Here is a 57,671-nt window from a genome sequence, read left to right as displayed (position 1 = left end):
CCACCCTCCGACGATCCGAGCTTGAGCGCGATCACCGGCTTGCTGGCGGCACGCGCGGCCTTGCAGGCGTCGCGAAACGCCTTGGTGTTGCGTACGCCCTCGAGATAGACCACGATCACCTTGACGCTCGGATCTTCGGCGAAATAGCGCATCAAGTCCGGCGTCTCGAGCCCGGTTTCGTTCCCTGTCGTCACCATATAGCCGACACCGACGCCGCGATCTTCCAGCGCTTGCCTGATCGCCATGACGATGGCGCCCGATTGCCCGGCGATCGCCACCGCGCCTTGTTCCATGGTGACGATACGGTCGTCGATATTGGTGAAGAGCTTTTCTGCGGCGCTTAAATTGCCGAGGCAGTTCGGGCCGGTCACGGCCAATCCCGTCTCGCGCACCGCCTGTTGCAGCTCAGTGGCGAGCTTCTGGCTCTCCTCATCCTGCAATTCGCTGAAACCCGAGGTCACGATGGTCGCGGACCGCGCGCCGGCAGCGGCAGCGTCGCGGATCACCTGCACGGCAAAGCGAGCGGGCACCAGCACAAGGACGTGGTCGGGCTTTTCGGGCAGGCTGGCAAAATCCTTGTAGCAGGGTACGCCCCAGATGCTCTCGCGCTTGGCGTTGACAGGATAGAGCCCGCCCTCGAAACCATATTTGACCAGATTGTTCCAGATGCGCTCGGCGTAATTGCCGGGCTTGTCGGTCGCACCCACCAGCACGATGTTGTGTGGATGGAGCATGGCGTGGATGCCCTTGACGACGTCGCTGGCATCGGGCGGTGGCGACCATGGGCGGGCAGGGACCGACGCGGCTGAGACCTGAGCTTCCATGGTGTGACCTCACCTGTTGTTCTTCTTGATAGCGCGTCGCCCGATCGTATGGTGAGTTGACTGGAGTGGCAACCGGCGGCGCTGCATGCCGCCAGACGGAATGCGCAGCGGATCGCGCGCAGCCGTGCCGTCCTCAGTAGCGCAGCACGCCCAATTTGTAGCTGTAGTGATAGGCAATCTGCCGCAGCAGATAAGGTGCAATGGCGCGCCTTATCTGCATCTGCGTCGGATCAAATCCGAGGACGCGACGCCGCAGGATGCCCATTTCCCTGACGCCGATCGCGTAGGTTGCCGCCGTCTTCTGTGCGTCATGGATCCGGAAGCAGGAAAGAAACCGCGGCAGGCGTACGAACTTGAAACCGGCCGCCTGTGCCCGCAGGATGAAGTCCCAGTCCATCGCGAAATGGAAGTTTTCGTCAATTGGACCGATCTTGTCCCACACGCGCTTGCGCCAGAACATCGTCTCCTGCGGAATGTAGTCGGCATATTGTAGCGTCTTGCCATCGTGGCGAGGCAGCACCGCGCGTCCAACCTCAAGTCCATCACGATCGATGAAGATGCGGTTGCCATAGACGATGTCGACATCGGGATGCGACATGAAATAGTTGACGACATGAGCGAGCGTCCCGGGCAGCAGCATGTCGTCGCTATTGAGATAGGCCATGATCTCGCAGTCGACGCCGGCAAAACCGAGATTGATCGCGTTGGATTGGCCTTTGTCCGGCTCGCTCTTCCAGCTGATGCTGTTGCCGCGGCTCTTCAGGAGATCAATCGTGCCGTCGATCGAGGCGCCATCCTGCACGTGATAATAGAGGTTCGGGTAGGCTTGGCCCACGATGCTGTCGATCGTGGCGCCGATATACTCCGCATGGTTGTAGCTCGGAGTGACCATTGCGATCCGCGGCGCGTTCGCAGGGATCGCAGGCGAGGACTTGAACGCGTTCAGGTTGAGTAAACGCGGTAGGTATTGTTCGAAGGTCCACATTGGCGGACGCCGCCAGAGGCCGCGGAGCGAGGCCCGTCTCTGACCGGCGGCAACGAGACCCAGGTTCCGCTCCAGCAACGCGACGCGGTTTTCGAGCTGTTCCAGTCGCTGGTCGAGCCGCTGCCTGAACTCTTCGTCCATCTACCCCGTCTTCCCGCCCGGCTCCGCCGTAAAGATCCGCAGGCCTTCTTATAGGTCTACGGACGGCCGCGCCAGTTCAGCGGCTCATGACGTCGTAAGGACATCGGTACGGTTTGCGAGCGCGAAATCAATCCCAAGCCTTGCGCTTGCGAACGGCTATTCACGATCGCCCATCAAGGTCGCATGCAGCAGGTAACGCTCGGGGCCGGAGGTGACGGCGTCGAAAGGCCAGCAAGTCGCAAGGACAAGCTCCGAACCTTGAGTCTCGGGATCGATGCCCGATGCGTCGAAATGGACGACCGTCGAGGAATCCGCACGATAGCGAAAGCGCTTGCCGTCACTGCGTGTGACATCGATCACATCGCCGATGGCGACATTCCGCAGGAAGCGGAAATGCGTATCGCGATGTGCCGCATAGACGGCAATCCCGCGCTCGCCGGCGTCAACCGTCCGGTGGATGTGGCCGGGTCCAAAGGCAAGCGCCTGGCCGCTTGTGCCTTCCAGTACGATCGCGCTGGCGCCGATCCGCTTCACCTCGATCCGCGCCACCGGCCAGGTGTCGGCCCAAGACCATGGCTTGACCGGTTGGCCGGTTGCAATGCCCCGGTCGAACGCACGCTCCAGCAGCACCTGCGCGAGCCACGCCTTGGCGTGGATGTAGGCGCCGTCACCGAACAGGATCGTTCCGACCAGCGCCAGGACCAGAGGCGAGATGAGGCGGGGCATGGTTTCCACCAATGACGGGAAGAAAAAAGGCGCGCGCGACCGTTGGTTCGGGACGGGCAGCCGCGCGCGCCAAGCAAGAGGAGTTCGGGGTGCTCCTCTCTCAAGCGGCGTCAGTGAGCAAGGTCCGACGCCGGTTGAACACGAACAGGATCAGCGCGAGCACGATCAGGATCAGGCCTGCGATCATCTTCAGTTCAGCAGAGGTCGCGGTCTTGGGCAGGCGGATCGTATCCGCGGTGACAGGTGCTGGCCGCCTTGCCGCGGGCTGGCTCGCATCGGCGCGGCGCTCGCGCAGCTGTGCCGGTGTCTGCTGCGGCCGTTCGCCGAATACCTTCGCGAAATCCCAGCCCGCCGGCAGGTTGATCGGAAGCTCGGTGAGCTTGAGCGGCGCGCCTTCGGGACGGCTCGGCGTCTTGTCGACAGCGATGAGACTGGTCAGCCGCGTGACAATCTGGTGGTCGAGCGCCAGTGCAAGGACCGTCTTGTCCGTGTCCTCCGGGGTCATCTCGTGCAGCGTCCGCGCCACTTCCGCATCGCTGATCTTGCGCCTGGCCCAAAGCTTCGACAGACCTTTGCCTTCAGCGGCACTCTTCAACGGCAGCGTCACCGACCACGGGCGATCGCCGACATGACCCTTGATCTCAAGTGAGCCCGCGAGTCTGTCGAGCTTCGCGGCAAGCACCAGTGGCTCGTCGCGATAGACGTCCGGAATGATTGCCGGCGTGACGTCGGCCTTGATGTCAGCTTTGGCATCGGAAAACTTCACGGTGAGGCCGGTCACGGCCGGGTTCTCCAGCTTGGCAAACAGGCCGCGCATACGTTCCTCGACCTGATCGACGGAGCCGATATGGGTGAAGGCGCCGCGGCCGAGCTCGGAGGCGCGCGTCATCAGATAGGTGTTGGGCGCGGAGCCGATGCCGACCATGAAAATGCGCGAGCGGCCGCGCATCGCCGTGATGGTCTCGAACAATTGCTGCTCGTTGCCGATCGCGCCGTCGGTGAGGAATACGACTTGGCGGACCATGTTGGTGTCGGCAAGCTTGTCCGTCAGTGCCGCGCGCATCGCCGGCACCATCTCGGTGCCGCCGCGGGCCTGCAATGCGCTGACGAAAGAGGTCGCTTCACCGACATGCGCGGCGTCGGCCGGCACGGAGGTCGAAAACAGCACGTCCATGGTGTCGTCGAAGCGGATCACGTTGAAACGGTCGTTCGGCTGCAGGCGGCCGAGGGCATAAAGCAGACTCGCCTTGGCCTGCTCGATCGAGGTGCCACCCATCGAACCGGAATTGTCGATCACGAACACCACTTCGCGCGGCAACGGCTTCTGGGCGGTCTGTTCGGCGGCCGGCGGTGTGACGAAGGCCAGCAGGTAGTCGGCATCGCCGACATGCTCGCGGAACAGCCCGACTGACGGTGCCTTTTCAGCGGCTGGCTTCCAGGTGAGCTCGAAGTCGCGGTCGGCCGGGACGGTGCCGTCAGCAAGCGTGACGACGCGCGTCATGTTGTCCGGGCTTTCGATCTTCACGTTGTGAAAATGGCTCTTCACCTCGCCGAGGGCGAAGCCGGCCTTCAAATGCACTGTGATGCTGGTCGGATTGACCGGCGCGCTTCTCGCCGGATCAAGGACCGGCGACGAGATGCGCTCACGGTCGGGCACCGGGTCTGAATGGGTCGCGCCCCAGCCGGAGCCGTCATTGCGGAAATCGACGCTCTGCACGATCGGCGCCGGATTGTAGCGGGGTCCGACCACGAGCGGAACGCGCAGCGAATATTCGTTGCCGGCTTGATGCACGGGCTCCTGATACTCGATCTGCACCAGCACAGTTTCGCCGGGTCCGATATTGGCGACCGAGTTGGTGAAGATGTTGGGCCTCTCCTGCTCGGTGAGCGCGGCCTTCTGCCCGGAGCGGCGCGCCTGCTCGTAGATCACGCGGGCCTGCTGGCACTCCCTAATGTCGCCGATAATGACGCGGTCGCCGACCACCATCTTCAGCGTGTCGACGGCGCCATCAGCGCCCAGTGGATAGATATAGGTCGCCTCGGCCCAGTCCTTGGTCGGGTTGCGGAAGGCCTGGGTGACGCGCGTGCGCAGTGTCGGGCCTGAGACCGTGATGTCGACGTCGATCCCGAGCCGGATAGCTTCGGTCGTGGCTCCGTTCTCCTTCAGGAGCAGGGTGCCGGATTTGGCATCGCCGGGCTGAAGCAGGCTGGCCTGCTCCGTCGTCGCCGACCAGGAGGTCTCGAAGCTCACCAGCAGGGCCACGAAACTGACCAGGAGCACGGCAATGCTTTGCGCCAGAAGGAACAGCCCGACCTTGATCAGCCTGCCGAGCCAAGGGTGTTCGTCAGGGTGTTCGTCACCGTCGACCGTGTCGTAATTGTCCATTTGACCTGCTCCCGAAGCATGTTTGATGACGCCAAGCATCGGTCGGGAGGGCCTGATTTCGCGAGCAGAATGATCGGTAATGTTCCGCCGCGGCCGGTCGGGGCCAGCCGCCAGTTTGGCGGCGATGTCCGGTTTTGTGCTGACTTGTCCGCCCTGCTAGACTGGCCTCCGTGGAGCAGAGTTAACGATGCAGACGCAAGACAAGCTCTCTGACAAGCAGCTTTCGGACGAGCAAAGCCGTGAGGTCGCGGAGATGATCCGCGAGGAAATCGCCAGGCGCCGGATCTCGCGGCAGGCGCTGGCCGAGCAGGCCAAGCTCAGCCTGTCGACGCTGGAGAAGGCGCTCGGCGGCCGGCGCCCGTTCACGCTGGCGACCACGGTCCGGCTGGAGCAGGCACTGGGCGTGTCCTTGCGCAAGAGCACCTCTACGCCGGCGCCTGCGGCTGGCAACGACGTCGCACCCGACGGCCTCGGCTCCTATTCGCATCGCGCGGTGACCTGGCTCGAGGGCGTCTACATCACCCTGCGGCCGTCCTTTGGCGACAAGGATGCGATTTTCGCCTATCGCACCGAAATCGTCTGGGAGCCGAAAGTGTCCTCGCTGGTCTTCCGCGAGGGCGAGCGAACCGATGCTGCCTACGAGCACACCGGCGAGGTTGCAGTGCCGCATCAATCCGGTTTCATCTATCTCGTCATCAACAAGCACGGGCAGCATCGCGTCATCACGGTCTCGCGGCCGACCGTAACAGGTGCGATGTACGGCATCATTTCGACGCTGCGGGCCGGTGCCGGCGCACAGCTGATGCCGGTCGCGGCGCCGATCGCCTATGTCCCGATTGCCAATGTCAAGGAGCCGACGCTCGGACGGATCATGCCCGATCATGCCAATCATGCGCTGTATCTGAGCCACCTGCGCCGCACGGTGGAGGAGCCATTTGCGCTCTTCCTGTCGGTCTAGCCGGTCCTTCGAACGAAATGGTCCGGTATTTGCCGTGCATCCGTCTATAAGGCGATCATGCTGGACGTGACCACAATATCCGACGGCGCATGCCCTCTGTTCTCGATCATCATCCCGCTCGAATTTCACCGCGGGCAGTGGGAGCAGTCCTGGCTTGGCTGGACGTCGCAGACGGCGGACAGGTCTCTCTACGAGATCATTCTCGTCGTGCCACCGGACTTCACCGGGCACGCGGAGCTGAAAGCACTTGCCGCAGGCCAGGCCCGCCTCGAATTCGCGGATTCCGTGCACGATATCGGGCTCTGCGCGGCCGGCGCGGCCAGGGCTCGCGGCCGCTATTTGTTCTTCACGGAATCGCATTGCTGGCCCGAACCCGATGTGATCGCGCTCTGCATCCGCGCGATCGATGATCATCCCGACTGGGCCGGATTTTCCTGCCGTTCGGTCCCGGTCTGCCACAATCGCCTGTCCGAGGCGGAGGCTGCGATGTACCAGGCCGACATCGAATTCGGCATGAAGCAGCATCCCTGGCGCAAGGTGCTCGACCAGTGCTTCGTGACGCAGCATGACGTCTACCGGGAATGCGGCGGCCTGCGCGAAGAGCTCGGTCATTTCGCCGAATGGGTGCTCGCCGCCGGATACCATGCGCGAGGATACGCCATCGGCTATCTCGAGGAAGCCCGCTTCCACCACTATTATATCGGCCGGATCGGCGAGCTGAAGACGTTCACGCTCGATTTCGTCCAGGGCGAGAGCCGGTTTCTCAGCGGGGATCGGCACGATCCGGGCAGCGATCTGCTCGAAGCCCCCTTTGAATGGAAAGACCGGGACAATTTCGATCGTCCGCTTGCGTTCAATGCATTGAACGCGATGGTGCGTTACAGCCTGCCGCGTCTGAGTTGGAAATGGCCCGACGAGGAACTGCGCGCACTGTGGCGCTGGAGCGGGCCGGCGCTGTTCGGCGATCGCCGTGTGCGCGTCGCGGCTTTCTTAGCCGCCGCGTATGCGCGCCTAGTGCTGACCGCGCTGACAGCGGTCGGCTCGCGCGATGCCATTGCGCGCTGGATGAAGCGTTACATCGCTTCGCTGATCCACCTTCAGCGGCTCGTGTGTATCAGTCGTGTTCGCGGACATACCAGATCGGCGAAGAAACTGCTTGGCGATCAGGTCCTCGCGCAGCTCGGATTTCACGAGCTCGAATCAGCTGCCGGCCATGCGTTTCGCTGGAGCGAGCCGCAGGCAGCCGTTCGAATCAAGGGCGCGCCGGGACGCAACACGGTCTGCGTCCGAAGTCCCGCCCTGCGCGAGCCGCTCGACAAGATCGGGGTGCAATTCTATCTCGATGGCGCACCTCTCGATCGTGCCGCGATCGAGAGCAGCCTTGATCGTTACATGTTGAGTCTGGACCTGCCGCAAACCGGCATTGCCATCCTGGCTTGGGCCTGCCCCGAGTTCAGAGGTATCGGCGATGTGCGTCGTCTCGGCCTGCCTGTCGTTGACATCGAGGTTAATCCAGGCGCGCGCGGCAGTGCTCAAGAAGATAGCGGCCTCTCGGCCGCTATCTCGCACACGACGGACGCTTCCGACCGAGACTAAAGCGCGATGAGATTGGGTTGAATCGTCATCACGCTTTAGCCCTTTGTTTGAGCATGATCGTTTCGGAAAACCGCTTCACACTTTTCCGGATCATGCTCTAGCCGCCGACCTCCGCGCTGATGATGTCGCCGAACAGCTCCCACTGACCACTCTTGAACCGCCACATCTTCAGCTGTTCGATCGGCGCAAAATCGTTGGCCGACGTGTTGATCTTGATCCCCGGGATCAGCGTATCCGGGACAAAGTCTTTCAGGCTCGCGGCCTGCTTCATCACATTCTCGCGGGTGAGATTGTCGCCGGCCTGTTTCAGCACCTGCACCATGGTCTGTGCCGCAGCGTAGCCGTACACCAGGTTGGTGTCCGAGATGTTGGCGCCGGGCATGTATTTATCGACGAAGGCCAGGAATTTCTTCATGCCTTCGTTGTCCTTCCACTGAGGATCGGACGCATCCATCAGATAGCCGGCCGAGAGCACGCCTTCCGAAGCCTCGAAGCCCGCCGGCTTCATCACCGCGCCGATCGACACCGAGACGTCGGTCATCAGGTGCATCGGCTTCCAGCTGAGCTCGGCCATCTTCTTGATGGCCTGGGCAGCAAATTTGGGAGTCGAGATGTTGACGAAGACGTCGGCGCCGGTGTCCTTGAGCTTGACGATATGGGCGTCGATCGAGGGCTCCGAGGTCTCATAGCTCTCTTCCGCCACGATCAGCTTCGAGGCCTTTTCGCCGAACACGTCCTTGATGCCGGCAAGGTAATCTTTGCCGAAATCGTCGTTGGCATAGAAGATCGCAACCTTCGCGTCCGGCTTCTCCTTCAGAATGTACTTGGCGAAGATCCGCGCCTCGACCCGGTAGCTGGGCTGGAAGCCCATCGTCCAGGGAAAGTTGTGCGGGTCGTTCCACTTGCTGGCGCCGGTGGCGAGGAACAGCTGCGGCACCTTCTTGGAGTTTTGATATTTCTGGACGGCGGTCTGGGTCGGCGTGCCCAGCGCGTTGAACACCAGGAAGACCTCATCGCTCTCGATCAGCTTGCGGATCTGCTCCACCGTCTTCGGCGGGGAATAGCCGTCATCGTAGGAGATGAAGTTGATCTTGCGGCCGTTGATGCCGCCCTGGTCGTTGATCATCTTGAAATAGGCTTCCTCGGTCTTGCCGATCACGCCGTAGGCGGATGCAGGTCCGGAATAGGCCTCGACATTGCCGATCTTGATCTCGGTGTCGGTGACGCCGGTGTCGTACGCCTTCTGGGCGAAAGCGCCCTGGGTCGAGAGCAGCGTCAATGCGGTGGCTGCGGCGAGCATTGAGAGTTTCTTGTTCATGAAAATTCCTTGGTGTTTCTTTGGCGATTTTTCTGGGTTGGAGCAGGCACGTCGAAAAAGCAAAAGCGCCCGCGAGGGGCGCTTCGATCAGGCGTTGGCGACTTTCTGGTCGACCTCGGAAGCCGCCGAGAATTCCTTGCGCAGGGTCGGCTTGTGAATCTTGCCGGTGGCGTTGCGTGGCAGCGCGTCGACGAAACGGACTTGGCGCGGGCATTTGAAACGCGCGAGATTAGCGGCGCAATGCGCGAAGACGTCGGCCTCCGTTAGCTGTTGGCCTTGCTTCACGGCAACGATCGCAAGGCCCACTTCGCCCCATTGCGGATCGGGAATGCCGATGACACCCGCCTCGGCAATCGCAGCGAGCTGATGCAGAACGTTCTCCACCTCGGCCGGATAGACGTTTTCGCCACCGGAGATATACATGTCCTTCCAGCGGTCGACGATGTAGTAGAAGCCTTCCTCATCGACGCGCGTCGCATCGCCGGTGTGCAGCCAGCCGTCGGTGAACGACGTCTTGTTCGCCTCCGGCCTGTTCCAGTAGCCCGGCGTGATGTTCGGCCCCTTGACCCAGAGCTCACCGAGCTCGCCGACATCGGCATCGCTGCCGTCGGGGCGGACGATGCGCACTTCCGTGTGCAACACCGGCTTGCCGGCAGAGCCGGCCTTGCGTGCCGCGTCCTCGCGGTCGAGCACCAGCACGGCCGGCGAGGTCTCGGTCATGCCGTAACCTTGCTGGAGCGCAACACCACGTGCTTCCCAGGCCTTCAGCAGCGGCATCGGTACCGGTGAGCCGCCGACGCCGCAGGCCATCAATCGGGAGAGGTCAGTCGTCGCGAAGGCTGGATGCTGCGCCATGAACTGGTAGATCGCGGGCACGCCGAAGAACGCGTTGATGCCGCGTGCGGGATCGTCGATCAGGCCGAGCGCAGCGGCGGGATCGAACGCGCGCATGATCATCACGGTGCCGCCGGCATGCAGCACGGGATTGGTATAACAATTCAGTCCCCCGGTGTGGAACATCGGCAGCACGGTGAGCGCCACCGAGGACAGCCCGATGCAGGCGGGGCCGCCAAGATTGATGCAATTCCAGAAGGTCATGCCATGCGTGATGGTCGCACCCTTAGGATGGCCCGTCGTGCCCGACGTGTACATGATGGTCGAGATATCATCGAGCGTGACCTCCTCCGTGCGATCGAGCGGCTTTGCGGCGGCGATGCTGGCTTCGTAGGCTCCACCGGCGCCGAGCGGCAGGCTGGTCGCGACGTTGCAGAGCTTTGCCACGGTGAGTGCTGTCTCGGCCAGTTCGGTGTCGTAGATCATCACGTCAGGCGCGCAATCGCCGGCGATGAACTGAAGCTCGGGAATGGTGAGGCGGATGTTCAGCGGCACGAGGACGGCGCCGAGGCGTCCGCAGGCGAACTGCACGTCCAGGATATCGGTGGTGTTCGGCGCCAGCACGGCGACGCGGTCGCCGCGCGAGACCTTCAGCGAGTGACGCAAGAACGAAGCCAGGCGCGAGATGCGACCGTCGAACTCCGAATAGGTGAAGCGGCGCTCACTCGCCAGGTCGATGGCCGCGACCTTGTTAGGTGCGCGGCGGGCATGATGAGCGATCCAGTCGTAGTAACGAACGGCCAACTCTCTCTCCCTTGGCGATCTCGTGCCGCCCGAACCTTATTGCTGTGCACCATGCTCGGCATGGCCCTGGGAGGCCAGCCGGAGTTTGTGCAGCAGTCTTTTTTTTTTGGAGTTGGCCTGCGAGGGGTGAAAATCGTCTTGCGTTGAGTTGCTAGATCACGGCTGCTCCGAGCCGTCTCGGCGAAGCCAGCCACTCCGCGCAAGTGAGCTGCCAATGTTCCAGCCATGGTGGAACGGCAGGAGTGGTCGAAAGCGAAAACGCAATGAAGAGCCCGTTCTATACCGCCGAGCACGACGCTTTCCGCGAAATGATGCGCCGCTTCGTCGACAAGGAGATCACCCCGTTCGCGCATGAATGGGACGAAGCCGGCGAATTTCCCCGCGCGCTTTATCGCAAGGCGGCCGAGATCGGCCTGCTGGGGCTCGGATTTCCCGAGGAATATGGCGGGATCGCCGCCGACCAGTTCATGAAGATCGTGGCGAGCCAGGAGCTGGCGCGGGCAGGCGCCGGCGGCGTCAGCGCCAGCCTGATGAGCCACACCATCGGCTCGCCGCCGATCGCCCGCGCGGCGCGGCCGGAGGTCAAGGCACGCGTGCTGCCGCAGGTGCTGGCAGGGGAGAAGATTTCCGCGCTCGCGATCACCGAGCCGGGCGGTGGGTCCGATGTCGCGAACCTCCGAACCAGGGCGCTGCGCGACGGCAATCACTACGTCGTGAGCGGCGAGAAGACCTTCATCACCTCGGGCATACGCGCCGATTATCTGACCGTTGCAGTGCGTACCGGCGGCGAGGGCGCCGGCGGTGTCAGCCTGCTCCTGATCGAGGGCGACACGCCGGGCCTGTCGCGGACAAAGCTCAAGAAGATGGGCTGGTGGGCCTCCGACACCGCGACGCTGCATTTCGATGACTGCCGCGTGCCGGCCGAGAACCTGATCGGCGAGGAAGGGCAGGGCTTCAAGATCATCATGCAGAACTTCAACAGTGAGCGGATGGGCATGGCAGCGGGCTGCACCGCGTTCGCGCGCGTCTGTCTCGATGAAGCCGTCGCCTATGCCAAGGAACGCAAGACGTTTGGCAAGCCGCTCGCGCAGCACCAGGTCATCAGGCACAAGATCGTCGACATGGCGCAGAAGGTCGCAGCCTCTCAGGCGATGCTGGAAATGCTGGCCTGGCGGCTCGGGCAGGGCGAGAGCCCGGTGGCTGAAATCTGCATGATGAAGAACCAGGCGACCCAGACCATGGCGTTCTGCGCCTCGGAAGCCGTGCAGATCTTTGGCGGCGCCGGCTTCATGCGCGGCATCAAGGCCGAGCGCATCTATCGCGAGGTCAAGGTCAACGCCATCGGCGGCGGCACTGAGGAGATCATGAAGGATCTTGCCAGCCGGCAGATGGGGTTATGATTCTCACCGTCATTCCGGGGCGACGCGACGCGTCGAACCCGGAATCTCGATATTGTAGGACTCATCTCTGGATTCCGGGTTCGCGCGTTGCGCGCCCCGGAATGACAAAAGGGACAAAATGCTATTTACCGCCGACCACGACGACATCCGCCGCTCGCTGCAGAAATTCATCGCCAACGAGATCAATCCTCACGTCGATGACTGGGAGAAGGCCGACATCTTCCCGGCGCATGAGCTGTTCAAGAAGATGGGCAGCCTCGGCTTCCTTGGACTGAACAAGCCGGTCGAGTTCGGCGGCTCCGGCCTCGATTACTCCTATGCGCTGATGATGGCGGAGGAGCTTGGCGCGATCACCTGCGGCGGCGTGCCGATGGCGATCGGGGTGCAGACCGATATGGCGACGCCGGCGCTGGCACGGTTCGGCTCGGACGAGGTGCGGCGCGAATTCCTCAGCCCCTCGATCTCAGGCGACTATGTCGCCTGCATCGGCGTCTCCGAACCCGGCGCAGGCTCGGACGTCGCCTCGATCAAGACCAGCGCGCGCTCTGACGGCGACGACTATCTCATCACCGGTGGCAAGCTGTGGATCACCAACGGCACCCAGGCCGACTGGATCTGCCTGCTCGCCAACACCGGCGACGGCCCCGTTCACCGGAACAAATCGCTGATCTGCGTGCCCATGAAGAGCAAGGGCGTCACCGTCGCCCGCAAGCTCGACAAGATGGGCATGCGCTCGTCCGATACCGCGCAGATCTTCTTCGACAACGTCCGCGTACCCAAGCGCAACCGGATCGGCGAAGAGGGCCAGGGCTTTACCTACCAGATGATCCAGTTCCAGGAGGAACGGCTCTGGGGCGCGGCGGCCTGCCTCAAAGCGCATGAATACATCATCAACGAGACCATCGAATACACCCGCAACCGCAAGGCGTTTGGGAAGTCGATCCTCGACAACCAGGTCGTGCACTTCAAGCTTGCGGAGATGCAGACCGAGGTCGAGCTGCTGCGTGCGCTGATCTATCGCGCCGCGGAGCAGCTTGTCGCCGGCGAGGATGTCACGCGGCTTGCGACCATGGCCAAGCTGAAGGCCGGCCGTCTCGGCCGCGAGCTCACCGACGCCTGCTTGCAATATTGGGGCGGAATGGGCTTTACCAACGAGACGCCGGTCAGCCGCGCCTATCGCGACAGCCGCCTGACCTCGATCGGCGGCGGCGCCGACGAGGTCATGCTGATGGTCCTGTGCAAGATGATGGGGACGCTGCCCGGCAGCAAAGGGAATGCTTCATGATCACGCTCTATCATTGCGACGCCGCGCGTTCGTTCCGTCCGCTCTGGATGCTGGAGGAGATGGGGCTGCCGTATGAATTGAAGATGCTGCCGTTCCCTCCGCGGGTCTTCGCCAAGGAATACCTCGCGCTCAATCCGCTCGGCACGATTCCCTTCATGGTCGACGGCGAGACCAAGATGACGGAGTCATCCGGCATCTGCCACTATCTCGGCGTCAAATATGGCCCGACGCCGCTGATGGTCGGCCCGGAGGATCCCACCTATGGCGCCTTCCTGAACTGGATGTATTTCAGCGACGCGACGTTAACCTTCCCGCAAACGCTGGTGCTCCGCTACACCCAGCTCGAGCCGGAGGAGCGCCGCAATCCGCAGGTCGCCACCGACTACGCAAAGTGGTTCCTGGGGCGGCTGCGCGCCGTCGAGGCCGCGACCGCCAATACTGATGCCTTGTGCGCGGGCCGTTTTACCGCTGCTGACATTGTCATCGGTTACGCACTTCGCCTTGCCGACAATATTGGCCTTGCCAAGGATTTCGGGCCGAATGTCGCAGCCTATTGGGCTCGCCTGCAGCAGCGCGGCGGCTTCAAGCGCGCGGTTGCTGCGGAGCAGAAGGCCGGCACTGAACAGAATGTTGCGCCGCGCGTAAGGGCGTGAACATTCCGCAGGATGGGACTGCAATCTCATCGCGGTTCCGGGTGCGACTGATCGTCGTCCCGGAATGGTAATCTTTTGCACGCGATGACAGCGCTACCTCGTCGTGACAGGGCCCAAATTTCCGCTAAGGTGACCTCCGTCCGCAGCGGCCATAGAGCCGCGCGAGGAGGGACCCCCATGGAAGATAAAGGTCGCGAATCCGACCATTTGATGCTGATCACGCCGGAGCGGGTCTTCTACGCCGGCTTGCTCGGCAGGCCCCGCAAGCGAACCCCAGGTTGCTGCCACGTCTATGTCGCGGTGAAAGGCAGCCTGCATATGACCATCGACGACGTGCTCGCCACGGCTGAGCTGTTCGTCACGCTCCCAAACCAGCGGCACTCCATCGCCAGCGACTACCGCACTGCAATCAGCGTGACTCTCGAACCGGAAAGCATGCCCGACGGCGTGATCGAGGCCTTGGCCGAGCGCCTGACCGGCCCGGACAGGGCTATCTATGCCCGCAAGATCCTCGCTGCTTACGCGCTGCTGCGCCAGCGTCGCTATAACGACATCACCACCGCCGAATTCGACGAGATGTGTTTTGGCGAAGCGCTGCCGCGCCGCGCGCTTGACCCGCGGGTCATGCGTGCGGTCGCCCGCATCGGGCGCTTTTCGGGCGAGCCGGTGACGGCAGATACATGCGCGGCGGAAGCAGGTCTCTCCGCCTCGCGCTTCCTGCATCTGTTTAAGGAGGAGACCGGCATCTCGTTCCGCTCGTTCCGCGCCTGGAAGCGCGCTCGGCACCTGCTGCACTTCGCCAACCAGGACCTCAACCTCGCCCACCTCGCGCAGGACATCGGCTATCCCGACTCCACGCATTTCAGCCACTCGATCCGCCGCTTCTACGGCTTGAAGCCACGCGCGATCTTCGTCGGGTCGCGGGATCTTGCGATCTATCGCAGCACCGAGACGGTGCGGGAGCTCGCGGAGGCGAGCTAGCGCCGGTGTCGTAGGGTGGGCAAAGGCGCTCTTGCGCCGTGCCCACCACCTCTCGGCAATTTGGCAAAGATCGTGGGCACGCTTCGCTTTGTCCACCCTACGATAGCTCGTCTTTAGCTAGCTTCTCCGCGCAAGAAGCCGCATGCCGCGCATCACATGATCGCAGCGTTGAAATCAACGTTACGAGACATCTGTGGCATGAGCGACAAGGCCGTCATCACCTGCGCCCTGAACGGCGTGCTCACCGACCCCAAGCAGCACAATGTGCCGGTGACGCCCGAGCAGATGGCGCGCGAGGCCAAGGCTGCGTTCGATGCGGGCGCGTCCATCATGCACATCCATCTGCGCCAGCAGGCGCCGAACAAGGGGCATCTGCCGTCCTGGGACGTCAGCGTCAGCAGGGAGATCCAGCAGGCGATCCGCGAGGCCTGCCCCGGCGTCATCATCAACCACACCTCCGGCGTGTCAGGGCCCAACTATTCCGGCGCGCTCGACTGCATCCGCGAGACCAGGCCGGAGATCGCCGCCTGCAATGCAGGTTCGCTGAATTACCTGAAGGTTAAGGCCGACAACACCTGGGCCTGGCCGCCGATGATGTTCGACAACGCGGTCGAGAAGGTGAAGGACTATCTCGACGTCATGAACGCGGTCGGCACCATCCCCGAGTTCGAATGTTTCGACGTCGGCATCGTCCGTTGCGTTGGCATGTACCACCAGGTCGGCATGTACAAAGGGCCGCTCGAATACAACTTCGTGATGGGCGTCGCTTCCGGCATGCCTGCCGATCCCGAACTGCTGCCGATCCTGCTCAAGCTGAAGCGCCCCGAGGCGCACTGGCAGGTCACGGCCATCGGCCGCGAAGAAATCTGGCCGCTGCACCAGCGCTGCGCCGAACTCGGGGGCCACTTGCGCACCGGCCTGGAGGACGCCTTCTATCTCGCCGACGGCAAAAAGGTCACGTCGAACGGCCAGCTGATCGAAGCCATCGCCGCCTGCGCCCGCCGCGCCGGCCGCGACATCGCGAGCCCGGCCGAAGCGCGGAAGATCTTTGGGACGAGCAGGTAATTGTAGCCTCAGCCGTCACTGCGAGCGAAGCGAAGCAATCCAGACTGCCTCCGAAGATACATTCCTGGATTGCTTCGTCGCTTCGCTCCTCGCAATGACGGGTAGGATAGAATCATGTCCATTCTCGAAAATACCATTTCCCCAGGCAACGCCGGCTACCACGCCAACCGCGACGGCATGCTTGGCCTGATCGACCGCATGCGGGCGCTGGAAGAGCGTACGCGTGCAGCGTCGGCCGGAGCGAAAGAACGGTTCCACAAGCGGGGCCAGCTGCTGCCGCGCGAGCGCGTCGCGCTGGTGCTCGATCCCGGCACGCCCTTCATCGAGCTGTCGACGCTCGCCGGCTACATGTTCGACGTGCCGGACGCGAGCAAGAGCGTGCCTGGCGGTGGCGTCATCGCCGGCATCGGCTTTGTCTCGGGTATCCGCTGCATGGTCAGCGCCAGCGATTCCGGCATCGATGCCGGCGCGCTGCAGCCCTACGGCCTCGACAAGACGCTGCGGGTCCAGGAGCTCGCGCTGGAAAACAAGCTGCCTTACGTCCAGCTGGTCGAAAGCGCCGGCGCCAATCTCTTGCGCTACCGCGTCGAGGATTTTGTCCGCGGCGGCAACATCTTTCGTAATCTCGCGCGCCTTTCGGCAGCGGGCCTGCCCGTCGTCACCGTGACGCACGGCTCGTCCACAGCCGGCGGCGCCTACCAGACCGGCTTGTCCGATTACATCGTCATGGTGCGCGGCCGTACCCGTGCCTTCCTTGCGGGGCCGCCGCTGCTGAAGGCCGCGACCGGCGAGATCGCGACCGAGGAAGAGCTCGGCGGCGCCGAGATGCACACGCAAATCTCCGGTCTTGGCGACTATCTCGCCGAGGACGATCGCGACGCATTGCGCATCGCGCGCGAGATCATGGCCGCGCTGGAATGGGAGCGGCCGGGCAGGGCGGCTGCACAATTCAAGCCGCCGCGCTACGACCAGGACGATCTGCTCGGCATCATGCCGATGGACCACAAGCGTCCGGTCGACATGAAGCAGGTGATCGCGCGCATCATCGATGATTCCGATTTCACCGAGATGGCGCCGAATTACGGCCCGGCCACCGTCTGCGGCCATGCTCGCATCGAGGGCCAGGCGATCGGCATCATCACCAACAACGGCCCGCTCGATCCTGCCGGCGCCAACAAGGCGACGCATTTCATCCAGGCGTGCTGCCAGACCCGCACGCCGATCCTCTATCTCAACAACACCACCGGCTATATGGTCGGCAAGGCCTATGAAGAGGCCGGCATGATCAAGCACGGCTCGAAGATGATCCAGGCGGTGACGTCTGCGACGGTGCCGCAGATCACCATCTATTGCGGCGCCTCGTTCGGTGCCGGCAATTACGGCATGTGCGGCCGCGGTTTCCATCCGCGCTTCTGCTTCTCCTGGCCGAACGCCAAGACCGCGGTGATGGGCGGCGAGCAGGCTGCCGAGACCATGGCGATCGTGACGGAAGCCGCCGCCGCGCGACGTGGCAAGCCGGTCGAGAAGGAAAAGCTTGACGCCATGAAGGCGCAAATCGTCGGCGTGTTCGACGGCCAGATGGACGTATTCTCGACCAGCGCCCGCGTGCTCGACGACGGCGTGATCGATCCGCGCGACACCCGCGCGGTGCTGTCCGAAGTGCTCGCGATCTGTCGCGAGGGCGATGCACGCATGCCCCAGCGCATGCAGTTTTCAGTGGCCCGCCCATGAGGAACGGATCAGTGCAGCACCGGCCGTTCTTCAAGGTCTTGATCGCCAATCGTGGCGAGATCGCATTGCGTGTCATGCGTAGCGCGCGGCAGCTCGGTCTTGGTGTCGTCGCGGTGTATTCGGACGCGGATCGCGATGCGCTCCACGTCAAGCAGGCCGATCAGGCCGTGCGGATCGGCGAGGCCTTACCGGCGCAATCCTATCTCAACATCCCCGCGATCATCGAAGCTGCCAAAGCGAGCGGCGCGGATGCCGTGCATCCCGGCTACGGCTTCCTTGCCGAGAACGAGGATTTTGCGCAAGCCTGCAAGGATGCCGGTCTCATCTTCATCGGCCCGTCGCCACAGGCGATCGAGGCGATGGGCAACAAGGCCGGCGCCAAGGAGATCATGAAAAAGGCCGGCGTGCCAATCGTGCCCGGCTACCAAGGCGCCGACCAGGGCGACGAAGTTATGCTTTCGGAGGCCGGAAAGATCGGCTTCCCCGTGATGATCAAGGCCGTCGCCGGCGGCGGCGGTCGCGGCATGCGGCTTGTCGTCGACGCAGCGTCGTTTCCGGATGCGCTGCGTAGCGCGCGGTCGGAAGCGAAGGCGGCTTTCGGTGATCCCACGGTCATCCTCGAGCGCGCGATTCAAAATCCCCGGCACATCGAGATCCAGGTGTTCGGCGACAGCCATGGCAACGCCATCCATCTCGGCGAACGCGATTGTTCGGTGCAGCGGCGACACCAGAAGCTGATCGAGGAGGCGCCGTCGCCAGCGGTGACACCGGAGCTGCGTGCGAAGATGGGCGAGGTCGCGGTCGCTGCCGTCAAGGCGCTGCGCTACGAGGGCGCCGGCACGCTGGAATTTCTGCTCGATACCAGCGGCGAATTCTACTTCATGGAGATGAACACGCGCCTCCAGGTCGAGCATCCCGTCACCGAGGCGATCACCGGTCTCGATCTCGTCGAGCTGCAATTGCGTGTCGCGCGCGGCGAAGACTTGCCGGTGAAGCAGCAGGACATCAAATTCTCAGGTCACGCGATCGAGGTGCGGCTTTGCTCGGAAGATGCCGCGCGGGATTTCATGCCGCAATCCGGCCGTATGGCGCGCTGGCAGGTGCCTGATGGCATCCGCGTCGAGCATGCGCTGCAATCGGGGGCGGAGATCCCGCCGTTCTACGATTCCATGATTGCCAAGCTGGTCAGCCATGGTGCGACGCGCGAGGAGGCAAGGGGGCGGCTGATCGTCGGGCTGGAGCAGCTCACGGCGCTTGGCGTGACGACCAATCAGGCGTTCCTGATCTCGTGCCTGCGTCATCCCGGCTTTGCCAAAGGCGAGGCGACGACGGCTTTCATCGGTGCGCATCGCGACGAGCTGCTGGCGCCGCGTGCGGACGCTGCATTCAATGCGGCGCTGGCCGGCCTGTTGCTCTACGTCACCAATCCGCGCGCGCCGGCATGGCGAGCTGGCCGCAGCCTGTCGGCGACGTTTCCTCTGCCCGCGAAGATCGAGATCGCCGGTCACGCGCATGAGCTCGAGGTCACCCGCGAGCGCGATGGCAACTACATCGTCGCCACGGGGGCACGGCGGGACAGATTCGAGATCGCGCAGCTCGATTCGGAAATGATCCGCTTCCGTCATGATGGCGTGATGGACAGCGCAAAATTCCTGCGTGAGGGCGACCGATTTTACGTCCAGCATCGGGGCATCCCGGTCTCGGTGAATGATCTGACGCTCGCTGCGCCCAAAGCTGCAGCAAGCAACGGCGGCGATGGAAAGGTCCGCGCCGCCATGAACGGCCGCGTTGTCGCCGTGCTGGTCAAGCCGGGCGATCGCGTCACATCAGGTCAGCCGGTGCTGACGCTGGAAGCGATGAAGATGGAGCACGTCCACAAGGCCGGCATCGACGGTGTCGTCGCTGCGATCGACGTCGCCGAGGGCGAGCAGGTGACGACGGGCCGGATCGTTGCGGAGATCGGGGCACCATAGCGCGGCGAACGCAGTCTCGTTGGGTGGGCAAAGGCGCAAAGTGCCGTGCCGGCTTCGCTCTTCGAGCACGGCGGAAAGTCGCTTTGCCCATCCTGCGGGACCGCCTCCGTCTCGATCAGAGTGTAAATAATCTCAATAGGATAAAGCCGGATCAGGTTCGCGCGCGAATCTTATTGAACAATGTTCAATTTTGGTCTACTGGTATTGAACTATGTTCAATTCGGAGGCCTGCATGCTGCGCCCAAGTGACCAAGCCCAAGCGACCGAGGCCCCGCTGCTGTCGATGCCTGGTCGGCTCCTGCCGACTGTCCGCGAAAAATATCTGCTCGCGGCGCTCTCTGTGCTCGGACTTGCGGCTTTCCTCGCCCCCGCGCTGCCGGCCGCCGGCTGGCACATCCCGCATTTCGTCGACACGCGCGCCTGGCTGGGTGTGCCCAACGCCGGCGACGTCCTGAGTAATCTCGCCTTCCTCGCGATGGGTGTCTGGGGCACGGAGCGGCTGCGCGGCGGCAATGACGCCCCCGTGGGTGCAAGCTGGTTCTTCGTTGGACTGATCCTCACATGCGTGGGTTCGGGCTTCTATCACCTCGACCCCGACATGCCGCAACGGCTCGTGGCCGATCGTCTCGGCATGGCGGTGGCGTTCGCTGGCTTTCTCGGCATTGCGGCCAGCGAGCGCATCAGCGTGCGCGCAGGCGAGGCCGTGCTGGTGCTGATGATGGTTGCCGGCCTGCTCGCGGCCTGGGTCGCGCGCGAGAACCTCACGCCATGGGTGGTCGTGCAGTACGGCGGCATGGCGCTGGCTGTGGGACTGGCGTTGACGCGGCCGCGGCCCGGCGCGATCGGCGTGCCGCTCGGCGGCGTGATTGTCTTCTATGTCCTGGCCAAGCTTTTCGAGCTGGGCGATGTGACCATATTCGAAGCGACCGGGCACCTTGTCTCGGGTCACACGCTCAAGCATCTGGCTGCTGCGTTGGCGGCCTGGCCGGTGATCCGGGCGTTGCGGCCTACTGGCTTCGGCCTGTCCCGTCATTGAGCAAGCACGCCACCTGGTGCCCGTCACCCGCCTCCATCAGCACCGGACGCTCCGTCTTGCAACGCTCCATCGCAAACCGGCAGCGGGTGTGAAACGCGCAGCCGGGCGGCGGATTGACGGGACTAGGCACGTCGCCGTCCACCAGCGGCGCGAGCTTCTTCGCCAACGGATTGGCGATCGGCACCGAGGCGAGCAGCGCCTGCGTGTAAGGATGGCGGGGGTTACGGAACAGCTCATCCTTGTCGGCGATCTCGACGATGCGGCCGAGATACATCACCGCGACGCGATGGCTGATATGGGCGACTACGGCGAGATCGTGGGCGATGAAGAGATAGGAGAAGCCGTGCTGCTTCTGCAGGTCGATCAAGAGATTGATCACCTGCGCCTGGATCGATACGTCGAGCGCTGACACCGGCTCGTCGCAGACGATCAGGCGCGGCCCCAGCGCCAGCGCGCGCGCGATGCAGATGCGCTGGCGCTGACCGCCGGAGAATTGATGCGGGAAGTTGCGCATCTGGTCGGGCCGAAGGCCGACCTGCTCGAACAGCTTTGCAACGCGCGCCTCTAGTGCCTGGCCGGTCGCGAGCCCGTGGACCGCAATCGGCTCGCCGACGATATCGCCCGCGGTCATGCGCGGATTGAGCGAGGCGAACGGATCCTGGAATACGATCTGCATGGCGCGGCGATGCGGCCGCAGCGCCGTCTTGGACAGATGGGTAATGTCTTCGCCGTCGAGCCGGATCTGGCCTGACGTCGGCTCGATCAGCCGAAGCACGCTGCGCGCCACCGTCGACTTGCCACAGCCGGATTCGCCGACAAGGCCGAGCGTCTCGCCCGCACCAACGGAGAACGAGACGCCGTCGACCGAATGCACGGTGCCGACCTGCCGGCGCAGCACGCCGGCGCGCACCGGATAATATTTCTTGAGGTCGGTGACCTCGAGTAGAACCTCGCTCATGCCACCTCCGCCACGTCAGCTGCGCGCCAGCAGGCGGCGAGGTGGCCGCCGCCCCAATCGGCCAGCGGCGGATATTCGGCTTCGCAGCGCTTCACCGCGAGCTTGCAGCGTGGCGCGAAGGCGCAGCCTTTCGGCAGCCGCACCAGCGAGGGGACGGTCCCCGGAATTTCGTTCAGCCGTTCCTGCGCGGCGATGCCGGGCGCAGGCACTGCGGGAATCGAGGCCATCAGCCCGCGCGTATAGGGATGTTTTGGTGCTGCGAACAGCGCCTCGACGCTGGCTTCCTCGACCTTCCGTCCCGCATACATCACGATGACGCGCTGCGCGGTTTGCGCGACGACGCCGAGATCGTGCGTGATCAGCACGAGACCGGTACCAAGCTCTTTCTGCAGATCGAGGATCAGGGCCAGGATTTGCGCCTGGATGGTGACGTCGAGCGCGGTGGTCGGCTCGTCCGCGATCAGCAACGCCGGCCGGCATGCCAGCGCCATCGCGATCATCGCGCGCTGACGCATGCCGCCGGAGAGTTGATGCGGATATTCGCGCGCGCGCCGCGCCGGCTCGGGGATGCGCACCAGGTGCAGCATCTCGACCGCAATGTTACGCGCCTCCTTGGTCGACAAGTTCCGATGCAGCCGCACGGCTTCGACGATCTGATCGCCGATACGGATGACAGGGTTGAGCGATGTCATCGGCTCCTGGAAGATCATGGAGATGCGATTGCCGCGGATCTTGCGCATCGCCGCTTCGTCCAGCGCCAGCAGATCGGTGCCTTCGAGCATGATCGAGCCACCAACGATACGGCCGGGCGGATCGGACACCAGCCGCATCAGGGACAGCGCGGTGACGCTCTTGCCGCAGCCGGATTCGCCGACGATGGCCAGCGTCTCACCGCGCTTCACGGTGAAGGAGACATCGTCGACGGCTTTGAAGAGGCCAGAATTGGTGAAGAACACGGTCTTCAGGTTCTTCACGTCAAGCACGAGATCGGAGGTATCAGCCATCAGCCGCGCTGCCGGGGATCGAGGATGTCGCGCAGGGCGTCGCCGAACAGGTTTGCACCGAATACGGCGAGGCTGATGGCGATGCCCGGGAAGATCACCAGCCACGGTGCGGTGCGGACATATTCGGCGGCGGACTCCGAGAGCATGCGGCCCCATGACGGATAAGGCTCGGGGATACCGAGGCCGAGGAAGGAGAGCGAGGCCTCGGTGAGGATCGTCGAGCCGAGCTGAGCGGTGGCGAGCACGATCAACGGTGCCAGCGTGTTCGGCAGCACGTGGCGCAGCGCGATGCGCACCTCGCTCATGCCAATCGATTTCGCGGCTTCCACGAATGGCTGCTCGCGCAGCGCCAGCGTGTTGGCGCGGGTGACGCGCGACACGGTCGGGATCAGCGGAATGGCAATCGCGAGAATGACATTCGGCAGCGACGGGCCGAGGGCGGCCGTCATGATCAGGGCCAGCACCAGCAGCGGTAGCGCCTGCAAGATGTCTGAGACGCGCTGGAAGATGAGATCGACCCAGCCAGAGAGATAGCCGGAGGTCAGCCCGACGATCACACCGATCGTGCCGCCGAGCGCGGTCGAGCCGATCCCGACTGCGAGCGAGATCCGCGCGCCGTGTATGATGCGGCTGAAGACATCGCGGCCGAAGGAATCCGTGCCCATCCAGTGGGCAAGACTCGGGCGCGCCAGCGCATGCGCGGCATCGACCGTCAGGGGATCGTAACGCGCGATGAAATCGGCAAAGATCGCGGTGAGCACGAACACCGCCATGATGGTCAGTCCGGCCGCGCCCAGCACGTGCCGCTGCGCCAGGAACAGCACGCGCCGCCAGCCGCCGGTCGCATGGGCGCCGGCCCGCCTCAGTTCAACGTCGAAGTCGATCGCGGCCAAGCTGATCTCCTAATCCGTGTACCGGATGCGCGGGTCGAACACCGCGTACAGCATGTCGACGATGAAATTCGCGCTCACCACCACGACGGCAATCAGCATCACGAGGTTCTGCACGATCGGATAATCGCGCCAGCGGATCGCCTCGACCAGGAAGCGGGCGACGCCCGGGATATTGAACACGGTCTCGGTGACAATGAGGCCGCCGATCAGGAACGCCGCCTCGATCCCGATCACGGTGATGACCGGCAGAATCGCGTTCTTCAGCGCATGGTGATAGTTCACCGCGGCGTCGGAGGCACCCTTGGCGCGGGCGGTGCGGATATAGTCCTGCCGCAGCACCTCAAGCATCGAGGATCGCGTGATCCGCATGGTCAGCGCTGAACTGCGGAAACCGACCACCATCGCAGGGATACAATAGGTTGCGAATGCCTCGCCAAGACTCTGCGGATTGGGATTGAAGATCGGCATCTGCCCAAACATGGCGACAGACGCGGTCAGAACCAGCAGGCCAAGCCAGAACGAGGGCAGCGACAATCCGCTCAGGCTCACCACGCGCAAGGCGTAGTCGATCCGTGAGCCCTGCTTGACCGCGCTGATGACGCCAAGCGGAATGCCGATCGAAGCCGAGAACAGCAATGCGAGGCCGGCGAGCCGCGCGGTGATCGGGATTCGCGGCAGGATCTCCTGCAGCGCCGGCTTCTCCGAGACATAGGAGTAACCGAGATCGCCATGCAGCAAGCCGCCGATCCAGTGCAGATATTGCACCACCAGCGGCTGGTCGATGCCGAGCTGCTTCTCGAGATCGACCTTGTCGGCGGGATCGACATAGCCGGCCGCGGCGAACAGGATGTCGACGATGTTGCCGGGAACGATGCGCAACAGGAAGAAGATGACGATCGAGATCCCAATCAGGGTCACGAGCATCAGCAACAGGCGCCGCACCAGATAGGCAAACATCCCGTGCTCTCCTGTCGAGCCGCTAGTCTTCAGCCTGTCGCACTATTTGTTGAGCCAAACGTCCTCGTAGCGAAATCCGTTATAGGAGCTGTTCGACATGATCGTGATCCCCTTGACGTAAGGCTGCCAGCAGGTGCCGGCCCGTGCGTGGAAGATGATCGGGCGGGCGACGTCCTCCTGCAGCTTCTTGTCGATGTCCCAGACCAGTTGCTTGCGCTTGTTCGTGTCGATCTCCTGCGACTGCACGTCGAACAGCTTCTCGATCTCCTTGTTGCAGTAATTGGTGTAGTTCCGCTCCGAACCGCAGGAATAGTTCTCGTAGAAGGACTGGTCCGGATCGTCGACGGAATTGCCGGTCAAATTGAGGCCGAGCATGTAGTCCTTGCGCGCGACCTTCGGGAACCAGTTCGCAGTCTCGACGACATCGAGTTCGCCGTCGATATAGATGCTCTTGAGCTGGTCGATCAGGATCACCGCAGGATCGCGATATTCCGCGAGATTGCGTGTCGAAACCTTTACGGCGAGATGCTTGTCGGGGCCGTAACCGGCCCTCTGCATCAGCTTCTTCGCTTCCTCGCGGTTCGCGTTCACGTCCGGACCGTAACCCGGAATGGTCTGGAGCTTGTCCTTGGGCATGCCCCAGATGCCTTGCGGCGGCGGCAGCATGGTGCCGCCGACGTCGGCCTGACCCTCGAACAGGATATCGACGAAGGCCTTCCGATCGAGTGCCAGCGACATCGCGCGGCGGATATCGATGTTGTCGAACGGCGCCGAGCTCGAATTGACGATGATGTTGGTCGAGACGTTGGTCGGTTCGACGACGCAGACCGCGTTCGGCGCCTGCGACTTGATGTCCTTGAGCAGCGGGATGGTGATATGCGTCGGGAAAGTCATGTCGAACTTGCCGGCGACGAAGGCGAGAATCGCCGTCGAGCGGTTCGGGATGATCGTGTATTCGATGCCGTCGAGATAGGGCAGGCCCTTCTTCCAATAGTCCGGATTCCGCGTCAGCTTGATCGATTCATTGGCCTTGAACTCGACGAATTTGTACGGCCCGGTCCCGATCGGATGGGTGCGCATGTCCGCCGGCGAGACATGGCAGGGATAGATCGGCGTATAGCCAGAGGCGAGCATCGCCAGCAGCGAGGGCTGCGGCCGCTTCAGGTTGAAGGAGATCTCGAAGTCGCCGTTTGGCGTGACGTCGTCGACCTCGCTGTACCAGGCCTTGCGCGGATTCTGCCGAAGCTTCTGCTGCGACTTGCCCATGAGCAGATCGAACGTGCATTTGACGTCGGCCGACGTGAACGGCTTGCCGTCATGCCATTTGACGCCCTGGCGGAGCTTGAACGTCAGTTTCTTGTTGTCACTGCTCCAGGACCAGCTCTCGGCCAGCTCAGGCCTGAGTGTATCAGGACTGTTCTGCGCAATGTGCTGATCGTAGATGACGAGATTGTTGAACACGCCCATGAAGGGCACGTTGACCGAATAGGTCGCGCCCTCGAGGATCGACGCATTCGCCGGGCTGTCGCGGTGATACATCCGCAGGATTCCGCCCTGCTTGGGCTCGCCGGCGAATGTCGTGGTCGAAAACGCCAGCAAAGACAACGCCGCCGTCGCGGCGAGCGCCCACACGCTCCGCATCCTCGGTCCTCCCTGGACATTAGTCTCTTGGGCCGCTTTTGGCCTGTTTGACCGGACGATAGCCGAGCCGTGTGGAGGGAGGCAACCGGCAAGGGCTCGTACTGTCTTGGTAATTCGGATGACGAAAAGCCGCGGGGTGATTCTCTCACAATGTGAGAGTGCAGGTGCGAACGCACGGTTCCCGTGCAGATGTTGGAGGTCGCATCAACAAACTCCGCCGGAAAGCCAGGACCCGCTACCCCAGGGAGATGTTTGGCGAAGATTGGTCGTTTGGTACTGCTACCTTCTGCAAATCGACATATCACGGGTATGGGTCCTGGCTTTCGCCAGGACGACATCGGGGCCTCACACGATCCTTGACGTCTTGTTGCCCCAGTACCGGTCCCTCAGCAGACGCTTGTACAGTTTTCCCGTCGGCAGCCGCGGCAATTCCTTCTCGAAATCCACCGAGCGCGGCACTTTCTGCCGCGACAGCGATTTTGCGCAAAAGGCGATCAGCTCTTCGGCGAGCGCCTCGCCGGGCATTACGCCCGGCATCGGCTGCACCACGGCCTTCACCTCCTCGCCGAGATCGGCATTGGGCACGCCGAACACTGCGGCATCCGCGACCTTCGGATGGGTGATCAGCAAATTCTCGCATTCCTGCGGATAGATGTTCACGCCGCCGGAGATGATCATGAAGGTGGCGCGGTCGGTGAGATAGAGGAACCGGTCCTCGTCGACATAGCCGACGTCGCCGACCGTGCTCATGCTGCCGTCGGCCGAGCGCGCCTCCTTCGTCTTCTCCGGGTCGTTGAAATATTCGAACGGCGAGCCCGTCTTGAACCAGACCTGGCCGGGCGTGCCGGTCGGGCACGGCTGCATGTTCTCGTCGAGAATATGGAGATCGCCGAGCAGCACCCTGCCGACGGTGCCGCGATGGCTAAGCCATTCCTCGCTGTTGCAGGCGGTAAAGCCGAGGCCTTCGGTGGCGCCGTAATATTCGTGGATGATCGGGCCCCACCATTTGATGATGTCGTCCTTCACCAATGCGGGGCAGGGCGCGGCGGCATGGATCGCGATCTCGAGCGAGGATAGATCGTAGCGCTTGCGCACCTCTTCCGGCAGCTTCAGCATCCGCGAGAACATCGTCGGCACCAGCTGGGTGTGGGTGATGCCCCATTGTTGCACCAGCTGGAGGTAACGTTCAGGGTCGAAATGCTCCATGATGATCACGGTGCCGCCCATGCGGATCGTGAGATTCACGGCGGCCTGCGGCGCGGAGTGGTAGAGCGGCGCCGGCGACAGATAGACCATGCCCTCGCGGTAGTGCCAGAGCTTGGTGAGGAAATCGAACAGCGGCAGATTGTGCTTTGGAGGCTCCTCCGGGAGTGGCCGCAAGATTCCTTTTGGGCGTCCCGTCGTGCCGGAGGAATACAGCATCGCAGTGCCGAGCCATTCATCCGCGATCGGCGTCTTCGGCAGATCCGCGTTGACGTCGGCAAGGCCCACAATGCGATCGCTCTCGCCGGGGCCGTCGGCGACGATGCAGAGCTTGACGTCGGGGCAAGCCTGGATCGCCTCGCGCGCGATGTCGAGCTTCGCCACTGATGTGATCAGGATCTTCGACTGGCTGTTGACGAGGAGATAAGCGAGTTCGCCCGGCGTCAGGAAGGAGTTGATGCAGGTGTAGTACAGGCCGGACCGCTCGCCCGCGGCGCAGGCTTCGAGATACCGGGAGTTGTTCTCCATGAAGATCGAGTAGTGATCGAGCCGCTTCAGGCCATGCTTACGAAACAGATGCGCCAGGCGATTGCTGCGCGCATCGAGTTCGCGATAGGTGACCGCCTCGCCGGTTGCCGCCATGATGAAGGCGGGTTGCAGCGGGCGCAGGCGGGCATGCAGACCTGGGTACATCAGTCCTCCGGCTTGAAGATCATGCGGCGAGATCGAGGATTTCGCGAATCTGCGCCGGGCTCTCGATCTTGCGCGGATTGCGCGGGATCCAGTTCGTGCGCATGGCCTGTTCGGCGATGACGTCGAAATGCCCCGGCGAGACGCGGACATCGGCAAGGCGACGCGGCATGCCCAGCGAGCGGATGAAGGCATCGAGCACGTCGGCGGCGTTATGGCCGGGGAAGCCCATCGCGGCGGCGACGATCATCTGCTGCTCGGCATTGGCGCTCGCATTCCAGCGCATCACCGCAGGCAGCATGACGCAGGAGGTGTGGCCGTGGGGCACGTCGAAGGCCGCGCCCAAGACATAGCCGATGCCGTGGCTCGCGCCCATCGGCACACCGGCCGCGAGCGCGCCCATCGACAGCCAGGTGCCGATCTGCGCGTCCATCCGCGCGTCCAGATCTCGGGGGTCGGCCTTCACCCGCGGCAGCGCGTCGGCGAGCATGGCAAGGCCCTTCACCGACTGTGCGTCGGCATAGGGATGCGTCTCGTGCGAGCAGATCGCCTCGACGCAGTGATCGATGGCGCGGATGCCGGTGGAGAGAAACAGCCATTCCGGCGTGTGCACGGTGATGGCAGGGTCGAGGATGGTTGCGCGCGGCACGGCCAGCGGATGCCGCAGCATCTGCTTCACATGCGTGATGCGGTCGGTCACGCCGGCGATCGATGAAAACTCGCCGCCTGCAATCGTGGTCGGCACGCTGATCTGCCGCACGGTCGGTGCGGTCATCTCGGGCGCGATGCCCTTGTGCACACGGATGCGGTCGATGCCGGCGATATCGTCGATGCCATTGGCAAGGCAAAGCTGCACCGCCTTGGCGCCGTCGGTGATCGAGCCGCCGCCCACGGTGACGATCAGGTCAGCGTCGACCGCGCGCGCGGCATTGGTGGCCGCTATCACCGCCTCGCGCGGCGTGTGCGCCGGCATCGCATCGAACAGCCCGGCGCAGCGCGCACCGAGCGCCTTTACGATCTCAGTGATTTCGTCGGTCTCTCGGTTCAGCGTCCCCGAGACCATCAGGAAGGCGCGGCGGGTTCCCAGCCGGTCCATCTGCGCGACGATGGCCTCCGCCGCCGGATGGCCAAACACGACCTCCTCGATCGCGCCATAAACGACACGTCCCTGGTGCACGCCTGTCCTCCCCGGACAATTCGTCTTGTTTTGTAAGGGGTAGTCTAGCCAAGCCGGCCGCCTCAGTCATGTGCGAAGACGCTGGCGCTTCTTCTCCCTCTCCGCAGGCGGGAATAGGCGAAGAGAGCGCGTGTCAACTCGCCATCAGGCCAGGGCATCCTGCCGAGCATTGTGCGCGAGGTAGTCTTGAAGATTTCATCATCGCCACCCATCTTGTGGCGCCCGCGGGTAGAGGACTACCCTGCATTTTCCGCGGCTTTCATGCGAGGACCTGGGATGAGTGGACCGGACGGAAGCGAGCAATTTGTCAAAACGCACGATTTCGTTCAGCTCCGGCCTTATGCGCTAGCCGGTCTTCTTGCTGCGGCCGTCGCCCTCAGCGGTTGCGGACAACCGACCTCGCAAGCGGCCGCGCCGCCGCCTCCGCCCGTGACCGTTGCCCAGCCGGTCAAGCGCACCGTCACCGATTGGGACGAGTACACCGGTCGCTTCGAGGCGGTCGAGGAGGTGCAGGTGCGCCCCCGCGTCGGCGGCTTCGTCAACTCGGTCGAGTTCCAGGATGGCGCGATCGTGCATCAGGGCGATCTGCTTTACGTCATCGACCCGCGGCCGTTCGAGGCGGTGGCCGAGCAGGCCGACGGCCAGCTATCCGACGCCCGCGCCAAGGTGGAACTTGCCAAGCGCGAGCTCGACCGCGGCCTGAATCTGGTGCAGACCAGCGCGGTCTCCGAGCAGGTCGTCGACCAGCGCCGCCAAGCCTTGCAGGCCGCGCACGCTGCCGAGACCCAGGCCGAGGGCGCGCTGAAGGCCGCCCGGCTCAACATCGAGTTCACCCATGTCACCGCGCCACTCACCGGCCGCGTCAGCCGCCATCTGGTCAGCCCCGGCAACCTCGTGCAGGGCAGCGACACCGGGACCTCGACGCTGCTGACCTCGATCGTCTCGCTCGACCCGATCTACATCTATTTCGACATGGATGAGACGACCTTCATCAAATACAGCAAGCTCTGGTTCGAGGGAAAACGCCCAAGTTCGCGCGACACCGCAAACCCCGTGCAGGTGACGCTCGCGGGCGAGACCAAGCCGTCGCATGATGGCGCCATCAACTTCCTCGACAACCGCCTCGATGTTTCCACCGGCACATTGCGCAGCCGCGCCGTGGTCAAGAACACTGACCTCTCGATCCTGCCCGGCCAGTTCGGTCGCGTCCGCCTGATCGGCAGCGCGCCGTACGAAGCGCTGCTGATCCCGGATACCGCAATCGCCACCGACCAGTCGCGCAAGATCGTCTTCGTGGTGAAGTCCGACGATACCGTTGAAGCGCGGCCCGTCGTGCTCGGACCGCTCGATGACGGCCTGCGCGTCATCCGCGAGGGGTTGAACGCGGATGACCGCGTCATTGTCAACGGCATCCAGCGCGCGCGTGTCGGCGCCAAGGTCGCCCCATCTCCTGCTCAAGCGCCGGCAGGTGGCAAGACCGGTGCGAAGGCTGGTGACAAGTCATGAATCTTGGCCGTCTGTCCATCAACCAGCCCATCCTGGCGATGGTGCTGTCGATCGTGCTCCTGATCGTCGGCACGCTCGCTTATTCGACGCTGCCGATCTCCGAATATCCGCAAGTGGTGCCACCGACCGTCGTCGTCACCACCCAATACCCCGGCGCCTCGGCGCAAACCGTGTCCGACACCGTCGCTGCTCCGATCGAGCAGCAGATTAACGGCGTCGAGGACATGCTGTATCTCTACAGCCAGGCCACCTCGAACGGCCAGCTCACCATCACCGTCACCTTCAAGCTTGGCACCGATCTCGACAAGGCGCAGGTGCTGGTTCAAAACCGGGTCGCGATCGCGCAGCCGCAGCTTCCGGATGAAGTGCAGCGCAACGGTGTCGTCACCCGCAAGAACTCGCCCGACATCCTGATGGTCGTGTTCATGCTGTCGCCGGACGACACGTTCGACCAGCTCTATATTTCCAACTATGCACTGCTGCAGGTCCGCGACCAGTTGCTCCGCATCGACGGTGTCGGCGACATCCAGATGTTTGGCGCGCGCGACTATTCGATGCGGCTGTGGCTCGACCCTGATCGTATCGCCAATCTTGGCCTGACCTCGACCGAGGTGCTGGCCGCGATCCGCGCCCAGAACGTGCAGATTGCCGGCGGCCAGATCGCCGAGCCGCCGATTGCCGACCGCGCCTTCCAGCCAAACCTCGTCTTCACCGGGCGGCTGAAAGACCAGAAACAGTTCGAGGACATCCTGATCAAGGCCGGCTCGGACGGCCGCACGGTGCGCCTGCGCGACGTCGCTCGCATCGAGCTCGGTGCGCTCGCTTATTCGACCAACAGCTTCCTGCTGCGTAAATCCGCGGTCGCCATGCTGGTGACGCAGCGGCCGGGATCGAATGCGCTCGCGACGGCCAAGAACATCTCCGACACGATGGCGAAGCTCAAGCAGGGCTTTCCGAAGGGCCTCGACTTCAACATCGGTTATAATCCGACCGAATTCATCGCACAGTCCGTCCACGAACTGATCAAGACCATCTACGAAGCCATGCTGCTCGTGGTGGTCGTCGTGCTGGTGTTCCTGCAGGGATGGCGGCCGGCGATCATCCCGATCATCGCCATTCCGGTGTCGCTGGTCGGCACCTTTGCAGTGATGGCGGCGCTCGGCTTCTCCATCAACAATCTGACGCTGTTCGGGCTCGTGCTTGCGGTTGGCATCGTGGTCGACGACGCCATCGTCGTGGTCGAGAATGTCGAGCGGCATCTCGAGCACGGGCTCAGCCGGCGCGACGCGGCGCTGAAGACGATGGAGGAGGTCGGCGGCGCGCTGGTCTCGATCGCCCTGGTGCTCTGCGCGGTGTTCGTGCCGACCGCGTTCCTCGGCGGCATCTCCGGGCAATTCTTCCAGCAATTCGCGGTGACCATCGCGGTTGCGACCGCGATCTCCTGCTTCTGCTCGCTGACGCTGTCGCCGGCATTGGCTTCGCTGATCCTCACGCCCCACGCCGAGAAGCGGCCGCCTGCCGCGTGGAATCTGTTCGCGCGCGGATGGAATGCCTTCACCGGCGTCTTCAACCGCGTATTCGACCGGCTCTCGCACGGCTATGCCGGCCTCGCCAATTTCGTCATCCGGCACTCCGTGGTGATGATCCTGATCTATGTCGTGCTCATCGGCAGCGCAGGCTGGCTGATCGGGACGACGTCGCAGGGCTTCATCCCCGCGCAGGATCGCGGCTATGTCATCATCTCGGCGCAGCTGCCGGGTGCGGCATCGCTGGCGCGGACCACCGAAATTGTCCGAGAGATCGAGCGGATCTCGCTGGATACGCCAGGTATCGTCCGCGTCGCGGCCTTCGCCGGCTTCTCCGGCGCGACGCGCACGCAGGCCGGCAATGCGGCGGCGCTCTTCCCTGTTTTCGATGAGCCAGAGGTGCGGCTGAAGAAGGGCTTGACGGCGAATGCCATCACAGCCGAGCTGCGCAAGCGACTGGCTGCGATCCAGGGCGCCTTCATCATCGTGATTCCGCCGCCGGCCGTGCCCGGCATCGGCACCGGCGGTGGCTTCACCATCCGCATCCAGGATCGGCAGGGGCGTGGACCGGAGCTGCTGGCGTCCGCAACCGACGAACTCGTCGCCGCGGCGCGCAAATCGCCAGCGCTCCTTGCCCCCACGGTGTTCTCGCCGTTCTCCGCCAATACGCCGCAGCTGTTCGTCGACATCGACCGCACCAAGGCGCAGAAGCTTGGCGTGCCCATCGCCAACATCAACGACACGATCCAGACCTATTTCGGATCGACCTATGTCAACGACTTCAATCTGTTCGGCCGTACCTATCACGTCACCGCGCAGGCTGACTTCCCGTTCCGGAAAGAGCCCAGCGATCTCGCGCGCCTGCGCACGCGCAACGCCTCCGGCGACATGGTGATGCTCGGCAGCGTGGTCGACTTCAGGGATGTCTCGGGACCCGATCGCGTGGCGCGCTACAATCTCTATGCGGCGTCGGAGCTTCAGGGCGAGCCGGCGCCGGGCACGAGCTCGACCACCGCGCTCAATGCCATCAAGAAGCTCGCCGACGACACTTTGCCGAGCGGCTTCACCTTCGAGTGGACCGACCTGTCCTATCAGCAGATCAACGGCGGCAATGCCGGCCTCTACGTGTTCCCGATCTGCGTACTGTTCGTCTATCTCGTGCTTGCCGCGCAATATGGCAGCTGGACACTGCCGTTCGCGGTGATCCTGATCGTGCCGATGTGCCTGCTCGCTGCCACGATCGGCGTGCGCATCATGGGCCAGGACGTCAACATCCTCACCCAGATCGGCTTCGTCGTGCTGGTGGGGTTGGCGGCGAAAAACGCGATCCTGATCGTCGAGTTCGCGCGCGACATCGAGAAGGAGGGCAAGCCGCGGCTGGAGGCCGTGATCGAGGCCTGCCGCCTGCGCCTGCGGCCGATCCTGATGACCTCCTTCGCATTCATCCTCGGCGTGTTGCCGCTGGTGATCTCGTCCGGCTCAGGTTCCGAAATGCGCCAGGCCGTCGGCGTTGCCGTGTTCTTCGGCATGATCGGCGTCACCCTGTTCGGGCTGCTGTTCACTCCGATCTTCTATGTCGTGGTGCGGAACCTGGCCGAGGGCCGGAACGAGAAGGGGGCGGTCTCGTCATCTTGACCACCAACGTATCCAAAATCTCGACGTCGTCCCGGCCTTCGCCGGGACGACAGTTTTTGCTTGGCGCCCCTGCCAACGATCAGCACGAAACCCATGGGCACGCCCCCCGTTCTTCACTAATATCCGCGCGATTTCAAAACAGAACACTGCTGGGAGATAACGAATGAAATCAGGACTTTTGGCCGCTGTCGCAACCTCGGCCCTTTTGCTGGCCGCGCCGGCTTTCGCGCAAGGCGTCAAGATCGGCATCCTCAACGATCAGTCCGGCGTTTATGCCGATTACGGCGGCAAGTACTCCGTCGAAGCAGCGAAGATGGCGATCGAGGATTTTGGCGGCGAGGTGCTCGGCCAGAAGATCGAGATGGTCACCGCCGATCACCAGAACAAGCCTGACCTCGCCACATCCATCGCGCGCCGCTGGTACGACGCCGAGAACGTCGACATGATCACCGAGCTGACGACCTCGTCGGTCGCGCTCGCAGTGCAGGAGCTGTCGAAGGAAAAGAAGAAGATCGACATCGTGGTCGGCGCGGCGACATCGGCCATAACAGGCGCTTCATGCGTGCCCTACGGCTTCCACTGGGCCTTCGATACCCACGCGCTTGCGGTCGGCACCGGCGGCGCGCTGACCAAGGCCGGCGGCGACACCTGGTTCTTCCTCACCGCTGATTACGCGTTCGGCTATGCGCTGGAGAAGGACACCAGCGAGATCGTCACGGCCAGCGGCGGCAAGGTGCTGGGCTCGGTCCGCGTGCCTCTCAACTCGTCGGACTTCTCGTCCTTCCTGCTGCAGGCGCAGAGTTCGAAGGCGAAGATCGTCGGCCTCGCCAATGCCGGTCAGGATACCACCAACTCGATCAAGCAGGCGGCTGAATTCGGCATCGTGCAGGGTGGCCAGAAACTTGCCGGCCTGCTGATGACGCTCGCCGAGGTGAACGGTCTTGGCTTGCAGGCGGCGCAGGGCCTGGTCCTGACCGAAGGCTTCTATTGGGATCATGATGATGCCTCGCGTGCCTTCTCCGAGCGTTTCTTCAAGCGCACCGGCCGGATGCCGAGCATGATCCATGCCGGTACCTATTCGGCGACGCTGAGCTATCTGAAGGCGGTGAAAGCCGCCGGCACCAAGGACACCGACGCGGTCGCCAAGAAGCTGAAGGAATTGCCGGTCGATGACGCCTTCGCCAAGGGCAAGGTGCTCGCCAACGGCCGCATGGTCCACGACATGTATCTGTTCGAGGTCAAGAAGCCCTCGGAATCGAAGAAGCCGTGGGACTATTACAAGCAGCTCGCCGTCGTCCCCGGCGACCAGGCGTTTTCGACAGCCAAGGACAGCGGCTGCCCTCTGACGAAGTGAGGGGTTGAGCTAGCGCTACAAGCCCCAATGTCGTCCCGGATCGGCGCGCGCCTAGGGGCGCGCTTGTCCGGGACGACGGCTGAGATTGAGGCGCGATCTTGCCTCACACCACCCTCAACACCACGACCCACAACGCCCCCGCCCACAGCGCGATCGCCGCGGTCGCCTGGATCGCAAAGCCCGGGCCGCGCTTGGCGGCGGCTTGCGAATAGCCGATGAAATACACGATGCGGCCGATGATCCAGACCGCGCCGATTGCGGCTGCAATGGCATCGCTGATGTAGATTGCGAACAGCCACAGCGACGGCAGGAAGATCGGCATCCATTCCAGCGTGTTCATCTGGATGCGGAAGGCGCGCTCGAAATCCGGATGGCCCGACATCGCCGGCACCTTCACGCCGGTCCTGGTCCGCGACCGCGAGACGTTGATGCAGGTGAAGAAATAAAACGCGAGCGCAAGCAGCGTGACGAGGGCGGTGAAATGATACATCGCAAGATCCCTTCAAACAGGTCGCGCTTCAATAGCCGGTCAGCTCGAGATAGCCAACGCCGTCATGCGTGCCGCTAAAGCTGATCGGTCCTTCCCAGTAAGAGAAGCCGGTCCCCATCCACGCCTTCGGATTGAGCGGCTTGCAGGAAATCGAGAATGAGCGCGACGGGATCGCGATCTGCCATTCCACCGGCAGCTTGCGGCCCGCCACGTCCGCCGTCGCCTTTGGCGTCATCTGGATGTCGCCTCCCGCAATCATCTGCGTCTCGCCGGCGGCGCTGATCCAGTTGCCGAACGGGTAATCCTTGCCGTCCTTCTGGCGCAGCCGGTACAGCATCAGCTTGTCGCCGGAGACGAGATGCAGCGACAGCCAGTCCCAGCCGGTCTGATCAGTGTCGAGCGGCTGGCTGCTCCATTCGCGGTCCATCCAGGCCTGGCCTGAGACCTCGATCGGCTTGTCGTCGATCGTGAGCGTGCCGCGCGCGCGGTAGAACGGCTGGCTGTAATAATAGGACGCCTGCCCGCGCTCGGATTTGCGGCTGTAGCCGCCGTCACCCTGCAGCACGGCCGGACGATCGGTCTCCAGTGTCAGCGCGTAGCTGAAGTCGGTGCCCGAGGCTTTCAGAGTCACCGGCGACAAGGTCCGGTCGTCGGTGCGCTCGGACCCCTTCATCTCCCAATCATCGATCCACGCAGCAAACGGTTTTGCCTCGACGCCCGCCTGTCCGATGCCGCCGCGAGAAAACAGCTCGCTGAATCGATGCGTGTCGGCGCGCGTCACCGCGGCATGCGCCATCCAGATCTGCTGATTGGCCCAGCCTTCTCCTTGCGGTCCCGGCTTTGCAGCCTGGCGGAACAGCGTCCATTGCAGCCCGCATGCCGCGCCACTGACGTCGACGAGATTTGCGGTCAGATACCACCACTCGATGCGAAAATCCGGATGCGGCCCGTGATCGGCAGGGAACGTGAACGTCTTTCCGGGCGTGACCTTTGCGAAGCCGTCGGCGGTCTCGCCGAGCCCGGCATAGCCTTGCGCGGCGGCGCGGCGCGCGAGAGCAAGGGCTGCGATACCGGCAGCGAACGCGCGCCGCGAGAGTTTGTCAGCGCTCATTGGCAAACACCTTGACGAGACTCGCCGGCTGCATCCGCGCCAGCCGCAACACCGGCAGCAGCGCGGCCAGCAGCGAGGCGACAAGCGCGACCGCGACCAACTCGATCAATTGCAGCGGAAACACATGGAACGGCAGCCGCCAGCCGAACGCCTTCACATTGACGATCGCGATCAGGCACCACGCCACAAGCAATCCAAGCGGCACCGCGAGCAGCGACGTGAACAGCGCGACCGACAGCGTCTTGGTCAGCTCGATCGCGGCGAGGCGCGGCCGGGTGATGCCGATCGCCCAGAGCGGCGCGAGCTGTGGCAGGCGCGAGTTTGCCAGCGTCAGCAGGCTGGTGAGGAGCGCGATGCCGGCGACGCCGAGCGTGAAGGCATTGAGCGCGGAGGTCACCGCAAAGGTGCGGTTGAAGATACGGATCGATTCCGCCTTCACCGTGGCCTGGTCGGCCACCGCGCGGTCGTCGAGCGCGAACTGCTTCTGCAAGGCCGCGATCAGGCCGGGAATCTTGTCACGCGGGACAATCAGCCCGATCCGTGTCTGCGGCGTCTGCGGAAACTGCCGGATCAGCGCCGCGACGTTGACGGCAAGCTGCCCTTTGGGATTGCCGTAATCGGCATAGATGCCGACGATGTCGAGCTCCCAGGTTCCGCCTGGCGCTGGCACCTCGATGACGTCGCCAACGCGGATATTGAGGCGGCGGCTCAGCTGCTCGCTGATGAAGGCGGCATTGCCCGGGACCAACTGGGTCCAAGCGCGCGGCGCGGTCTCCAGCAGCGGCCAGCGCTCGCGATAGAGCGCGTGATCGGGCAGGCCGAGCAACTCCACCGGTTGGCCCTGAACCTGCGTCTCCGCGCGGCCGCCCGACAGGATCGCCTGTACCTCGCTGCGGTCCTTCAGCCAGTTGCGGATCGCGATGCTCTGCGCGTTGTCGGCAGCGCTGATGTAGACGTCGGCGGCGAGCCGTCCGTCGAGCCAGCCGACAAAGGTGCGGCTGAAGGTTTCTACCATGGTCGAGACGCCGACATTGACTGCCAGCGCGAGCAGCAGAGCCATCAGCGCCAGCGAGAGTCCTGAGAGCTGCTGCCGGCTGTCCGCCCAGAACCACAGCGCCAGCGGCCCGCGCGCAAGCCGCTGGCCGGCAAGCAGGAGGATCTCGAGGAGGGCCGGAAGGATCAGCGCCGCGCCGAGCATCAGCGCAGCCAGCAGGGCGAAGCCGGCGATCAAGGACTGTCCGTAATAGAGCAGCAGCAGCGCGACCGCGAACACGGCGCAGGCAGCGAAGCTTTGCAGGATCAGCCAGCGGCGCTGTCGCTGCTGCCAGGCCCGCGGCTGCGCGGTCGCCAGCACCGGCATCCTGATCGCCTTGATGAGGCTGGTCGCAGCCGCCACGATCGCGCCTAGAACGCTGATGCCGATGCCGGCGAGCCACCACTCGGGCCGCAGCGTCAGCTGCCCCGGAATCTGCGCACCATAGAGTCCGCGCAGCGACGCCGCGACGTCGGGTAGCAGCGCTGCTGCGATGACATAACCGCAGACGAGCCCGATCAGCCCCGCGACCAGCGCCAGCGCCACCAGCTCAACGACCAGGACGGAGTTGACCAGCCGTGCCGAGGCGCCGCAAGCGCGCAAGGTCCGCAGCATCGGCAGCCGCTGCTCGAAGGCGAGGCCGACGGCGGAATTGACGATGAACAGACCGACGAAGAACGACAGCAGGCCGAAGGCGGTGAGGTTGAGGTGGAAACTGTCGGTGAGCCGCTCCAGCTCCGTCTCCGCGGTCGGCTCTTTCAGCTTCAACTCTTCGCCGACGACGCTTTGCAGCGGTGCCGGCTTGCCTCTCGCCCTGCCGATCAGCAGACGCGAGACCTGATCCGGCTTGTTGAGGAGCCGCTGCGCCACGCCGATATCGACCACCAGCACATCAGGCACCAGCTGCGGCTGCACATGCAGCGGCGGCAGCTTTGCGCCGCTGCTGATCGACGGCGTCGTTCCTTCGCTCTCGTGCAAATCGCTCAGCGTCTCCCGCGCCACTAGCGTCTGTCCGGGCGCGGCGACGAAGCTGCTGAGGTCCGCGGCTCCGAGGCGCGGCGCATTGCCGACGTCAACTGGCAGCGTCACCGGCTCGATGCCAAGCAGCCGGATCGAGCGTCCGTTGATCTGGACCCGGCCTTCCAGCACCGGCGAGACCGGCCAGCCCGCGCGGCGAAGCTTTATGAAAAGCTCTTGCGGGAACGTCGCCGTATCAGGCGCCACCAGCGTCGCCGTGCGCACGCCGCCAAACGTCGCCGCCGCACGGTCATAGGCCGTGCGGGCCTGCTGGTTGATCGCCTGCACGCCGCTCCACAGCGCGGTCGCAGCGATCAGCCCGATCAGCAGCGTTGCGAACTGCATCCTATGCCGGCGCCAATGGCTCAGCAGCACCGCCAGCACCCAGAGCGCGCGCCTCATGCGATCCGTCCCGCATGGAGGACGATGTGGCGGTCGAGCGTGCCGGCCAGATGCAGGCTGTGCGTCACCATCAGGAAGCCGCAGCCGGTGCGCGCGACGAGGTCGCGCGTCAGCGCCAGCACGTCGTCGGCGGTGGCTTCATCCAGATTGCCGGTCGGCTCGTCCGCGAGCAGCAGCGACGGTTTTGTCGCCAGCGCCCGGCCGATTGCGACCCGCTGCTGCTGGCCGCCTGATAATTGCTCGGGATAACGCTTGAGCAGGCCGCCGAGGCCGAGCCGCTCGACCAGCTCCTTGGTCCAGGGCGCGTCGTGCCGACCGGCGATGCGGGCCTGGAAAGCGAGATTGTCGGCGACCGACAGGCTTGGGATCAAATTGAACTGCTGAAACACGAGACCGATCCGGTCTCGCCGCAACTCGGCGCGGCCGGCGTCGGCAAGCTCAGTGATCTCGGTGTCCTCCAGGCGGATCGAGCCGCCATCGGCGGCATCCAGCCCTGCGATCAAATGCAGCAGCGTACTCTTGCCGCTGCCGGATTCGCCCGTGAGCGCGACGCGTTCGCCGGCTTTGAGGTCGAGGTCGACGCCGCGCAGCACATGCACGGGCTCGCCGGCCGAGGTGAAGGTTTTGGAGAGGTTTCGGATGCTCAGCAAGGTCTGTTCGCCGGACGGAATTAACTCCGTGCTGCGTAGCACACTTGCCGCGGAAATGCCGGGGTTGCGTTGCCGTTCAAGCCGTTGTTAGCTCCCAAGACGGCCAAATCAAAAGTGCCGACAAGAAGACATACGGGGAGAATGATGAGCGCTCAGGGAACGCCGTCCGCGGCAGCCAGGATGGCAGGGACGTCCAAGCAAACGTCCACGGCGACGCCGAAGGGCGCCTGGACCATCGTTTTTCTCCTCTTTCTCCTGATGGTGGTGAACTTCGCGGACAAGATCGTCGTCGGCCTCGCCGGCGTGCCGATCATGACCGACTTGAAGCTCGAGCCTGCGCAATTCGGCCTGCTCGGCTCCTCGTTCTTCTTCCTGTTCTCGATCTCGGCCATCGTGGTCGGCTTCCTCGTCAACAAGGTGGCGACGCGCTATGTGTTGCTGACGCTCGCCGTGGTCTGGGCGCTGGCGCAGTTTCCGATGGTCGGCACCGTCAGCTTCAGCACGCTCTTGATCTGCCGCATCGTGCTCGGTGCGGGCGAAGGTCCGGCGGCTTCGGTCGCGACGCACGCAATCTACAAATGGTTCCCCGACGAGAAGCGCACGCTGCCGACCGCGGTCCTGACACAGGGCTCGGCCTTCGGGGTCATCCTGGCCGTGCCGGCGCTGAACTGGGTCATCGTCAATCACTCCTGGCACTATGCCTTCGGGGCGCTCGGCGTGGTCGGCCTGATCTGGGTCTGCGCCTGGCTGGCGCTGGGCAAGGAAGGACCGCTCGAGGACACGCAGGCGCTCGCCGTCAGTGAGCCGAAAATTCCCTACATCCGCCTTCTGACCTCGCGCACCTTCCTCGGCTGCGTGATCGCAACCTTCGGCGCCTATTGGGCGCTGTCGCTCGGACTCACGTGGTTTACGTCCTTCATCGTCAAGGGACTTGGCTTTTCGCAGAGCGACGCCGGCTGGATCTCGATCCTGCCCTGGGTGTTCGGCGCCACCATCGTGATTCTGACCGGCTGGATCTCGCAGGTGATGATGGTGCGCGGCTACACCACGCGCATGTCGCGTGGCGTGCTGGGCTCGGTGCCGCTGATCATCGGCGGCCTCATTCTCACAACGATGCCTCACATGCAGGGTGCGGGCTTGCAGATCGCGCTCTTGGTGGTCGGTTCCGGTCTCTGCGGCGCGATCTATGTCGTCTGCCCGCCGATGCTCGGCGAGTTTACCCCGGCCTCGCAGCGCGGCGCGATCCTCGCGATCTACGGCGCACTCTATACGCTCTCGGGCATCATCGCGCCCTACGTGATGGGCAAGGTGATCGAGCGCGCCGGCAGCATGATCGACGGCTACATGACCGGATTTACCATCAACGCCGTGATCATGATCGGCTCCGGTGTGGTCGGGCTGCTGCTGCTCTGGCCGAACTCGGAAAAGGCGAGGCTGACGCGTGGTGCGGCGGTGCAGACGGCGCCGCTGAAGCGCGCAGTGTCGCCGACGTAGGTCTTCCAAAGCCTGCCACGAAACAAGTGTCGTCCCGGCGAAGGCCGGGACCCATACCCCCAGGGAGCAGTTTGGCGAAGACTCGGAGTGGGAGCCCTGCGCTTTAACTCCTTTTCGTGGTTATGGGTCCCGGCCTTCGCCGGGACGACGCCTACATTGCGGAAACATCGCGCTCAACATGCGCCCGCTTACTGCACCCCTGCGCACCCCGAATCAGCTTCCCCGGCCTTCGCCCCGTCGCCTCGCCCTGCCGCCGCGTCACCACGCCCGAGACGATCGTGGCCTCATAGCCGTCGACATCCTGCAGCAGCCTGCGACCACCGACCGGCAGGTCGTAATGCACCTCGGGTGGATGCAGATGCAGGCGGTCGTAATCGATCACGTTGACGTCGGCCTTGTAGCCCGGCGCGATCAATCCGCGATCGGTCAGCCCCACCGACAACGCCGTCTTGCGCGACTGCGCTGCGACCACGAAGGGGATCGACAGCTTCTCGCCGCGCTTGCGGTCACGCGTCCAGTGCGTCAGCAGATAAGTCGGGAAGCTGGCATCGCAGATGATGCCGCAATGGGCGCCGCCGTCGGAAAGGCCGGGCACCGATTGCGGATCGATCAGCATCTCGCGCGTCGCGTCGAGATTGCCGTCGGAATAATTGAGGAACGGCACGTAGAGCATGCCGCGGCCCTCGTCCGACAGCATCGCATCGTAAGCGAGCTCCTCCGGCTGGCGGCCCTGCTTGCGCGCCTGCGGCCCCAGCGCATTCTCCGGCGGCTGCTCGTAGTCGGGGGGATCGCCCAGCAGGAACATCTTGTCGTAGTTCGGGCGGAAGAACAGCGGATCGTCAGTCGCAGTCGCGCTCTCGCTCAGGATCGCCTTGCGCACATCGGCTTGGCGCAACCGCGCCAGCCGTTCCTTCAGAGGCAAATGCGCGATCGCCTTGTAGCTGGGATGGGTCTGGAACGGATTGCGTGACAGCTCGAGCCCGAGCAGCAGACCGACCGGGCGCGCCGCGATCTGCGCGGTGATGGACAGCCCGCGTTTCGCGGCCGCATTGATCTCGTCCAGCGTCTGGCGCCAGCGGTTGGGTGATCTGTCATTCTGCGTGATCGAGAACGAGATCGGGCACCTTGTGCTGTCGGCCACCCGCAGCATCATCGGCAGGTCTTCATGGATGGTGGAAAGATCGAGCACGAATTGCAGCACGCTGCGGCCCTGGCTGTGCATCGCGCCGGCAATCGCGGTGAGCTCGTCCTCGCCCGCTTTCAGCGTTGGCGTGAAATCGCCGGTCGAGGTGCGGTGGTTGAGCGTGCGCGAGGTCGAGAAGCCGAGCGCGCCGGATTGTACCGCTTCGCCCGCAAGCTTGGCCATCGCCGCATTGTCTTCCGCCGTCGAGGGATCGCGGCGGGCGCCGCGCTCGCCCATGACATAGACCCGCAATGCCGCATGCGGCAACTGCGCGCCGACATCGATGTCGAAATCGCGCTTCGACAGCCAGTCCATGTAATCAGGGAAGCTCTCCCAGGCCCAGGGAATGCCGGCGCTCAGCACCGGCTCGGGAATGTCCTCGACGCCTTCCATCAGCTGGATCAGGCGGGTGTGATCGGCGGGCTTGCACGGTGCGAAGCCGACGCCGCAATTGCCCATGATCGCGGTGGTGACGCCGTTCTGCGACGACGGCGTGATGTCCTGGCTCCAGGTGACCTGCCCGTCGTAATGGGTGTGCACGTCGACGAAGCCCGGCGTCACCAGCTTTCCGCGCGCGTCGATTTCTTCTTTGCCCTTGGCCGCGACCTTGCCCACCTCGCTGATCATGCCACCGGTGATGGCGACGTCAGCCTCGAACAGCTCGCCGCCGTGGCCGTCCGCGACGGTGCCGCCACGGATCACGAGATCAGGGGTGCTCATGGTGTTTCGTCCCGGTTTGTTTTGCTTCTTGTCGTCCCGGCCTTCGCCGGGACGACGGTAAAACTTCTCGCTAAGCCTTGGCTCGCGTCTTCCGCTCGGTGAACGGCGACAGCATCACGGTAGCGACCATGAAGATCACTGACGCCCCGAACACCCAGTGCGGCGCGCTTTGGTCCATGATCCAGCCGAACAGCAGCGGTGAGACGATGCCGCCGAGATTGAAGCCGGTGGAGACGATGCCGAACGCGCGGCCCGCGGCACCGGGAGGCGCGGCGTTGCGCACCAGCATGTCCCGCGACGGCGCGATCACGCCCGAGAGGAAGCCCGCGGTTGCCATCGTGGCAGTCAGGGCCCAGGCCGGCAACGTCACCAGCGCGATCAGCAGCACGATGGCGGCATTCGCGGCAAAGCAGGCGGCGGCGACATAGCCGTGGCGCTCGGTGTGGTCGGCGAGGAAGCCGCCCGCGAGCACGCCCGCGGCGCTTGAGCCGAGGAACGCGGTCAGCGCCACATTGGCCACGGAATAGGTTGCGCCGTAGCCGCTCATCAGCGCCACCACGCCGAAATTGTTGATGCCGGCCACCGACAGGCTCAGCAGCATGAACAGCGCGGTCAGCGTGATCAGCGCCGGCGTGATGACGGCCTGCTTCGGTGCATCGGCGTTTCCAGGCTTGGCCTTGTGCGCGCCGGCATCGGGAATGCTCATCATCACCAGCAGCAGCGCCACCAGCACGCCGATCGCGCCCGAGGCGAGCAGCGCACCGACGCCGCCGGACACCGTGATCAGTGCGGCGACGATCGCCGGAGCGACGGCGCCGCCGAAATAGCCGGCAAAGGTGTGGACCGAAAACGCGCGGCCCATCCGCGCCTCGTCCATGTGCTCGGCGAGAATCGCGTAATCGGCCGGATGATAGACGCTATTGGCGAGCCCGAGCAGCACGGCGCAGGCGATCAGCGAGGCGTAGCTCAGATGTAGCCCGAGCAAAACAAGCGCGAGGCCGCCGAGCGTCAGTCCGCCGAGCAAAATCTTGCGCGCACCAAAATGGTCGACGAGATAGCCGGTCGGTGCCTGCGTCAGACCGGAGACCACGGCCGACACGGTCAACGCGAAGCCGAGCTCGACATAGCCGACGCCGAGTTGAACTTTCAGGAATGGAAACAGCATCGGCAGGACCAGCAGATGGAAATGGCTGACCCAATGCGCGATCGAGATCCCGGTCAGCGTGCGTAGCGCGCTGTCCGCCTTGCCTTGTTGCGGTGCGGCGAGAACGTCGACCATTGCAGTTCCGTTTGACTCCCTGAGGGCGTGCAAACTATCGGGGTGTCCGGCTATTTGTCCATGATCGCAGGCGCATGGCAGGTAGTGCGGGTGGGGTGTGAGGGACGCCGGTATCCACATCGTCGTCCCGGCCTAGTTGTCAGCGCCATCACGCCTTACAACGGCTCGTCGTCATTCCCATAGCGATCGCGCTTCGGCGTGGCGATGTCGCCGTCTTCGTAATCGTCGTCGGTGTCGCGTGGCGGCGGTGGCTTCTTGGCCTTGTCGGCTGCGGTTTTGGTCTTCGGCGGCTCGCTCGGTTTGGCTGAATTGGCCATGGCTGGTCCAGGATGGTGAAGCGTCATCCGCTTCTAGCCGAAGAATCTATGCGGTTGCTGACTTATCTCAAGGCAGTTGACGCTGCCGTCAGGCTTGCACCACCGGCCCACCCGCCTTCTTCCAGGCATCGATGCCGCCGGCGATATGAGCCGTGTTGGAGAGGCCGGCCTGCTTGGCGGCAGCAACAGCCATGGCCGAGCGCTCGCCGAAGGCGCAGAAAAACACGACGCGGCGGCCGGTCGCGGCCGCAACCTCGCGCAGCATGCCGCCGGGCTTGAGACTTTCCTCGATGCTTGGATAGGGCGTGTGAAGCGCGCCCTCGAGCATGCCGTGCTTGATCCGCTCGTTGGCCTCGCGCAGATCGACCAAGAGGATGTCGGGCCGATGCAGCGAACGGATCGCCTCGACGGCGCTGAGCGCACGGCCCTCTTTCTCCAGCTCCTCCTGATGCAGGCCGACGCGCATGTTGGCGGGCACCGCCACGTCCATCATCTTCGGATTGGGCAGCTTCAAATTGGCCATCAGCTCGATATATTCGTCGACCGAACGCACCTGGAGCCTGGGATTGTAGCGCCTCTCCTCGCCGATGGTGGAGACGGTGTCGCCCTTGTAGTCATGCGCAGGGAACACCATCGTCTCGTCAGGCAGCTTGAGCAGGCGATTGAATATTGAATCGTACTGTGCGCGCGACGAGCCATTCTGGAAATCGGTGCGGCCGGTGCCGCGAATCAAAAGCGTGTCGCCAGTGAAGACGCGGTCGCCCATGAGATAGGAATAGGAATCGTCGGTATGGCCCGGCGTGTACATCACGTCGAGCGAGAGGCCTTCGATCGTCACCTTGTCGCCGTCGGCAACGCGCATCGCCACCACGTCGGCCTTGGTCTGGTCGCCCATCACGGTCATGCAATGGGTGCGGTCGCGCAGCTCCCCGAGGCCGGTGACATGGTCGGCGTGCAGATGAGTGTCGACCGCCTTGACCAGCTTGAGATCGAGCTCGCGCAATAGCTGGCAGTAGCGATCGACCTTCTCCAGCACGGGATCGAGGATCAGCGCCTCGCCGCCGGGGCGGCTGGCCAGCAGATAGCTGTAGGTTCCCGAAACGCTGTCGAAGAGCTGGCGGAAGATCATGGCAGGACCCGGCGTGGAGTGATTTCGAGGATTCTACTACGCCGGAGGGTGGAAGGAGAAGTAATGTGCTGTTGAAATAAGAAAATTTAGAAGATTTTTATTGCGACGCGATGGCCGCCCCACCCTCTGCTGTCATCGCCCGCGAAGGCGGGCGATCCCGTATTCCAGAGGCGATGAGGGGTACGGAGAGGCCGCGGCGTACTAGATTCTCCCGCCTACGCGGGGAATGACGCTGAGTGAGGCGCCGCGGAGTGCCCAAACTTGGGACGTCCCTACGGCCGCACCAGCGTGTACCCATTCTCCGTCAGAAACAGGATCTGCCCCACGCCCACCTGCACCGGCGTCGCGGCGGGAATGAACTCCGGCCGCCTGCCGGTTTCCCGCTCGATCGTGTCGACGGTGTTGAGGCAGATGTCGAAGCGCACGCCTTGCGCGATCAGGCTCTCCACCTGCTTGCGGCGCTCGCTGCCTGATAGCAACAGATCGATGCCGGGACCGAAGGTGACGACCTCGACCGCAATCTTGTCGGGATCGTAGGCCTTCAGCAGATTGTTGGCGACGCTCAGCACCAGCGCCTGCTTCTTCGCGTCGCTATCCGAGAGTTGCAGCACGATCTTGTGCTCGGCGAACGGCTTGTCCTGCAACGGCACCTGTTGTGCAAACGTTGCTGGCACCGCGGCCCAGGCGAGCAGCGCCAGCATGATCGTGCGGAAAATTTGCGACCGCATCGTCGCTATCCCGCGATGCCCGGATTGCCGTCGACGCCTTTCAGCGTGACGCCGCTGCCCAGCCGCTCCTGAAACATCCGGCCCGAGCGCAGATGTTTTGCGACGACGTCCCACACCGCCGCGCCCTGCTGGCCGTTGACCGAGGCCCAGCCTGCGACCTTGTAGCGATGGCTGGCGCTGATCGCCCTGCCATTGTCGAGCTTCAGATCGGAGATGCGGCTGCCGATCGCGCTGGCCGGGCTGCAGGCATAGCTCAGCCCGCCGGCGCGCACCATGTCGCCGCCCTGCTGATGATAGGGATCGGCGTTGAAGAGATTGTCGCAGATGTCTTCCAGTACGTCCTTGATCTCCGCGCCCGTCATCTCCTGCACATAGGTTTCGGGATAGGTGATCGCGGTCTCCGCGAGCACGTCTTCCATCGTGATCGGCTGGCCTGATAACGCGGTGACGCCCCAGCGGAAGCCGGGCGATAGCGCGATCTCGGCATCGAGCTCGTTGCGCAGCGCGGTACAGATCAACTCGTCGACGGGGCCGGCGAAATTGTCACGGCGATAGAGCAGCCGGTCCGGCGTTGCGATCTTCTCCGACCAGTCGGTGACGTATGGCGCGCGCAGCTTTCCGATCAGCTCGGCCATGGCAGGATCGGGCTTCAAGAGCTCGGAATAAACCGGCAGCAGATGATATCTGACGTCGCTTACCTTGCCCTTGTCGAGCGCGAGATCGAGCACGGCAAGAAATTTCCCGTTGGAGCCGGCATTGGTGACGAGTGTGGTGCCACCGGGATTCTTCACCGCGATCGGCTGCGGCACGGCATCGTGGGTGTGTCCGCCGAGAATGACGTCGATGCCGGTGACACGGCTTGCGAGCTTGAGGTCGACATCCATGCCGTTATGCGAGAGCAGAATGATTGCATCGACCTTATCGGTGCCGCGCAAGGCATCGACATGCGTCTGCAGCTCTTCCTCGCGGATGCCAAAGGTCCAGTCCGGCGTAAAGCGCTTGGGATGCGCGATCGGCACGTAAGGAAAAGCCTGGCCGATGATCGCAACGCGATGGCCACTGAGCTCCTTGATGATTGACGGCTTGAACACGCGCCCGCTGGCCTTGTCGAAGGCCGGGGCGTCGTTGAACGCGGCCTCCTCGGTCAGGAAGACATTCTGCGCCAGAAACTCGCCCTTGAAGTGCTCGAGATTGTCGCGCAGCGCTTGCTCGCCATAGGTGAACTCCCAATGCCCGGTCATCGCCTCGATGCCCAGCAGATTGGCAACCTCGACCATGTCGCGGCCGTGCATGACGTTGGCAAGGCCCGTGCCCTGCCAGAGATCACCGCCGTCCACCAGCATGGCGCGCTTCTCGCCGACATCGTTACGCAAGCGGTCGATCAGTGTCTTCAAATGAGCGAAGCCGCCGAGCTTGCCGAACCGGCCGGCGGATTTCTCGAACTCGACTGAGGTGAAGGCATAGGCATCCGCGCTGTCGGGCCGGATCCCAAAGTGCTCCAGGAACGCGCGGGCGACCAGGTGCGGCGGTCGCCCCGCCATCTCGCCAATACCGATGTTGATACTGGGCTCGCGGAAATAGACTGGATTGAGCTGCGCATGCGTGTCGGTGGTGTGCAGGATCCGCGCATTGCCGAAGCGCTCGATGTCGTAAATGCTGGCGGCCTCGGCACCACGCGCAAGCCGCGGCAGCACGACAGACGCGGCAGCAACGGCTGAGCCCCTCAGGAAATCGCGGCGGCGGATCGCCATCACACATTCTCCGCGCCGGTTATCGGCAGTTCTGCGAGTATGATCAGGAAAAGTGTGTAGCCGTTTTCCGACAAGATCATGCTCAAACAATAGCTGGGATCTAGCTTAGCGGATTTCCATCGCCTTCCAGGCCTCTTTTTCAGAGGTCGCCTGGAAGACCGAAGCCTTCGCCAGCGCTTCGGCCTCTTTGGCTGCAGCCACGGCGCCATCGTAATCGCCGCCGTCGCCCGCCTTTTTGGCGGTCGCCAGCGTCGAGACGGTCGTGGTCCACTGGTTGCGCATGCCGGCCGCCTCCTTGGACGCAGCCTCCGCGGCGGCGTAGGCCGCCTTGTACTCTGCTTCATTTGACGCGCGCGCCGATGGCGCGAGGCTCAATGCAAGCAACATGGTCAAGGTAAGTGTCCGCTTCATGGCCGCGCTCATGGTCGTGCCCCCGGGCCCGAAATCGGCAGGCCGTTGGCGACGTAGGACAGGAAGTATTCGACGTCGCGATATTCATCCGACTGCGGCTCCAGCGGGACCGCGCGGGTCTGGCTGTTGCAGGTCATGAAGCGGCGGCTGATCGTGCCCATGCCGCTCCACTCGGAGCGGTAGATGGGCATCGCATTGAGGATGCCGAGCGCCGGCGCCAGCACCTCGGCGCGGATGCGCTCGCCCGGGCTCTGCACATGGCAACTGGCGCAGGAGAAGTTCAGCTGACCGCGGCGGGTGTAGAAATAGCGCTTGCCGCTTTCGAACGCCTCCAACGCGCGAGGATCATCGGGAATCTTGATGTCCATCGGCTTGCCGCGCGAGGTGAAGGCCATGTACGCCGTCAGCGAGGCCATCTCGTCCTTGACGTAGGAGTAGGGCTGTTCGCCATTGGCCTCGCGGCAGCGGTTGAGCGCGAGCTCCAGCGTGACGACCTTGCCCTCCTTGGTGTCGAAATAAGGATAGTTCTGGCGAATGCCGAGGCCGCCGTTCGGGAAGCAGTCGGCATAGGTCTTGCCGTTCTTGAACGGCGTCGCAAACATCTCCTTGCCGGCGTCGAGCGCGAACTCGTAAGGCGGGAATTCTTCCTTCTCCAGCCATTGCCGCTTCATGCCCTCGTTCAGGGAATAAGGACCGTTGACGAAATCCTCGTGCTTCACGTTGGGAAACTTCTGGAAGTAGAAGTTTTGGAAAGCCTTGGCGTCAGCGACGGGATCGACCTTGTCGGCCGCAACAACTGAGGGAGCGGTGAGCGCGAACGCGACAAGCGCGGCGCTCAACGAGGAGAGCAGGAGGGCGAAGCCGGGCTTCATCACGCGATCTTCGCGGTGGTCTGGTCGGAACCGCCCTTGTTGTCGGTCCAGGAGATCGCGAGGTCGTCGCCCTTCTTGGCGCCCCTGAAGCTGAACTTGATGTAGGGATCCTTGGAAATCGCGGTGCCCCAATTGGCGACGAAGACGTCCTTGCCGTTACATGCGAACTTCACTTCCTGGATGTAGTGCGCCGGGATCAATTCCCCCTTGGGGTCCTTGACGAGGCCGGTGTCCATGGGGTGCTGGATCAACGTCTGCACCTCGGTGATATCGCCATTGGATGTTGCGCGGACGCGAATGCTGGATGCCATCTCCGATCTCCTTTAGCCGCCGCAGCCGCCGACAGTGACCTTTACTTCCTTGGTCGCGCTGTAGAGCTTGCCGTCGGCTTCCACGATCGCGGTCACATTGCTGGTCTTCGCCATCTTCAGGCGGTTGGCGACAGCGGGGATCGTTCCCTCGGGAAGCTTGTAGCTTGCCGCCAGCGCGTTCGGATTCTCGGCGACGAAGAACGAGATCGAGGTCACCTTGTCGAGCGTCGTCGTCACCGACATCGGCACCACGCCGCCGTTCTCGGCGATCTCGGGCGCGTCGAGCTTGATCTTGTCCGACGGTTCGGCGGTCCTGCCATAGAGCGCCTTGATCGCATCCGCTTCGTTCTTCAGCTTGAACGCCTCTTCCGGATATTTGTCGTTGGCCGCGGCACGCGCCGGCACGAACGGCAGATTGCCGAGGCCGATCAGCGCGACCGAGGCCGCGCCCTGCAGGATCAGGCGCCGCGTCGGATGAGTTCCAGTGGTCGTGGTCATCGAAGGTCTCCTGGGCCCGCCATTACAGCGTCTGCAGGAAATCAACGATCGCGTTGATCTCCCGCTCCGTCAGTATGCGGTTGCGGCCGAATGGCGGCATCATGGTCTGCGGATTACGTTTGGTCTCGTCGAACAGGATCGCGGCCAGCTCGTTGCGATCAGGGTATTTTGCCTTGAGATCCCTAAGCTCGGGACCGATCGTGCCGGGCAGATCGCCGCCCTTGATAACGTGGCAGGTCAGGCAATTGCCCTTGCCGCGGTCGAAGGCGAGCTTTTGGCCCTCGGCAATCGCGGACTGCGCCCACGCCGGGGGCGCGGCGAGGCCCGTGAGGGCGACCAGCGCGAGGAGCAGGGCGGGCTTGCGGGGAAAGGCGGTCAAAGCAACGTTCCGAGGCTTATGATGTCTGCAAAAGATAGTGTTCAAAAGCACAAAGGACATGCCCTGACAATCAAGACTATGCAGGCCGCAAAATGGCGTTAATATCTTCCGCATTGCAACTGAAGGGATAGTTCGTTCATCAAGCCGGCATTGTCCGGTGCTGTTTTGGGGGCGTTTTGCCGTCGGTGCGTTTTCGACTGATTTCTCATTTTCCGGGGACATGAATTGGCTGAATATGTCGTTGAATTTGGCAGGGATGGCGGGCGGGTCGAGTCTGACGGCCGTCTCGATGCACCGGCCTTCCATCGCAATCACGAGCCGCTCTGGGCAGCGCTCGAAAAGCACCTCGCTGGCCGGTCCGGCGACGTCGTCGAGGTCGGCAGTGGAACCGGCCAGCACGTGGTTTATTTTGCCCGCCACGCGCCTGATCTCGTCTGGTGGCCGAGCGACCTCAACCAGCGCCATGTGAAGAGCATCGAGGCCTGGCGCGTGCATTCGGGCCTGACAAACATCCGCAGCCCGTTGCGAATCGATCTGTCTGATTCCGGCTGGTGTCCGGAGATGAAGAGCGGGCAGGGGCCGAAGGATCTCGCGGCCGTGTTCTGCGCCAATGTCATTCACATTGCGCCCTGGACCGTGGCCGAGGGCCTGTTCACGGGCGCCAGTCGTTATCTGCGCGCCGACGGTGAGCTGTTTCTCTACGGCCCGTTCAAGCGCGACGGCAAGCACACCGCGCTGAGCAACGCGGTGTTCGACACGTCGCTCCGCGAAGGCAATCCCGAATGGGGCGTCCGCGATATCGGCGATGTCGAGACCCTCGCGCGCAGTGCGGGCCTTCGTCTGATCGACACGATCGAGATGCCCGCGAACAATCTGACGCTGGTGTTTGCGCACGGGTAAAGCGCGAGGCCGTCAGGCCTCGCCATCTACCCAGCCGATCTTCTGCTTCAGGAACTGAAATCCCAGCACCTGGAAGCCTGCGCGCTCCTTGTTATCTTTGCCGTAGCCGTGGCCGCCGGCGGCCGGCTCATAGAACCAGGCCTCATAGCCCATCGCCTGGAGCTTTGCCGCCATTTTGCGCGCGTGGCCGGGATGGACGCGGTCGTCGCGCCGCGTCGTCGCAATCAGGATCGGCGGATAGGGCTGACCCGGCTGTGCGTTGTGGTAGGCCGAGTAGGTCTTCAGCCACTCCCACTCCTCCGCCTTGTCGGGGTCGCCATATTCGGCGATCCAACTCGCGCCCGCGAGCAGCTTGGTGTAGCGGCGCATGTCGATCAGCGGGATGGTGCAGAACAGCGCACCGAAGCGCTCGGGGTAGCGCACCAGCATGTTGGTGATGAGGATGCCGCCGTTCGATCCGCCCTGCGCGGCGATGCGCTTCGGCGTGGTCACGCCGCGGCGGACCAGGTCGGCGGCAACGGCGGCGAAATCGTCATGCGACAGCTTCTTGCCGGCATAACGGCCGGCATCGTGCCAGCGCGTGCCGAACTCGCCGCCGCCGCGCAAATTTGCCTGCACCGTGGTGCCGCCGCGCTCCAGCCAGAGCTTGCCGAGCGACGAATTGTATTCCGGCTTCACCGCGAGACCGAAGCCACCATAGGCGCTCATATAGACCGGCGCATCGCCTGACCCGCCGGCGGGGCCAGTCTGCACATAGGGAATGCGCTCGCCGTCGACAGAGATCGCCTCGTGCTGCGTCACCACGAGGCCTTCGGCGTTGAAGATCTTCGGCGCCTGCTTCAGCACGACAGGGCTTTCGACGCCGCGCTCGATCAGCATCAATGACGGCGGCGTCAGCGGGTCCTGCACATTGGCGAGCAGGTCGCCATTGCTTTGGGATTCGTGGCGGTCGAGGCTCCAGACATCGACGACGCCAATATCGGGCAACCCCTGCAGCCGCTGTTTGCTCCAGTTTGATGGCGATGGCGTGCATATCTCGAAGATTGGCCGCAGTTCGTCGAGGATCGAAAGCACGAGCTTGCCGCCGGTCCAGAAGAAGCCCTGCAACGCTCGCCGCGGCCCGGGCTCGAACAACACCGTGAAATCGCGACGTCCTGCCAGGAATGCGGACAGCGACATGCCGAGCATCGCATCGGCCGCGTAAGTGTGTCCCGCGACAGACCAGGTCTGGCGTGGCTTGACCGAGAGCCAGTCGCCATGAACCTGCATCCAGATGTTGCTGGGCAGCTCGAGCTTCGTGGTTGCACCGGATGCGGTGCCGAGCGAGGTGCTGAAATTGAAGAAGTCCGACTGGTCGATGAACCAGACGCGCTGTGTTGCCGCGGTGTCGTCGACATAACTGTAGGCCCGCATATGGTCGGCGGTCGTCTCGAAGATCACGGCGGCCTGCTCGACGCTGGTCCCGCGCCGCCACAGCCGCACCGTTCTCGCGTAGCCGGAATTTGTCGCCATGCCCTCGCCGAGCGCGCTCGACAGCAGCAGCGTGTCGGCATCCGCCCAATCGACGCTGCTCTTGGCTTCCGGCAGGACGAAACCATCGGCGATGAATTGCTTCGTCGCGATATCGAACTCGCGCAAGGTGACGGCATCGCTGCCGCCGCGCGACAGGCTCAGGATGACGCGCGTGCTTCCGGCTCGCGTGGATGCCCCACCGAAAAGCCAGTCCGCGCCATCGGTCGCGGCGAGCTGATCGATATCGAGCATGATCTCCCAGGCCGGTTCGGCCTTGCGAAACTCCGCGAGCGTGGTGCGTCGCCACAGGCCGCGCGGGTTCGCGGCGTCCTTCCAGAGATTGTAGAGATAACCGTCGCGCCGGGTGACATAGGGGATGTTGTCCGATCGGTCGTAGATCGCCGCGAGGATGGCGGTGTCGCGATCGAACGCGGCGCCGCCGAATTCCTGCAACGTCAGGCGATTCTGTTTCTCGACGAAATCGAGCGCGCGGGCGCCGTCGATCTCCTCCAGCCAGAGCCAGGGATCGTCATCGGGAGCGCTGAGCGTGGGCCTGTCGTCGACGGACATTTACGAAACTCCCAAGACATCGCCGCGGATAGGATTTGATCGAGCGCAAGCCGTCAAGAGCGTGGGCCGGTATCATTGGCCCAATTGCGTCAGAGGCATGGCCTGCGCCCGTTTGCGCCGGTTGCCCGGCCCCTTCGGCCCCTCCATAGTGCCGGGAATCAACAAGGCCCTCTGGGCGGAAATGCCGATGATTGACGTGACTGCCAGCAACGAGATCGCCGATGATGCCCGCGCGCGTGCCAATGTGGTGCGCCTTGCCGCCGCGCAGGCCCTGACCGGCGCCAACTCGGCGGTGATCTTCGCGACCGGCTCGATCGTCGGCGCCACGCTTGCACCCGACATGTCGCTCGCGACCGTGCCGCTGTCGATGTACGTCGTGGGCCTCGCCGCCGGCACGCTGCCGACAGGCGCGATCTCGCGCCGTTTCGGCCGCCGCGCGGCTTTCATCACCGGCACCGGCCTCGGCGCGCTCACCGGTCTCACCGGCTCGTTCGCGATCCTGCACGGCTCGTTCGCGCTGTTTTGTCTCGCGACCTTTCTCGGCGGCCTCTACGGCTCGGTGGCGCAATCCTATCGCTTCGCCGCGGCCGACGGCGCCAGCGCGGCTTATCGACCCAAGGCTGTCTCGTGGGTGATGGCGGGCGGCGTGTTCGCCGGCGTGCTCGGTCCGCAGCTGGTGCAATGGACCATGGACGTGTGGTCGCCCTATCTGTTCGCCTTCAGCTTCCTGGTGCAGGCCGCGGTCGCGCTTGTCGCGATGGGCATCGTTGCCGGCGTCGATATGCCGAAGCCCGCGCCGGCCGATCTGCATGGCGGACGGCCGCTGCTCACCATCGTGAGCCAGCCGCGCTTCATCGCGGCCGCACTCTGCGGCGTCATCGCCTACCCCATGATGAATCTGGTGATGACCTCGGCGCCGCTGGCCATGAAGATGTGCGGCCTCAGCCTGTCCGATTCCAATTTCGGCATTCAATGGCACATCGTCGCTATGTACGGTCCGAGCTTCTTCACCGGTGCGCTGATCGCCCGCTTCGGCGCGCCGAAGATCGTCGCCGCCGGATTGCTGCTGGAAGCCGGCGCCGCCAGCATCGGGCTATCGGGCATCACCGCGATGCATTTCTGGGCGACGCTGATCGTGCTCGGCGTCGGCTGGAATTTCTCCTTCGTCGGCGCCTCCGCCTTGGTGCTGGAGACACACCGGCCGCAGGAACGCAACAAGGTGCAGGCCTTCAACGATTTCCTGGTGTTCGGGATGATGGCGATCGGCTCGTTCTCCTCGGGCCAGCTGCTCGCGAATTATGGCTGGTCCGCGGTGAACATGGTGGTGTTTCCGCCAGTTGCGCTCGGCCTCGTCGCGCTCTCGCTGGCGTCCTGGGCCCGCCGCCGCAAGGCGCGGATCGAGGCGGCCATGGGCGAGTTCCCGGACGCGATCTGAGCGCATGATCCGGAAAAGTGTGCAGCGGTTTTCCGACAAGGTCATGCGCACTAGAATGGCAGGAGGCTGTCAGCAGCGTCGATACTTCGATCCAGGTCGAAGTGATTTTCTGCTTCCACATCGATACATGATGGTCGTCATGGACAGACAATCACAACGCGGGAATGCGAAGGAGAAGCGCGAATGCTCGACAATCCTCAACACCGCATGATCGATGAATCCTCGCTCCGCTACGAAGGCTGGCGCATCGTCGCGGTCTGCTTCCTGCTCGCAACCTTCGGCTGGGGCCTCGGCTTCTATGGCCAGAGCATCTATGTCGCCGAGGTCCAGCGCGCGCGGGGCTGGCCGACATCGCTGGTCTCGTCGGGCACGACGTTCTTCTACCTGTTCGGCGCGCTGCTGGTCGTCTTCGTCGGCGAGGCCGTGCGAAAATATGGCCCGCGCCTCTGCCTGATATCGGGCACCCTGGCGATGGCGGCAGCTGGCGTCGCGATCGGCGCGGTGCGCGAGCCATGGCAGCTTTATCTCGCGAACGCCGTGCTCGCCTTCGGCTGGGCTGGCACGAGTCTGGCCATGATCACCAACACGATCAGCCTCTGGTTCGACCACAAGCGCGGCATGGCGATCAGTCTCGCGCTGAACGGCGCCAGTTTTGGCGGCATCGTCGGCGTGCCACTGCTGGTGGTGATGATCAGCCATATCGGGTTTGCGAACGCCATGTTCGCGACGTCAGGCGCGATGCTGGTGCTGCTTGTGCCGGTCATTCTCGTCGTTGTCGGGCGGCCGCCGGATCTTCACGGTTGGAAGGCGGCAGCAAAGACAAAACCGCAATCCTCGACGCAGATCCGTAGTTGGGCGCTGCGCGATGTCGGCTTCCTCACGGTGACGGTCGCGTTCGCGCTGGTGCTGTTCGCGCAGGTCGGCTTCATCGTGCACCTGATCTCGTTCCTCGATCCCGTGATCGGTCGTGAGCGCGCGGCCGTGGCGGTCGCGGTGCTCACCGCGATGGCGGTGGTCGGCCGCGTCCTCTTCTCGATGGTGATCGACCGGCTCAATCAGCGGCTGGCATCCGCGCTGTCGTTCCTCAGTCAGGCGGCCGCACTGTGCGTCGTGATTAACATACACAATGACTATGTGCTGATCGCGGCCTGTGCGGCGTTCGGCTTCTCCGTCGGCAATCTCATCACGCTGCCGTCGCTGATCGTGCAGCAGGAATTCGACAGTGCCGCGTTCGGCGTGCTGATCAGCCTCAACACCGCGATCAACCAGGTGACCTATGCGTTCGGCCCCGGCGTCGTCGGCTTCTTGCGCGATTGGTCCGGCGGTTACGCGCTGCCGTTCTATCTTTGCATCGCGCTGGAGGTGGCGGCGGCGGCGCTGATCATGGTGCGAGGGAGGCCAAGAACAAGACTCCCGTAGGGTGGGCAAAGGCGCAAAGCGCCGTGCCCACGCATCTGTCTCTACGTCGCGAGAATGAGTGGGCACGCTTCGCTTTGCCCACCCTACGAGACAACAAATTCACCGCGGCATCACGCCTCGCGTTGTCGCAAGAGTGCTTCCACATCCAACCGCTTGGTAAACATCGCGAGCTTCCCGTCCGGCCCTGTTGGCCACTGCTCCCGCGGCTTGTCCCAATACAGCTCGACGCCGTTCTGATCAGGGTCGCGCAAATACAGCGCCTCGGACACGCCATGATCGCTGGCGCCATCCAGAGCGATGCCCGCCGTCAGAACCCGGTGCAGCGCATCCGCCAGCGCCGGACGCGTCGGATAGAGGATCGCGGTGTGGAACAGCCCTGTCGTGCCGGGCGGCGGCGGCGAGCCGCCCTTGCTCTCCCAGGTGTTGAGCCCGATGTGGTGATGATAGCCGCCAGCCGAGATGAAGGCCGCGCCCGAGCCCATGCGCTGCATCAGCTCGAAGCCGAGCACGCCGCAATAAAAGCCGAGCGCACGATCGAGATCGGCGACCTTGAGATGGACATGGCCGATGCGCGTGCCGGCGGCGACGGGTGATGTTTGCGACATGTGGCTGCTCCGTTGATGTACATCAGATAGGCCCGGCTTCGGGGCAGCGCCATTGGCCTATCCCGAAACCCATCGTTTCCGAATACGAAACTATGTCAGTTCCGGCACCTCGCCCTCCGGCAGCTCGAACTCGAACGTGTTCAGCGTCATCGACACCATGGTGTAATAGCCGCACAGTCCGATCACCTCGACCACGCCGCGCTCGCTGAGCAGCT

Annotated in this window: 48 protein-coding genes (2 of these 48 only partly in view); 17 read left to right on the top strand and 31 right to left on the bottom strand. The window is 63.8% G+C overall.

The genetic code is table 11. From position 1 onward, the window contains the following. From L6637_RS25060 to L6637_RS25045, 4 genes are all read right to left on the bottom strand, one after another. Positions 1-824, bottom strand: the start of a protein-coding gene (locus tag L6637_RS25060) for an acetate--CoA ligase family protein (protein ID WP_237872321.1). 1,396 nt of this gene lie to the left of the window's left edge; 824 of the gene's 2,220 nt are visible here — the first part of the coding sequence; its start codon is at positions 822-824; its stop codon lies beyond the left edge, outside the window. A 133-nt stretch (positions 825-957) separates the two neighbouring features. Further along, positions 958-1,950, bottom strand: a complete 993-nt coding sequence (locus tag L6637_RS25055; protein WP_237860328.1) for a glycosyltransferase family 2 protein — start codon at positions 1,948-1,950, stop codon at positions 958-960. 156 nt (positions 1,951-2,106) lie between these two features. Beyond that, the gene (locus tag L6637_RS25050) at positions 2,107-2,676 is read right to left on the bottom strand and encodes a class GN sortase (RefSeq protein ID WP_237872319.1); all 570 of its coding nucleotides are present in this window, start codon (positions 2,674-2,676) and stop codon (positions 2,107-2,109) included. 100 nt (positions 2,677-2,776) lie between these two features. Continuing rightward, positions 2,777-5,062: a marine proteobacterial sortase target protein gene (locus L6637_RS25045; RefSeq protein WP_237872317.1), complete on the bottom strand. Its 2,286-nt coding sequence runs from the start codon at positions 5,060-5,062 to the stop codon at positions 2,777-2,779. A 187-nt stretch (positions 5,063-5,249) separates the two neighbouring features. On the opposite strand from L6637_RS25045, the gene L6637_RS25040 reads away from it, so the two are divergent. Further along, positions 5,250-6,020, top strand: coding sequence for a helix-turn-helix domain-containing protein (locus tag L6637_RS25040; protein WP_237860318.1), 771 nt, complete (start codon positions 5,250-5,252; stop codon positions 6,018-6,020). A gap of 57 nt (positions 6,021-6,077) precedes the next feature. Then, positions 6,078-7,616 carry a hypothetical protein gene (locus L6637_RS25035; RefSeq protein WP_237872315.1) on the top strand — a complete coding sequence of 513 codons (1,539 nt, stop codon included), beginning with the start codon at positions 6,078-6,080 and terminating at the stop codon, positions 7,614-7,616. Between the two features lie 97 nt (positions 7,617-7,713). Here the strand turns inward: L6637_RS25035 and L6637_RS25030 are convergent, their stop codons facing one another. Together L6637_RS25030 and L6637_RS25025 are read right to left on the bottom strand one after the other, a co-directional pair. Then, positions 7,714-8,934: an ABC transporter substrate-binding protein gene (locus tag L6637_RS25030; RefSeq protein ID WP_237872313.1), complete on the bottom strand. Its 1,221-nt coding sequence runs from the start codon at positions 8,932-8,934 to the stop codon at positions 7,714-7,716. Positions 8,935-9,021: 87 nt separating this feature from the next. Continuing rightward, complete coding sequence (locus L6637_RS25025) at positions 9,022-10,572, bottom strand: acyl-CoA synthetase (protein WP_237872311.1); 1,551 nt, start codon at positions 10,570-10,572, stop codon at positions 9,022-9,024. Between the two features lie 263 nt (positions 10,573-10,835). On the opposite strand from L6637_RS25025, the gene L6637_RS25020 reads away from it, so the two are divergent. From L6637_RS25020 to L6637_RS24985, 8 genes are all read left to right on the top strand, one after another. Continuing rightward, positions 10,836-11,972 carry an acyl-CoA dehydrogenase family protein gene (locus L6637_RS25020; protein WP_237872310.1) on the top strand — a complete coding sequence of 379 codons (1,137 nt, stop codon included), beginning with the start codon at positions 10,836-10,838 and terminating at the stop codon, positions 11,970-11,972. Between the two features lie 118 nt (positions 11,973-12,090). After that, entirely contained in the window at positions 12,091-13,257 is a 1,167-nt protein-coding gene (locus tag L6637_RS25015) for an acyl-CoA dehydrogenase family protein (RefSeq protein WP_237872308.1), read from the top strand. After that, complete coding sequence (locus tag L6637_RS25010; RefSeq protein WP_237872306.1) at positions 13,254-13,910, top strand: glutathione S-transferase family protein; 657 nt, start codon at positions 13,254-13,256, stop codon at positions 13,908-13,910. Before L6637_RS25015 ends, L6637_RS25010 begins: the two co-directional genes overlap by 4 nt. 177 nt (positions 13,911-14,087) lie before the next feature. Further along, positions 14,088-14,891, top strand: a complete 804-nt coding sequence (locus L6637_RS25005) for an AraC family transcriptional regulator (protein WP_237860298.1) — start codon at positions 14,088-14,090, stop codon at positions 14,889-14,891. A 198-nt stretch (positions 14,892-15,089) separates the two neighbouring features. Further along, positions 15,090-15,956 carry a beta-keto acid cleavage family enzyme gene (locus tag L6637_RS25000; protein WP_237872305.1) on the top strand — a complete coding sequence of 289 codons (867 nt, stop codon included), beginning with the start codon at positions 15,090-15,092 and terminating at the stop codon, positions 15,954-15,956. A gap of 114 nt (positions 15,957-16,070) precedes the next feature. Continuing rightward, on the top strand, positions 16,071-17,687 hold the full coding sequence (locus L6637_RS24995; RefSeq protein WP_237872303.1) for an acyl-CoA carboxylase subunit beta: 1,617 nt from the start codon (positions 16,071-16,073) through the stop codon (positions 17,685-17,687). Then, positions 17,684-19,660 carry an acetyl/propionyl/methylcrotonyl-CoA carboxylase subunit alpha gene (locus L6637_RS24990; protein WP_237872301.1) on the top strand — a complete coding sequence of 659 codons (1,977 nt, stop codon included), beginning with the start codon at positions 17,684-17,686 and terminating at the stop codon, positions 19,658-19,660. Before L6637_RS24995 ends, L6637_RS24990 begins: the two co-directional genes overlap by 4 nt. 232 nt (positions 19,661-19,892) lie before the next feature. Then, the gene (locus L6637_RS24985; RefSeq protein WP_237872299.1) at positions 19,893-20,696 is read left to right on the top strand and encodes a hypothetical protein; all 804 of its coding nucleotides are present in this window, start codon (positions 19,893-19,895) and stop codon (positions 20,694-20,696) included. On the opposite strand, the gene L6637_RS24980 is transcribed toward L6637_RS24985, so the two are convergent. The 7 genes from L6637_RS24980 to L6637_RS24950 form a co-directional block, all read right to left on the bottom strand. Further along, on the bottom strand, positions 20,668-21,654 hold the full coding sequence (locus tag L6637_RS24980; RefSeq protein WP_237860287.1) for an ABC transporter ATP-binding protein: 987 nt from the start codon (positions 21,652-21,654) through the stop codon (positions 20,668-20,670). The genes L6637_RS24985 and L6637_RS24980 overlap by 29 nt on opposite strands. Beyond that, complete coding sequence (locus L6637_RS24975; RefSeq protein WP_237872298.1) at positions 21,651-22,658, bottom strand: ABC transporter ATP-binding protein; 1,008 nt, start codon at positions 22,656-22,658, stop codon at positions 21,651-21,653. The genes L6637_RS24980 and L6637_RS24975 overlap by 4 nt, the downstream gene beginning before the upstream one ends. After that, positions 22,658-23,551 carry an ABC transporter permease gene (locus L6637_RS24970; protein WP_237860281.1) on the bottom strand — a complete coding sequence of 298 codons (894 nt, stop codon included), beginning with the start codon at positions 23,549-23,551 and terminating at the stop codon, positions 22,658-22,660. The genes L6637_RS24975 and L6637_RS24970 overlap by 1 nt, the downstream gene beginning before the upstream one ends. A gap of 9 nt (positions 23,552-23,560) precedes the next feature. Beyond that, positions 23,561-24,508, bottom strand: coding sequence for an ABC transporter permease (locus L6637_RS24965; protein ID WP_237872296.1), 948 nt, complete (start codon positions 24,506-24,508; stop codon positions 23,561-23,563). A 42-nt stretch (positions 24,509-24,550) separates the two neighbouring features. Next, entirely contained in the window at positions 24,551-26,149 is a 1,599-nt protein-coding gene (locus L6637_RS24960; RefSeq protein WP_237872294.1) for an ABC transporter substrate-binding protein, read from the bottom strand. 345 nt (positions 26,150-26,494) lie between these two features. Next, positions 26,495-28,045 (bottom strand): AMP-binding protein, encoded by a 1,551-nt coding sequence (locus tag L6637_RS24955; RefSeq protein WP_237872291.1) that lies wholly within the window; start codon positions 28,043-28,045, stop codon positions 26,495-26,497. Between the two features lie 19 nt (positions 28,046-28,064). Continuing rightward, positions 28,065-29,219 carry an iron-containing alcohol dehydrogenase gene (locus L6637_RS24950; RefSeq protein WP_237872289.1) on the bottom strand — a complete coding sequence of 385 codons (1,155 nt, stop codon included), beginning with the start codon at positions 29,217-29,219 and terminating at the stop codon, positions 28,065-28,067. A 276-nt stretch (positions 29,220-29,495) separates the two neighbouring features. Between L6637_RS24950 and L6637_RS24945 the strand changes: the two genes are divergently transcribed. The 3 genes from L6637_RS24945 to L6637_RS24935 all read left to right on the top strand — a co-directional run bounded on the left by L6637_RS24945 (position 29,496) and on the right by L6637_RS24935 (position 35,240). Beyond that, positions 29,496-30,725 carry an efflux RND transporter periplasmic adaptor subunit gene (locus L6637_RS24945; protein WP_237860270.1) on the top strand — a complete coding sequence of 410 codons (1,230 nt, stop codon included), beginning with the start codon at positions 29,496-29,498 and terminating at the stop codon, positions 30,723-30,725. Beyond that, positions 30,722-33,886, top strand: a complete 3,165-nt coding sequence (locus tag L6637_RS24940; RefSeq protein ID WP_237860268.1) for an efflux RND transporter permease subunit — start codon at positions 30,722-30,724, stop codon at positions 33,884-33,886. Before L6637_RS24945 ends, L6637_RS24940 begins: the two co-directional genes overlap by 4 nt. 163 nt (positions 33,887-34,049) lie before the next feature. Beyond that, positions 34,050-35,240 (top strand): ABC transporter substrate-binding protein, encoded by a 1,191-nt coding sequence (locus L6637_RS24935; RefSeq protein ID WP_237860266.1) that lies wholly within the window; start codon positions 34,050-34,052, stop codon positions 35,238-35,240. Between the two features lie 103 nt (positions 35,241-35,343). Here L6637_RS24935 and L6637_RS24930 read toward each other — a convergent pair whose 3' ends face one another. Genes L6637_RS24930 through L6637_RS24915 form a run of 4 tightly spaced genes read right to left on the bottom strand, consistent with a single transcriptional unit; the run spans position 35,344 to position 39,943 of the window. Further along, a complete protein-coding gene (locus L6637_RS24930; RefSeq protein ID WP_237860265.1) occupies positions 35,344-35,730 on the bottom strand; it encodes an MAPEG family protein in 387 nt (128 codons plus the stop codon). Positions 35,731-35,758: 28 nt separating this feature from the next. After that, entirely contained in the window at positions 35,759-36,841 is a 1,083-nt protein-coding gene (locus L6637_RS24925; protein ID WP_237872287.1) for a lipocalin-like domain-containing protein, read from the bottom strand. Then, a complete protein-coding gene (locus L6637_RS24920; RefSeq protein ID WP_237872285.1) occupies positions 36,831-39,293 on the bottom strand; it encodes an ABC transporter permease in 2,463 nt (820 codons plus the stop codon). Before L6637_RS24920 ends, L6637_RS24925 begins: the two co-directional genes overlap by 11 nt. Further along, complete coding sequence (locus L6637_RS24915) at positions 39,290-39,943, bottom strand: ABC transporter ATP-binding protein (RefSeq protein ID WP_237860257.1); 654 nt, start codon at positions 39,941-39,943, stop codon at positions 39,290-39,292. The genes L6637_RS24920 and L6637_RS24915 overlap by 4 nt, the downstream gene beginning before the upstream one ends. 144 nt (positions 39,944-40,087) lie before the next feature. Here L6637_RS24915 and L6637_RS24910 point away from each other — a divergent pair, with 144 nt between their 5' ends. Next, on the top strand, positions 40,088-41,437 hold the full coding sequence (locus L6637_RS24910) for an MFS transporter (protein ID WP_237860255.1): 1,350 nt from the start codon (positions 40,088-40,090) through the stop codon (positions 41,435-41,437). Between the two features lie 151 nt (positions 41,438-41,588). Here the strand turns inward: L6637_RS24910 and L6637_RS24905 are convergent, their stop codons facing one another. From L6637_RS24905 to soxX, 11 genes are all read right to left on the bottom strand, one after another. Further along, positions 41,589-43,340 (bottom strand): N-acyl-D-amino-acid deacylase family protein, encoded by a 1,752-nt coding sequence (locus L6637_RS24905; RefSeq protein ID WP_237872283.1) that lies wholly within the window; start codon positions 43,338-43,340, stop codon positions 41,589-41,591. A 70-nt stretch (positions 43,341-43,410) separates the two neighbouring features. Next, positions 43,411-44,619 carry an MFS transporter gene (locus L6637_RS24900; RefSeq protein ID WP_237860251.1) on the bottom strand — a complete coding sequence of 403 codons (1,209 nt, stop codon included), beginning with the start codon at positions 44,617-44,619 and terminating at the stop codon, positions 43,411-43,413. Positions 44,620-44,774: 155 nt separating this feature from the next. Further along, positions 44,775-44,936 carry a hypothetical protein gene (locus L6637_RS24895; RefSeq protein ID WP_237860249.1) on the bottom strand — a complete coding sequence of 54 codons (162 nt, stop codon included), beginning with the start codon at positions 44,934-44,936 and terminating at the stop codon, positions 44,775-44,777. 88 nt (positions 44,937-45,024) lie between these two features. Beyond that, entirely contained in the window at positions 45,025-46,065 is a 1,041-nt protein-coding gene (locus tag L6637_RS24890; protein WP_237860247.1) for an MBL fold metallo-hydrolase, read from the bottom strand. Between the two features lie 272 nt (positions 46,066-46,337). Continuing rightward, a complete protein-coding gene (locus tag L6637_RS24885) occupies positions 46,338-46,793 on the bottom strand; it encodes a DsrE family protein (protein WP_237872281.1) in 456 nt (151 codons plus the stop codon). A 5-nt stretch (positions 46,794-46,798) separates the two neighbouring features. Next, positions 46,799-48,544, bottom strand: a complete 1,746-nt coding sequence (soxB, locus tag L6637_RS24880; protein WP_237872279.1) for a thiosulfohydrolase SoxB — start codon at positions 48,542-48,544, stop codon at positions 46,799-46,801. Between the two features lie 105 nt (positions 48,545-48,649). Then, positions 48,650-48,955 carry a hypothetical protein gene (locus tag L6637_RS24875; protein WP_237860240.1) on the bottom strand — a complete coding sequence of 102 codons (306 nt, stop codon included), beginning with the start codon at positions 48,953-48,955 and terminating at the stop codon, positions 48,650-48,652. An 8-nt stretch (positions 48,956-48,963) separates the two neighbouring features. Next, positions 48,964-49,827, bottom strand: coding sequence for a sulfur oxidation c-type cytochrome SoxA (gene soxA, locus L6637_RS24870; protein WP_237860237.1), 864 nt, complete (start codon positions 49,825-49,827; stop codon positions 48,964-48,966). Then, a complete protein-coding gene (gene soxZ / locus L6637_RS24865) occupies positions 49,827-50,138 on the bottom strand; it encodes a thiosulfate oxidation carrier complex protein SoxZ (protein ID WP_237860235.1) in 312 nt (103 codons plus the stop codon). Before soxZ ends, soxA begins: the two co-directional genes overlap by 1 nt. A gap of 12 nt (positions 50,139-50,150) precedes the next feature. After that, positions 50,151-50,636, bottom strand: a complete 486-nt coding sequence (soxY, locus tag L6637_RS24860; RefSeq protein ID WP_237860232.1) for a thiosulfate oxidation carrier protein SoxY — start codon at positions 50,634-50,636, stop codon at positions 50,151-50,153. A 22-nt stretch (positions 50,637-50,658) separates the two neighbouring features. Next, positions 50,659-51,015, bottom strand: coding sequence for a sulfur oxidation c-type cytochrome SoxX (soxX, locus tag L6637_RS24855; protein WP_237860230.1), 357 nt, complete (start codon positions 51,013-51,015; stop codon positions 50,659-50,661). 225 nt (positions 51,016-51,240) lie between these two features. Here soxX and L6637_RS24850 point away from each other — a divergent pair, with 225 nt between their 5' ends. After that, the gene (locus L6637_RS24850; RefSeq protein ID WP_237872277.1) at positions 51,241-51,915 is read left to right on the top strand and encodes a DUF938 domain-containing protein; all 675 of its coding nucleotides are present in this window, start codon (positions 51,241-51,243) and stop codon (positions 51,913-51,915) included. A gap of 12 nt (positions 51,916-51,927) precedes the next feature. Here the strand turns inward: L6637_RS24850 and L6637_RS24845 are convergent, their stop codons facing one another. Further along, complete coding sequence (locus tag L6637_RS24845; RefSeq protein ID WP_237872275.1) at positions 51,928-53,997, bottom strand: prolyl oligopeptidase family serine peptidase; 2,070 nt, start codon at positions 53,995-53,997, stop codon at positions 51,928-51,930. A gap of 187 nt (positions 53,998-54,184) precedes the next feature. On the opposite strand from L6637_RS24845, the gene L6637_RS24840 reads away from it, so the two are divergent. Together L6637_RS24840 and L6637_RS24835 are read left to right on the top strand one after the other, a co-directional pair. Then, positions 54,185-55,432: an MFS transporter gene (locus L6637_RS24840; RefSeq protein WP_237872274.1), complete on the top strand. Its 1,248-nt coding sequence runs from the start codon at positions 54,185-54,187 to the stop codon at positions 55,430-55,432. A 183-nt stretch (positions 55,433-55,615) separates the two neighbouring features. Continuing rightward, positions 55,616-56,851 carry an MFS transporter gene (locus tag L6637_RS24835; RefSeq protein WP_237872272.1) on the top strand — a complete coding sequence of 412 codons (1,236 nt, stop codon included), beginning with the start codon at positions 55,616-55,618 and terminating at the stop codon, positions 56,849-56,851. 110 nt (positions 56,852-56,961) lie between these two features. Here the strand turns inward: L6637_RS24835 and L6637_RS24830 are convergent, their stop codons facing one another. After that, positions 56,962-57,456: a VOC family protein gene (locus tag L6637_RS24830; protein ID WP_237860218.1), complete on the bottom strand. Its 495-nt coding sequence runs from the start codon at positions 57,454-57,456 to the stop codon at positions 56,962-56,964. Positions 57,457-57,546: 90 nt separating this feature from the next. Beyond that, positions 57,547-57,671, bottom strand: partial view of a carboxymuconolactone decarboxylase family protein gene (locus L6637_RS24825; protein WP_237872270.1) — the 3' end only. The gene runs 421 nt beyond the window's last position; the window shows 125 of its 546 coding nt (coding positions 422-546); its start codon lies beyond the right edge, outside the window — the gene reads right to left on this strand; the stop codon is at positions 57,547-57,549.

It is taken from the genome of Bradyrhizobium zhengyangense, assembly GCF_022012435.1.
Lineage (GTDB): Bacteria > Pseudomonadota > Alphaproteobacteria > Rhizobiales > Xanthobacteraceae > Bradyrhizobium > Bradyrhizobium zhengyangense.
This window is presented reverse-complemented; position numbering and strand designations above follow the sequence as displayed.

Excerpts from the sequence above, each read along its gene's own strand:
- L6637_RS25055 (WP_237860328.1), bottom strand. The coding sequence starts at position 1,950 with ATGGACGAAGAGTTCAGGCAGCGGCTCGACCAGCGACTGGAACAGCTC.
- L6637_RS25050 (WP_237872319.1), bottom strand. The coding sequence starts at position 2,676 with ATGCCCCGCCTCATCTCGCCTCTGGTCCTGGCGCTGGTCGGAACGATC.
- L6637_RS25045 (WP_237872317.1), bottom strand. The coding sequence starts at position 5,062 with ATGGACAATTACGACACGGTCGACGGTGACGAACACCCTGACGAACAC.
- L6637_RS25040 (WP_237860318.1), top strand. The coding sequence starts at position 5,250 with ATGCAGACGCAAGACAAGCTCTCTGACAAGCAGCTTTCGGACGAGCAA.
- L6637_RS25035 (WP_237872315.1), top strand. The coding sequence starts at position 6,078 with ATGCTGGACGTGACCACAATATCCGACGGCGCATGCCCTCTGTTCTCG.
- L6637_RS25030 (WP_237872313.1), bottom strand. The coding sequence starts at position 8,934 with ATGAACAAGAAACTCTCAATGCTCGCCGCAGCCACCGCATTGACGCTG.
- L6637_RS25020 (WP_237872310.1), top strand. The coding sequence starts at position 10,836 with ATGAAGAGCCCGTTCTATACCGCCGAGCACGACGCTTTCCGCGAAATG.
- L6637_RS25015 (WP_237872308.1), top strand. The coding sequence starts at position 12,091 with ATGCTATTTACCGCCGACCACGACGACATCCGCCGCTCGCTGCAGAAA.
- L6637_RS25010 (WP_237872306.1), top strand. The coding sequence starts at position 13,254 with ATGATCACGCTCTATCATTGCGACGCCGCGCGTTCGTTCCGTCCGCTC.
- L6637_RS25005 (WP_237860298.1), top strand. The coding sequence starts at position 14,088 with ATGGAAGATAAAGGTCGCGAATCCGACCATTTGATGCTGATCACGCCG.
- L6637_RS25000 (WP_237872305.1), top strand. The coding sequence starts at position 15,090 with ATGAGCGACAAGGCCGTCATCACCTGCGCCCTGAACGGCGTGCTCACC.
- L6637_RS24995 (WP_237872303.1), top strand. The coding sequence starts at position 16,071 with ATGTCCATTCTCGAAAATACCATTTCCCCAGGCAACGCCGGCTACCAC.
- L6637_RS24990 (WP_237872301.1), top strand. The coding sequence starts at position 17,684 with ATGAGGAACGGATCAGTGCAGCACCGGCCGTTCTTCAAGGTCTTGATC.
- L6637_RS24985 (WP_237872299.1), top strand. The coding sequence starts at position 19,893 with ATGCTGCGCCCAAGTGACCAAGCCCAAGCGACCGAGGCCCCGCTGCTG.
- L6637_RS24980 (WP_237860287.1), bottom strand. The coding sequence starts at position 21,654 with ATGAGCGAGGTTCTACTCGAGGTCACCGACCTCAAGAAATATTATCCG.
- L6637_RS24975 (WP_237872298.1), bottom strand. The coding sequence starts at position 22,658 with ATGGCTGATACCTCCGATCTCGTGCTTGACGTGAAGAACCTGAAGACC.
- L6637_RS24965 (WP_237872296.1), bottom strand. The coding sequence starts at position 24,508 with ATGTTTGCCTATCTGGTGCGGCGCCTGTTGCTGATGCTCGTGACCCTG.
- L6637_RS24960 (WP_237872294.1), bottom strand. The coding sequence starts at position 26,149 with ATGCGGAGCGTGTGGGCGCTCGCCGCGACGGCGGCGTTGTCTTTGCTG.
- L6637_RS24955 (WP_237872291.1), bottom strand. The coding sequence starts at position 28,045 with ATGTACCCAGGTCTGCATGCCCGCCTGCGCCCGCTGCAACCCGCCTTC.
- L6637_RS24945 (WP_237860270.1), top strand. The coding sequence starts at position 29,496 with ATGAGTGGACCGGACGGAAGCGAGCAATTTGTCAAAACGCACGATTTC.
- L6637_RS24940 (WP_237860268.1), top strand. The coding sequence starts at position 30,722 with ATGAATCTTGGCCGTCTGTCCATCAACCAGCCCATCCTGGCGATGGTG.
- L6637_RS24935 (WP_237860266.1), top strand. The coding sequence starts at position 34,050 with ATGAAATCAGGACTTTTGGCCGCTGTCGCAACCTCGGCCCTTTTGCTG.
- L6637_RS24930 (WP_237860265.1), bottom strand. The coding sequence starts at position 35,730 with ATGTATCATTTCACCGCCCTCGTCACGCTGCTTGCGCTCGCGTTTTAT.
- L6637_RS24925 (WP_237872287.1), bottom strand. The coding sequence starts at position 36,841 with ATGAGCGCTGACAAACTCTCGCGGCGCGCGTTCGCTGCCGGTATCGCA.
- L6637_RS24920 (WP_237872285.1), bottom strand. The coding sequence starts at position 39,293 with ATGAGGCGCGCGCTCTGGGTGCTGGCGGTGCTGCTGAGCCATTGGCGC.
- L6637_RS24910 (WP_237860255.1), top strand. The coding sequence starts at position 40,088 with ATGAGCGCTCAGGGAACGCCGTCCGCGGCAGCCAGGATGGCAGGGACG.
- L6637_RS24905 (WP_237872283.1), bottom strand. The coding sequence starts at position 43,340 with ATGAGCACCCCTGATCTCGTGATCCGTGGCGGCACCGTCGCGGACGGC.
- L6637_RS24900 (WP_237860251.1), bottom strand. The coding sequence starts at position 44,619 with ATGGTCGACGTTCTCGCCGCACCGCAACAAGGCAAGGCGGACAGCGCG.
- L6637_RS24895 (WP_237860249.1), bottom strand. The coding sequence starts at position 44,936 with ATGGCCAATTCAGCCAAACCGAGCGAGCCGCCGAAGACCAAAACCGCA.
- L6637_RS24890 (WP_237860247.1), bottom strand. The coding sequence starts at position 46,065 with ATGATCTTCCGCCAGCTCTTCGACAGCGTTTCGGGAACCTACAGCTAT.
- L6637_RS24885 (WP_237872281.1), bottom strand. The coding sequence starts at position 46,793 with ATGCGGTCGCAAATTTTCCGCACGATCATGCTGGCGCTGCTCGCCTGG.
- soxB (WP_237872279.1), bottom strand. The coding sequence starts at position 48,544 with ATGGCGATCCGCCGCCGCGATTTCCTGAGGGGCTCAGCCGTTGCTGCC.
- L6637_RS24875 (WP_237860240.1), bottom strand. The coding sequence starts at position 48,955 with ATGAAGCGGACACTTACCTTGACCATGTTGCTTGCATTGAGCCTCGCG.
- soxA (WP_237860237.1), bottom strand. The coding sequence starts at position 49,827 with ATGAAGCCCGGCTTCGCCCTCCTGCTCTCCTCGTTGAGCGCCGCGCTT.
- soxZ (WP_237860235.1), bottom strand. The coding sequence starts at position 50,138 with ATGGCATCCAGCATTCGCGTCCGCGCAACATCCAATGGCGATATCACC.
- soxY (WP_237860232.1), bottom strand. The coding sequence starts at position 50,636 with ATGACCACGACCACTGGAACTCATCCGACGCGGCGCCTGATCCTGCAG.
- L6637_RS24845 (WP_237872275.1), bottom strand. The coding sequence starts at position 53,997 with ATGTCCGTCGACGACAGGCCCACGCTCAGCGCTCCCGATGACGATCCC.
- L6637_RS24840 (WP_237872274.1), top strand. The coding sequence starts at position 54,185 with ATGATTGACGTGACTGCCAGCAACGAGATCGCCGATGATGCCCGCGCG.
- L6637_RS24835 (WP_237872272.1), top strand. The coding sequence starts at position 55,616 with ATGCTCGACAATCCTCAACACCGCATGATCGATGAATCCTCGCTCCGC.
- L6637_RS24830 (WP_237860218.1), bottom strand. The coding sequence starts at position 57,456 with ATGTCGCAAACATCACCCGTCGCCGCCGGCACGCGCATCGGCCATGTC.